The sequence below is a fragment of the uncultured Bacteroides sp. genome, assembly GCF_905207245.1.
In the GTDB taxonomy this organism is placed as follows: domain Bacteria; phylum Bacteroidota; class Bacteroidia; order Bacteroidales; family Bacteroidaceae; genus Bacteroides.
On the sequence record NZ_CAJLKP010000012.1, the window covers coordinates 1 to 57671 of the forward strand.

The 57671-nt window shown below is 42.7% G+C and carries 27 protein-coding genes and 1 pseudogene (1 of these 28 running past the window's edge); 6 read left to right on the forward strand and 22 right to left on the reverse strand.

The annotated features are described in order from the left end of the window. Together QZ135_RS05785 and rpsF are read right to left on the reverse strand one after the other, a co-directional pair. Positions 1-71 (reverse strand): annotated as a pseudogene (locus QZ135_RS05785) (30S ribosomal protein S18); the annotation flags it as partial. A gap of 2 nt (positions 72-73) precedes the next feature. Beyond that, positions 74-418, reverse strand: coding sequence for a 30S ribosomal protein S6 (gene rpsF, locus QZ135_RS05790; RefSeq protein ID WP_007210277.1), 345 nt, complete (start codon positions 416-418; stop codon positions 74-76). 159 nt (positions 419-577) lie between these two features. Between rpsF and QZ135_RS05795 the strand changes: the two genes are divergently transcribed. Together QZ135_RS05795 and QZ135_RS05800 are read left to right on the forward strand one after the other, a co-directional pair. Continuing rightward, positions 578-1024 (forward strand): MarR family transcriptional regulator, encoded by a 447-nt coding sequence (locus QZ135_RS05795; RefSeq protein ID WP_294606700.1) that lies wholly within the window; start codon positions 578-580, stop codon positions 1022-1024. Positions 1025-1213: 189 nt separating this feature from the next. Continuing rightward, positions 1214-1390, forward strand: a complete 177-nt coding sequence (locus QZ135_RS05800) for a hypothetical protein (RefSeq protein WP_294606702.1) — start codon at positions 1214-1216, stop codon at positions 1388-1390. A gap of 198 nt (positions 1391-1588) precedes the next feature. On the opposite strand, the gene QZ135_RS05805 is transcribed toward QZ135_RS05800, so the two are convergent. The 3 genes from QZ135_RS05805 to QZ135_RS05815 all read right to left on the reverse strand — a co-directional run bounded on the left by QZ135_RS05805 (position 1589) and on the right by QZ135_RS05815 (position 6259). After that, positions 1589-2290 (reverse strand): response regulator transcription factor, encoded by a 702-nt coding sequence (locus QZ135_RS05805; protein WP_009130608.1) that lies wholly within the window; start codon positions 2288-2290, stop codon positions 1589-1591. A 4-nt stretch (positions 2291-2294) separates the two neighbouring features. Further along, entirely contained in the window at positions 2295-3827 is a 1533-nt protein-coding gene (locus tag QZ135_RS05810; protein WP_294606705.1) for a HAMP domain-containing sensor histidine kinase, read from the reverse strand. 275 nt (positions 3828-4102) lie between these two features. Continuing rightward, entirely contained in the window at positions 4103-6259 is a 2157-nt protein-coding gene (locus QZ135_RS05815; RefSeq protein ID WP_294606708.1) for an elongation factor G, read from the reverse strand. Between the two features lie 194 nt (positions 6260-6453). Between QZ135_RS05815 and QZ135_RS05820 the strand changes: the two genes are divergently transcribed. Then, positions 6454-7254, forward strand: coding sequence for a gamma-glutamyl-gamma-aminobutyrate hydrolase family protein (locus QZ135_RS05820; RefSeq protein ID WP_294606710.1), 801 nt, complete (start codon positions 6454-6456; stop codon positions 7252-7254). 355 nt (positions 7255-7609) lie between these two features. Next, entirely contained in the window at positions 7610-10930 is a 3321-nt protein-coding gene (locus tag QZ135_RS05825; RefSeq protein ID WP_294606712.1) for a beta-galactosidase, read from the forward strand. Between the two features lie 382 nt (positions 10931-11312). Here QZ135_RS05825 and QZ135_RS05830 read toward each other — a convergent pair whose 3' ends face one another. The 3 genes from QZ135_RS05830 to QZ135_RS05840 form a co-directional block, all read right to left on the reverse strand. Next, positions 11313-14213 (reverse strand): glycosyl hydrolase 115 family protein, encoded by a 2901-nt coding sequence (locus QZ135_RS05830; protein WP_294606714.1) that lies wholly within the window; start codon positions 14211-14213, stop codon positions 11313-11315. A 235-nt stretch (positions 14214-14448) separates the two neighbouring features. Next, positions 14449-16119, reverse strand: coding sequence for a RagB/SusD family nutrient uptake outer membrane protein (locus tag QZ135_RS05835; protein WP_294606716.1), 1671 nt, complete (start codon positions 16117-16119; stop codon positions 14449-14451). Between the two features lie 11 nt (positions 16120-16130). Next, entirely contained in the window at positions 16131-19097 is a 2967-nt protein-coding gene (locus tag QZ135_RS05840; protein WP_294606718.1) for a TonB-dependent receptor, read from the reverse strand. A 340-nt stretch (positions 19098-19437) separates the two neighbouring features. Here QZ135_RS05840 and QZ135_RS05845 point away from each other — a divergent pair, with 340 nt between their 5' ends. Further along, entirely contained in the window at positions 19438-23469 is a 4032-nt protein-coding gene (locus QZ135_RS05845; protein WP_294606719.1) for a hybrid sensor histidine kinase/response regulator transcription factor, read from the forward strand. Between the two features lie 70 nt (positions 23470-23539). Here the strand turns inward: QZ135_RS05845 and QZ135_RS05850 are convergent, their stop codons facing one another. From QZ135_RS05850 to QZ135_RS05880, 7 genes are all read right to left on the reverse strand, one after another. Continuing rightward, entirely contained in the window at positions 23540-25864 is a 2325-nt protein-coding gene (locus QZ135_RS05850) for a glycosyl hydrolase 115 family protein (protein WP_294606721.1), read from the reverse strand. A 33-nt stretch (positions 25865-25897) separates the two neighbouring features. Next, entirely contained in the window at positions 25898-27595 is a 1698-nt protein-coding gene (locus tag QZ135_RS05855) for a polysaccharide deacetylase family protein (protein ID WP_294606788.1), read from the reverse strand. A 92-nt stretch (positions 27596-27687) separates the two neighbouring features. Further along, on the reverse strand, positions 27688-29058 hold the full coding sequence (locus QZ135_RS05860; protein ID WP_294606723.1) for a family 43 glycosylhydrolase: 1371 nt from the start codon (positions 29056-29058) through the stop codon (positions 27688-27690). Between the two features lie 25 nt (positions 29059-29083). Further along, entirely contained in the window at positions 29084-30475 is a 1392-nt protein-coding gene (locus tag QZ135_RS05865; protein ID WP_294606725.1) for a glycoside hydrolase family 28 protein, read from the reverse strand. Positions 30476-30486: 11 nt separating this feature from the next. Further along, positions 30487-32523 (reverse strand): six-hairpin glycosidase, encoded by a 2037-nt coding sequence (locus tag QZ135_RS05870; protein WP_294606790.1) that lies wholly within the window; start codon positions 32521-32523, stop codon positions 30487-30489. Positions 32524-32667: 144 nt separating this feature from the next. Further along, complete coding sequence (locus tag QZ135_RS05875) at positions 32668-34692, reverse strand: RagB/SusD family nutrient uptake outer membrane protein (RefSeq protein ID WP_294606727.1); 2025 nt, start codon at positions 34690-34692, stop codon at positions 32668-32670. Positions 34693-34704: 12 nt separating this feature from the next. After that, positions 34705-38028, reverse strand: coding sequence for a TonB-dependent receptor (locus QZ135_RS05880; protein WP_294606729.1), 3324 nt, complete (start codon positions 38026-38028; stop codon positions 34705-34707). A gap of 607 nt (positions 38029-38635) precedes the next feature. Between QZ135_RS05880 and QZ135_RS05885 the strand changes: the two genes are divergently transcribed. Beyond that, the gene (locus QZ135_RS05885) at positions 38636-42667 is read left to right on the forward strand and encodes a two-component regulator propeller domain-containing protein (protein WP_294606731.1); all 4032 of its coding nucleotides are present in this window, start codon (positions 38636-38638) and stop codon (positions 42665-42667) included. A gap of 71 nt (positions 42668-42738) precedes the next feature. Here the strand turns inward: QZ135_RS05885 and QZ135_RS05890 are convergent, their stop codons facing one another. The 7 genes from QZ135_RS05890 to QZ135_RS05920 all read right to left on the reverse strand — a co-directional run. Beyond that, positions 42739-45417 (reverse strand): ATP-binding protein, encoded by a 2679-nt coding sequence (locus QZ135_RS05890; RefSeq protein WP_294606733.1) that lies wholly within the window; start codon positions 45415-45417, stop codon positions 42739-42741. Between the two features lie 268 nt (positions 45418-45685). Continuing rightward, positions 45686-46675: a glycoside hydrolase family 43 protein gene (locus tag QZ135_RS05895; protein ID WP_294606735.1), complete on the reverse strand. Its 990-nt coding sequence runs from the start codon at positions 46673-46675 to the stop codon at positions 45686-45688. 121 nt (positions 46676-46796) lie between these two features. After that, entirely contained in the window at positions 46797-49892 is a 3096-nt protein-coding gene (locus QZ135_RS05900) for a glycoside hydrolase family 2 TIM barrel-domain containing protein (RefSeq protein WP_294606738.1), read from the reverse strand. 209 nt (positions 49893-50101) lie between these two features. Then, positions 50102-52033, reverse strand: a complete 1932-nt coding sequence (locus tag QZ135_RS05905) for an alpha-L-arabinofuranosidase C-terminal domain-containing protein (protein WP_294606740.1) — start codon at positions 52031-52033, stop codon at positions 50102-50104. A gap of 9 nt (positions 52034-52042) precedes the next feature. Further along, entirely contained in the window at positions 52043-54577 is a 2535-nt protein-coding gene (locus QZ135_RS05910; RefSeq protein ID WP_294606743.1) for an alpha-L-arabinofuranosidase C-terminal domain-containing protein, read from the reverse strand. Positions 54578-54596: 19 nt separating this feature from the next. After that, positions 54597-57524, reverse strand: coding sequence for a glycoside hydrolase family 97 protein (locus tag QZ135_RS05915; protein WP_294606745.1), 2928 nt, complete (start codon positions 57522-57524; stop codon positions 54597-54599). Positions 57525-57565: 41 nt separating this feature from the next. Next, positions 57566-57671, reverse strand: the 3' portion of a protein-coding gene (locus tag QZ135_RS05920; RefSeq protein ID WP_294606747.1) for a family 43 glycosylhydrolase. It continues 1796 nt past the right edge of the window; the window shows 106 of its 1902 coding nt (coding positions 1797-1902); the start codon falls outside the window, past its right edge — the gene reads right to left on this strand; the stop codon is at positions 57566-57568.

Genomic DNA, 57671 nt, shown 5'->3' on the forward strand with positions numbered 1-57671 from the left:
TATTTTTTCTTCTTACCGTCCACTGACGGCGGAGTTAAATATCTGATTTCTGATTGAACTTGTTGTGCCATGATTAATCCTCCTTTTTAGTTGATTTAACACTTCTTCTCTTCGCAGCGTATTCAGCAGCGTACTTGTCTTGCTTGAAAGTCAAGAAACGGATAACGCGCTCATCACGACGGAAGTTAAGCTCTAACTTGTCAATTACAGTAGGGTCTGCATTGAACTCAATCAGCTGATAGAAACCTGTAGACTTCTTCTGGATAGGATAAGCCAGTTTTTTCAGTCCCCAGTTCTCTTCATTTACAATCTCAGCACCTTCAGCAGTAAGGATGCCTTTGAATTTTTCTACCGCTTCCTTCATCTGAACATCAGACAAAACGGGAGTTAAAATGAAAACGGTTTCGTATTGATTCATACTTGTTTAATTAATGAATTAATAATTCGTTTAAAAATTTGCGGTGCAAAGGTAGGGATTTTATTTTGAACCACAAACATTTAATGTTTTTTTGTGCCCGAAGATAGGATTTATCACAGAAGTGACTTACCTTTGCAAAGTTGTTTAAACAATAATTTCATGATCGAGCAATTTAACTTTGACATCCGGCTGATTTTTGCCATCCTGAACGGTAAAGTATCTGCCGCCATCAACCGGAAACTGTCCCGTAACTTCCGCCAGAACGGTTTGGAGATTACGCCGGAGCAGTGGACCGTCCTCATCTTTTTGTGGGAAAAAGACGGAGTGACGCAACAAGAGTTGTGTAATGCAACTTTTAAAGACAAGCCCAGCATGACGCGCCTCATCGACAATATGGAACGTCAGCACTTGGTTGTCCGCATCTCTGATAAAAAAGATCGCCGCACCAATCTCATCCACCTCACCAAAGACGGAAAGGAACTGGAAGAACGTGCACGCCTCATTGCCAACCAAACCTTGAAAGAGGCATTGCATGGCATCACCGTAGAAGAATTGAGAATAAGTCAGGAAGTATTGAGAAAGATATTTTTCAATACGAAAGACTAAAATAAATGAAGAATACAGAATGAGGAATGAAGAGGCTCAGGCAAAAGATGTGGTATTCAGCCTCATTTTTCATCCTTCATTCTTCATTCTTCATTAAAATATGGTTTTTTTGCAAAAATAATTTCGCTTGTTAAAGAATTATGCTTTTCTTTGTGACTAGAATATAATAATCTATTAAAATACACACACATGAAAGGTTTATTAAAAAATCTGGGCTTGATATTAGTCTTGGTAGGAGCTGTAATGTTAGTTGCATGTTCCTTTACAGGTAATGTAAACAACAATGCCATTTTAGGAACATCAGCTGTTCTGATGGTATTGGGATTAATTGCATATATCGCCATCAATAAAAGATTGGCTGACTGATATCGGAAAAAGAATAAAAAAGGCGGTTGCTTTCATAGCAACCGCCTTTTTTATTCTTTTTCCATCAATCGACAAGGGATTCAGTTCACAAAAGACAAGGAGAGATAGCCTCTAAAATCGTTGTCAACTTTGGTCTCATCCCTTTGTTAACTCCAACCTTGTCCCTTCGTCAACTAAAACACCTCGTCTACTCCCTCCTTAAGATTCCGGTTCCGGTGTAATCAGTTTATAACCTTTTCCGTGAATATTGATAATTTCAATAGAAGGATCTTCTTTCAAATGCTTACGCAACTTCGTGATATACACGTCCATACTACGGGCATTGAAATAATTGTCATCAATCCAGATAGTCTTCAACGCAAAGTCACGTTGCAGGATTTCGTTAGCATGAGCACAAAGCAAGCCCAGAAGTTCAGACTCTTTGGTAGTCAGCTTCGTCTGCTTGTCAGGTGTCGATAAAATCTGTTTCTGTGTGTCGAAAGTAAACATACCAATCTTGTAGATATTGCTTTCTTTGTTCTTCTTTCCACGAACACGTCTCAGGATAGCTTCAATTCTGAAGGTCAGCTCTTCCATACTGAACGGCTTGGTGATGTAATCATCCGCACCAATCTTAAAGCCTTCCAGAATATCTTCTTTCAGTGTCTTTGCAGTCAGGAAGATGATAGGAATTTCGGCATTTGCAGCACGCACTTCCTGAGCCAGTGTAAAGCCGTCTTTCTTCGGCATCATCACGTCAAACACACACAAGTCATATTTATTCTTCAGAAAAGCTTTGTATCCAGCTTCACCATCGGGATATAACTCGGCGGAATAACCTTTCGCCTGTAAATATTCTCTTAAAAGCATGCCAAGATTTTCATCATCTTCGCACAATAAAATACGCAGTTTCTCGTCCATATCATTAATTTTTAAGTAAAGGTAATGCTATAATAAATTTAGTTCCAACGTTCAGCTCGCTCTCTGCCCGAATGGTTCCCTTGTGATCTGTAATGATTTTCTTCACATAGGAAAGCCCCAGCCCGAAGCCTTTCACGTCGTGCAGATTACCTGTATGCACGCGATAGAACTTTTCAAATATCTTTTTTAAATTCTCTTTCTTAATACCTATACCGTTATCCTGGATAGAAATCATCAGCTTGCCCGGTTCATTCCAGGTCCTCACTTTCAATTCCAAATCCTCATCCGGTCTCTTATACTTCACCGCATTATCCATCAGATTGAAAATCACATTGGTAAGATGCATCTCATCTGCAAAGATATTCGGGTCTGTTGCGTCCAGTTCCGATTCTATATTACCGTTATAACGCTCCACCTTCAAGGTAAAAGTGTTGATAACACCAGTAATCAATTCGTTGGCATCCAGTTCCTTCATCTTTAAGGTTGCCCGTTGCTTGTCGAACATCGACATCTGGAGCACCTTCTCTACCTGGAACCTCAACCGCTTCGTTTCATCATTAATCACCGTCGATATATGCTGGAACATGGCAGGTGACTTGCCCACTGCAGGGTCTTTTAACATCTGTGCTGCCAGCGAAATGGTCGATATCGGTGTCTTGAACTCATGCGTCATGTTGTTGATAAAGTCATTCTTCATCTCCGTCAGCTTCTTTTGGCGGAACACGATGTAAATCGTGAATATAAATGTTATCAACAGCACAAAGGTGAATATCATCGACGGTATCATAAAGCTGACCGAATCGAAAATATAATCCCTTTTTCCCGGAAAGTGTATCTTTACGGTACTCATGCGGGCAGGCGGGTCGTTCAGGAATAAAGGCTGAGAATAAGAGGTCTCACTTCCTTCATCAACATAGTCCGAACACCGGTATACCTCACGTCCATCCCGGTCAATCACTCTAAAGTGATACTTCAGATCAATACCATTATCAACCAAACCCGACTTTAAATACTGGTCCAGATTCTTAAAGTTGACACGTTCCTCAACCGGTTTACTACTCACCGTATATAACATCTGCCAGGCAACTTCATCCAACAAAGCGCGCTGGTATAGATAACGGTTTTTTATAAAATCAGCCTGCGAACGGGCTGTCTGAGGTATCGTTTTGGTACCATGCTTGCGCGAAATCATCGCACGTGGCAACTCCGATTGAGTGCTGGTTATTGTTCGCAGTTCCATCACCGGATACTTGGAACCATCCGGCGATGTTGCTGTAAATTGCTCAACCTGCACCACCGACTTGCCTTGTTCCCAAGCTCTCTTTTCTGCCTCGGAGATATCCTCCCGTAACCAACGGTCAACTTCCGCGGACTCCACATCTTTGGAAGCTGCCATCAGGCCACGCTTCACGGCTTCATCAAATTGCTCGTTACGCATCTTTACCATCTCTTCTATGTAGCTGATTTGCAGGTACAATAGACTGAGGAAAGATAGCCCCATAACGACGCCTAATATCCATATAGTTGACTTCTTCATAGTCACAAAATTAACACTCCCTAATTAACACTCCTAACGAATTAACCTGATTTAACCGCGAGTTCTCGTAAATTAACCGAAAGGCATTTTTTAAGTTGCATTACGAGCATTATAACAAATAGGAGTCTCTTTGGTTTGCAAATTTAATAAAAAATTAATTATTCACATTCACATTTGCGTATGTTCTTAATCAGTGTTAATAAAAAAGCCATTACCCCTCGTTCTGAGGGAGTAACGGCTTTAACAAATTATAAAAACAGACGAAGTGAAGTCTTTTATTCTTCAGTTTGCTTAGCTTCAAACTCCTTAACGAGCTTGTCTTGTACATCACTAGGAACAAGTTCATAGCTGGCAAACTTCATGATGAACGAAGCACGTCCTCCGGTCAAAGAGCTCAAGGCTGTAGAGTAGGATGACATCTCCTTCAAAGGAACTTTAGCAATCAGCTTTTCATAACCGGCCTCACTGCTCATACCCATAATCATGGCACGACGTCCCTGCAAGTCACCCATTACATCACCCATTCTATCCGACGGAACAAATACTTCCACGTCATAGATAGGTTCAAGAATCTTTGGACCTGCATTCTTAAATGCTTCGCTGAACGCATTACGCCCTGCCAGCATGAAAGAGATTTCATTGGAATCTACCGGGTGCATCTTACCATCATATACAATCACACGCACATCACGGGCATACGAACCGGTCAGCGGCCCCTGCTCCATGCGGGACATGATACCTTTGAGGATAGCAGGCAAGAAACGGGCGTCAATAGAGCCACCCACGATACTATTAATGAATACCAACTTACCACCCCATTCCAATGGAACTTCTTCAGTACCTTTCACATTAATCTTAAATTCCTGGCCACCGAATTTATAAGTATCGGGCACCGGCATTCCTTCGTAGTAAGGCTCAACAATCAGATGCACTTCACCGAACTGGCCTGCACCACCCGACTGTTTCTTATGACGGTAGTCTGCTCGAGACGCTTTTGTAATCGTTTCACGATATGGAATTCTCGGTTCTTCAAACTTGATTTGCAATTTTTCATTGTTTTCCAAACGCCATTTCAATGTACGCAGGTGGAATTCACCTTGCCCATGAACGATAGTCTGGCGCAATTCCTTGGATTGTTCTACCACCCAAGTCGGATCTTCCTCGCGCATACGGTTGAGGATAACCATCATTTTCTCCGTATCAGCCTCATTCAAAGGTTTGATGGCGCGAGAATACTTGGAATTCGGGTATTTAATAAAGTTGAATCGATTTTCAGTACCTTTACCATTCAGCGTATTACCGGTATGCACATCTTTCAGCTTCACGGTACAGCCGATGTCACCGGCCACCATCTCTTCTACCTTGATGCGGTTGGCACCCGCACAAGCATATATTTGGGCGATACGTTCTTTCGAACCACGGTCAGCATTCGTAAAGTCATCACCTTCGTGCACTTTACCACTCATCACCTTGAAGTACTGAACATCTCCGATATGAGGTTCAACGGCTGTCTTGAAGAAATAAAGGGAAGTCGGACCATTAGAATCCGGTTTCACCACTTCACCGCGAGTATTATGTACCGGAGGCATTTCGTCCACAAAAGGAACTACATTACCCAAAAACTCCATCAGACGGCGCACGCCCATATCTTTACCTGCACACACGCAGAACACAGGGAACATTCCACGGGAAGCCAACCCCTTGCGGATACCTTCGCGCATTTCGTCTTCCGTCAGTGATTCCTGTTCAAAGAATTTTTCCATCAGGCTTTCGTCGTGTTCGGCAGCGGCTTCCACCAGTGCTTTATGCAGTTCGGTTGCTTTTTCCATTTCCTCTGCAGGAACATCTTCAATTGTAGGCGCACCACCTTCGGGTCCCCACGAATATTTTTTCATCAGAAGTACATCAATCAACGAATTGAAGTTCGGTCCGGTAGCCAGCGGATATTGCACAGGAACTACCTTCGAACCATAAGCTGACTTCAACTGCTCCAATACCATATCATAATCACACTTTTCATGGTCGAGCTGGTTTACCAGGAAGATGACCGGTTTACCCAATTTTTCCGTATAGCGAAAGTGGTTTTGGGTACCTACTTCCGGACCATATTGCCCATTCAGAAGTAATATCGCAGTATCAGTAACATTAAGCGCCGTCATGGCTGCTCCTACAAAGTCATCACTACCCGGACAGTCTATGATGTTCAGTTTCTTACCACCCCATTCTACATGATAAACGGTGGAAAACACAGAATAGCCATATTCCTGCTCCACCGGGAAGTAATCGCTGACTGTATTCTTGGCAGTAATTCTGCCGCGACGTTTTATAATACCACCCTCAAAGAGCAGCGCTTCTGTGAGAGTGGTTTTACCCGAGCCGTCATTGCCAAGCAGGGCAATGTTCTTAATTTCATTCGTCTGATATACTTTCATGATATATAAGATTTAAAATGAATAATTCAGTATGCCTTCGCATACCCTTAACTTTTAGTGAGGCGCAAATTATGAATTTATCGAAAGAAAAGCAATAATTCGACAGTGTTACTAAACTATGTTCTCTAACATGTAACAACTAACAAGAAGATTTTCTTAACTTTACAGTCTAAATCATTATTCCTTAATCTGCAATGAAAAAGCTACTACCCGCCACCGTGTTACTCATTTTCCTGATATTCGCAGGATGTCGTCCTGACGTCTCATCCCGCAAACAGTCACCGCTCATCGGCATATCCTGCTCACATCCCGGCGATTACTCATCTACACGAATGACTTACACAGAATCTGTGATACGGGCGGGAGGCACTCCCGTACTTATTCCCATCACTACTGATAGCTTTGTGCTGGCAGATATTATCAACCGACTGGATGGAATCATCCTGATTGGAGGAGTTGATATACACCCTTCCTACTATAATGAAGAACCTATAGAACAATTGGGGGAAGTAGATTCGATTCGGGATATTTATGACATATCCCTGATTCGGCTCGCCGCACACCACAAGCTACCAATGTTGGGTATCTGCCGGGGCGAACAACTTATAAATGTAGCCTTCGGTGGTACGCTCTACCAAGATATACCGACTCAGCATCCGGACACTACCATACGGCACAATCAGGAAGAGCCAAGCAGTATACCTACTCATATCGTAAATCTTCTACCCGGTTCTGTCATAGCTCAGCTTACGGGTAAAACGGAGCTTTTCACGAATACACATCATCATCAGGCGGTGAAACAAATAGCACCGGGATTCCAAATTACGGCATGGGCTACGGACAGTATCCCCGAAGCCATTGAAAGCATAGATGGCCGCCCCATCTGGGGAGTACAGTTTCACCCGGAAGCATTGACTGCGGCAGGTGACACTATAGCTGCCAGATTCTTCCACTTCCTGGTTAATAAAGCAACTGAATTCCGGAAAAGCAAATGATAGCTCAATCCAGGACCCAATATTACTAAGTCCGTATCAACTCCGTACTATCTCCGTAGCAAGTCCGTACCAAGTCCGTATCAAGTCCATGCCTATAGATACGGAGATAGTACGGAGATAGTACGGAGTTGATACGGACTTGATACGGAGATTGTACGGAGATAGTACGGGCTTCGTCTTTATCTGTTTTACATATATATTAAGGTACGCGCGAGTTACATTTATCCCCCGAATCGCATTAGTTTGACACAAATGACATCCTATTATGAATTATTTTTGTAGGTTAAAGTTATGAAGCATTCCTATCTTTGCAACAAAAATAATTTAGAAAATAACTATAAATACCATTCAAATCATGAGAAACATTTTTTGGAGTATGACATTAGCAGTTGCCTGTTTACTGGGAGCTTTTGCGGCACAAGCACAAAACCAGGCAACAGCCAACAATGCCATTACGCCGGGCGAAGTATGGAACGACACCGACGGTAACCCCATCAACGCACATGGTGGTGGCATTCTCTACCATGAAGGCACGTACTATTGGTACGGCGAGTACAAAAAAGGCAAAACCATCCTACCCGAATGGGCAACCTGGGAGTGCTACCGCACAGACGTAACCGGTATAAGCTGCTATTCTTCAAAAGACCTGCTGAACTGGAAGTTTGAAGGCATCGTCCTCCCTGCTGTGAAGAACGACCAGGGGCACGACTTGCACACCAGTAAAGTACTGGAACGTCCTAAAGTGATTTACAACAATAAAACTAAAAAATTCGTAATGTGGGCACACGTGGAAAGTGCCGACTATAGCAAAGCCTGCGCCGGAGTAGCCATCAGTGACTCCCCTACCGGAGAATTCACCTATCTGGGCAGCTTCCGTCCCAACAATGCCATGAGCCGCGACCAAACCGTTTTTGTAGATGACGACGGTCGTGCTTATCATTTCTATTCTTCCGAAAACAATGCCACCCTGTACATCAGTGAGTTGACTGACGACTACCAGAGACCCACCGGCCGCTACACCCGCAACTTCGTCAAAGAAAGCCGCGAAGCCCCGGCTGTATTCAAACGCAATGGAAAATACTACATGCTCTCCTCCGGTTGCACCGGTTGGGACCCAAACCAGGCTGAACTGGCTGTAGCCGACTCCATCATGGGCGAATGGAAAACAATAGGCAATCCCTGCACAGGCACAGATGCCGACAAAACGTTCTATGCCCAAAGCACTTATGTGCAGCAAGTAATGGGCAAGAAAGATATGTACATCGCCATGTTCGACCGTTGGAACAAGAAGGATTTGGAAAACTCGCGTTACGTATGGCTTCCCTTCTCTTTCGAAGGTGATAAGATAACAATCCCCTGGCGTGACAAATGGAGTTTCGACAGTTTCGAAGACCAAGGCCGCTTCGAAGCCGGCAAAGGCACTTTTCTGCTGAACGGTAAACCGTTTGTAGTAAAAGCTGCTGAACTGCACTACCCCCGTATCCCCAAACCCTATTGGGACCAACGCATCAAGCTCTGCAAGGCATTGGGCATGAACACGGTCTGCCTCTATGTATTCTGGAACTCCCACGAACAACAACCCGGAATCTACGACTTCACCGGACAGAATGATCTGGCAGAATTCTGCCGCCTTTGCCAGCAAAACGATATGTACGTCATCCTGCGTCCCGGCCCATATGTATGCGCCGAATGGGAAATGGGCGGACTACCCTGGTGGCTGCTTAAGAAGAAAGATGTACGCCTGCGCGAATCAGACCCCTACTTCATTGAACGCGTAGCCCTCTTCGAAGAAGCCGTAGCCAAGCAAGTAAAAGACCTGACTATCGCCAATGGCGGCCCCATCATCATGGTGCAGGTAGAAAATGAATACGGCTCTTATGGTGCAGACAAAGGATATGTATCTCAAATCAGAGACATCGTGCGTACCCACTTCGGCAACGACATCGCCCTCTTCCAATGCGACTGGGCTTCCAACTTCACCCTAAACGGACTGGACGACTTAATCTGGACCATGAACTTTGGCACAGGAGCCAATGTAGACCAGCAATTTGCCAAATTAAAAGAACTCCGCCCCAACAGTCCTCTGATGTGTTCCGAGTTCTGGAGCGGCTGGTTCGACAAATGGGGAGCCAACCATGAAACCCGCCCTGCCGAAGATATGATTAAAGGTATCGACGACATGCTTTCCAGAGGAATTTCCTTTAGTTTGTATATGACCCACGGAGGAACAAACTGGGGACACTGGGCAGGTGCCAACTCCCCGGGTTTTGCACCGGACGTAACTTCTTACGATTATGATGCACCTATCAGCGAATCCGGTCAGACTACTCCTAAGTACTGGAAACTAAGAGAGGCTATGGCGAAATATATGGATGGCGAAAAACAGGCTAAAGTGCCTGCCCTAATCAAGCCCATCAGTATCCCCGCCTTCAAGTTCACAGAAATGGCACCGTTGTTCGAGAACTTGCCTGCCGCCAAACAAGATGAGAATATCCGCACAATGGAAGAGTACAACCAAGGCTTCGGCAGCATCCTCTACCGTACCACCTTGCCCGAACTGAGAACGGGTGCCACCCTCACGGTGAACGATGCACACGACTACGCACAGATATTCGTGGATGGAAAATATATCGGCAAGCTCGACAGAAGAAACGGCGAGAAACAACTCGTATTGCCCGCCTGCCCGAAAGGCGCACAACTCGACATCCTTGTAGAAGCTATGGGACGTATCAACTTCGGACGTGCTATTAAAGACTTCAAAGGTATCACAAAGAATGTGGAGCTATCTATGGACATTGACGGATATCCTTTCTCCTGCGACCTGAAAAATTGGGAAGTATATAACCTTGAAGATACTTATGAATTCTATCAGGGCATGAAGTTCCAGCCCATACAATCGCTGACAGACAACCTCGGACAGCGCATTCCGGGTGTTTATCGAGCCAAGTTCCAGGTGAAGAAACCAAGCGATACCTTCCTGAACTTCGAGACGTGGGGTAAAGGATTGGTCTATGTAAACGGTTACGCTTTAGGACGCATCTGGGAAATCGGTCCTCAGCAGACGCTTTATGTGCCGGGCTGCTGGCTGAAGAAAGGTGAGAACGAAATAGTAGTCTTCGACATCGTAGGTCCTAAGGAAGCCAAGTCGGAAGGTTTAAGTGAACCGCTCCTCGACCAGCTCTTGATACAGAAACCTTTGACGCACCGCAATGAAGGTGAAAATCTGGATCTCTCCGCTGAGAAACCAGCCTTCACAGGAAGCTTCAAACCGGGCAATGGCTGGCAAGAAGTAAAGTTTGATAAGCCTGTCACCGGACGTTATGTCTGTCTGGAAGCATTGAGTTCCCAGAATGGAAAAGACCTGGCTTGCATTGCCGAAATGTACTTTCTGGATAAGAACGGCGACCGCTTATCCCGTGAACCATGGACGGTCAGTTATGCCGACAGCGAAGACGTATCACACGTAAACCGCTCTGCCGATAAAACATTCGACCTGCAAGAGTCCACTTATTGGAGCACCACAGAGGGAAGCCCCTATCCGCATGCTATCGTTATCGATCTGGGTGCTACCCATACGCTAACAGGATTCCAATGCCTACCCCGGATGGAAAGTGAAGTTCCCGGCGGCATCAAAGACTTCAAGATATACGTGAAGCCACAGAATTTTAATTTCTAATCCGATTCGTATAAATCCAAAAGAGCGGTTATCATCTTTATGACGGTAACCGCTTTTCTGTTTATGTATATTGCCTAAACAAAGAGAGAGTATCCGCAGACACTCTCTCTTCTTTATTAAATAGCCTATTGAAAACTCCTAAAACTGCTAACTACCCTTTGTTAACTATACCTTAACTAATCAATCCCTTATAAAACAATTCTATTATATCTTAAACTAATCCTACGTTATTATCGACCACTCCATCGCTTACACTGCGTAACCGACACTGCAAATGTACGGCTAAAATGTGAATACCAGGTAGCACAATTGTTTCATAAAAGGTGATAATTCGGTCAAAATAGAGAAAAGACCAGTAAAAATTGGTTTGCAACAAAACTAATCATTCCACTATTGTAGTTTCAGGTCCAAGATAAGAGCGCTTCATTCCTCCCATATCTATCACCACCTTTTGAATAATCATACCCGGATCAGAACATATCAATTTCAAAGTATGCTTGCCCGGCTTATCAATATTCAGGGTTACAGCATTTATCGTACTGTTACGGTACACATTTTCCCTCCATTCGCCTGAATATTCTTTAGCATTATTCGAAGCATATTTCAATAAGCCATCATCTATCATTATGCCGAAGCAAGTGCCGCGTTCCGAATTCACCGGAAAAACAGGTAATGCGTACGTATAAACCGTTACTGAACCGGCATTAAAAGTATAAAAATCATATTCCACCTTGGCAGCCTTCTTGGAACGACGTGGATTTTGAACAGGTTTTGTAGCCTCTCCTAACTGTATGCACTGGTTCTCATAGCCCAATCCCTCTATTACTTTCATTTTTATATCTTCATTCTCCACTTTTCTATGGAATTTTCCCGGATTGATAGATACACAACCATTATCCTCCACATACCATCCTTTCAACTCGCCGACTGTGGGATAAGCAGGATTGAAAACAGGCAAGTAAATCTTTTCCTGATTGCTGCCGGATATAATATCAATTTCACCCGTAACCCTTTCTCCTACCGGAACTTTCGACCAGTCAACAGATACAATAATCCGTTCTTGCAGAAGAGTGGTTCCGCTCTGCCTGCTGAGTTTGATCCAGGAATCCGAAACTTTAGCATTCCACGTAAATGCCTGTCCTCCTATATTATATAATTCAATAAAAGATTCTTTCCGGGTATAAGGATTGACACAAGGAAGGACGTTCAATGTAGTCTTTCCTAAAGGAGAGTCCTGTCCCGGAAGAAAAACACGCATTTCTGCTTTCTGCGGTACATCGATGGTCGTTACCGGTGGCATCTTCTGATAAGTAGCAGTCCATCCGGGTGCCAAAGCCATCATATGGTTCCATTTACCATTAAGCAGGGAGTTATACTTACCGGTATAATAATCGATACTATCATGATAAGCCTTTGTTCTATCAGCCAAATAATTGGTTGCTGCACGTCCCTGACGCGCGTACCATCTGTTTTGCTGCGCAGTCAGCATTTTCTTATTCATAAGCGCCGCTCCCTTCACAGGATAGAAAACCAGCTCATAAAAAGCAGCCTTATAAGATTCCGGCAACGTATTCCATATCTTTTCACTCTTATCAGAAATACGGTCGTACTCTTGCATTCGGCCTTCTGCTTCATTATAATTTGCAAAAGAAAAGTCTGTATCTGTCATTCTTTCCTGAGCATGTTCATTATTCCATTCATATCCCCATCCCATTGCCTCCGGTTTGTGCTGAAAACCTAAATGATAATAACTGTTCATTATATCGTTAATATCTTCCCTATACTTTTCACCAAATACGGAAACCAGAAAGTCCACCTGATGATTGTTTATATTATCAAAATTGAATTTATCAATATCCCAGGCCATATCCAGAAATGTTTTCATACCCAATTCACCCGGTTTGATGTCTCCCACATTCAATAACCAATAGCGTTTTGCACCGGTATCATAAGCCTTGCGCATTTCTTCGAACATCAATGCCGGAGGAGTTGTATTCAACCACAAATAGTCATGCGGCTCGCCCAAATATGAAATATGATAATATACTCCCGATCCGCCTTTACGGTTTCTTTCTTCCTTATTATTCAATCGTTTGATATAACCGAAATTATCATCCGGCCAAACCAACATAATGTCTTCCGGAAGCCTCAATCCTCTTTCATAGATATCAAGTACTTCTTTATAGGGAACAAAAATCTGAGGAATAGAGTCAAGAGGAGAATCTATATGTTGCTTCAAAATACCTCTTTGGTCAGCAATGACCTCCTCTACCAAGCTGACTTCTTTATCTTTGGGAACACCTACGAGTCCGGCGTCATGAATACCACGCATAGCAATCGTATAAATGTTCTCATATGGACTATTCTCGGAAACCCGTTGGTCGAGTATCTTATTGATTCCTCCTTTGTTAGTTATATAATTCCATTCTCCCATTGTTTTTTTATCCCACTCCGTTACATTATTAAAGAGTAACGGTTCGCAATGAGAAGAACTCATTATAATTCCATAACTATCAGCAACTAATTTGTTTTCAGGATATTTATTAAAAGCACCCGAAGAAGGATGCATCGCAGGTGCCAGCATATTACCTTTCATCCGGAGAATCAGTTCACACACCTTAGCATAAGTTTTAGGCCCGATGTCACCCAGTTCTTTATCAAATGTCTTTCCGGCCCACGGAGTTATTCCCCAGCCTTCATCATTAATAAAGATCCCCCTGTACTGAACAGACGGAGCCTGAGAAACATAGTTTATGTTCTCAATATATAATTGAGACTTTCTTTTAGTTGGCACATCGGCCCACCAGTACAAAGGAGACACTCCTATAGCCTCTGACAGTGTGAATACGCCATAGGCTGTACCACGCCTGTCACATCCGGCAATGACAAGCACTTTTTTCACTCCTTTGGCAGGAGCATCTATCGTTTTAACAACAAACTGTTCCCAACCACCACGGATAGCAGATACATCTAATTGTCCCTCTGCCACCAATCGGTCAATAAAAGCATTATGCCCCACTGTTCCCACAACAACGGCGTAATCTGAAGAAACCTTTTTCGAAGAAACAGATACCTTTTTATTAGTCACCCGCTTTATATCTTCAGCCAGAAGACAAGCTGTTTTTTCTACTACACCATAATCTCCGGCATCATAATAAATCACTGTCTTATGGGAAGACACTAACGGAAAGGCTGCCATGCCCCCGGTTTCTTTAACAATAATCTGTCCCCAGCATATTACCGGAAGAAACATAGACATGAACATTAACCAAAATCTCATCATAACATAAACTATATTTTAATTACTACTTATCATCTTCTCAAGTTTCGGAAGTCCGAAACTTTCGAGTTGACAAGGAGTTAAGGTGACAAGTTGACAAGGCAGAATGTCTTTGCATCTGTATTTCATATAGAAAAATGTCATTTATAGATGCAAACTATTGCCATTCTCCTTGTCAACTCGTTAACTAAAGCCTTGTCAACTATCAACTTTCGGTTTTCCGAAAGTTGAGTCATCTTTATTCATACCCGGGGTTCTGCTCTAACACAGCTCCTCTATTAGCTTCAATTTCTTTATAAGGTATTGGCCATAATTCATAATGTTTTTCCATCTCCTTGGCATAATAGGGATTACATTTCATCACGCGGTCGTAAAGTTTCCCCATTCTCATCAACGTAATCCTGCGCCTTTCTTCTACGCCTAACTCTCTCATTCTCTCATCCAGAATATAATCCACTGTTACCTGAGATGCTAATACAGGTTTAGCATGAGCTCTATTGCGAATCACATTGATATCAGCCGCTGCCTTATCCTTATCATTTAAAGCCAGATAAGCCTCAGCACGCAACAAATAAGTTTCGGCAAGCCTGAACATATATTGATCCGTATATGTAGCACCGGCTCCACTGTTAAGCGCAAAAGTTTTGGAATTGGAATACAAACCATCCGGATGATTGTACGGAGTAGTACACTTGGATTGATAAGCATAGAACGGACGGGATGGAACCGTAACCCCTGCCGGCGGATTCTGAGTGTCAATACTGTCCCCATAAAGTCTGGCATACTCTTTATTATGAACTGCAAACTTTCTCACAAAATTATGATTTGCGTTTCTCATGTCTCCATAGAAATCATCTTTCCATATCTCATCACTGAAATATCGGGTCGAAATGGCCCAACCAATGCCACGACCTCCGGTATAGTCACCAATCGGCCAACTAAAAGGATTCATGCCATGTGCTTTCACATCACGAACCATCGGAGCATGATGCCTTTCCAAAGTGTATGTCTGGTCTTTGGCCGTCAAGGAACCACTGCCGCCGGGAGTGTCAGTTTCAATCTGAATAACCCAGATTCCTTCTGTGTTTCCGGAACCTCTGTTCTGATTATTTTTTCGGAATAAATCCCAATATACATCTCCCGGAACTTCATTAGCTCTGGAACCAAAACGATTGTACATCAGTCCAGTAGCCGGATCATCGATGACTGTTGTGGCAGCATCCACCGCTTTCTGATATTGAGCTGTTGCCAGATAAAGTTCTGAGAGCAGATGATATGCAGCCGCATTAGAAACTTCTCCATCCTGCACACTGGACAAACTGGGTAAATGAGCAGCCGCAAACTCTACATCCGTAAGTGCCTGCTTCAACACCTCTTCTTTGGATGCCCTGACATAATCAAACTTGGGTTCAACGACTTCCGTCAATAAAAGAGGTACCCCACCGTAAAGATAAGCCAAGGTCCTATATGCAAATCCTCTAAAAAAACGGGCTTTGGCTTCGGCAATCGTCTTTTGTTCCTCCGATACTTCAGAAACAGGCAGACGGTCGATAATAGTATTAGCAGTTGAAATGGTATGATAAAGTAATGACCAGTGTACCGATGCAATATTACCGGTTGAATGATAAGCTGAAATCATATTGGAATGTCGCTCCGTACCATTCGGTTCGCCATCATAAACAATATCCGTACCATAAAGGTAATCCATCGGACGATTTTCGTCCCTACTGTAGAATTCTCTTCTTATCAGGTAATAGAGATTATTTACAGAACAATCAATGTCCTCTTGGGTAAGAAAAGAATTGGTTGCACTCATAAAATCCAAAGGCTTCTCATCTAAAAAAGAACTGCTGCACGAACCAAGCACTGCCGAAAGCAACAAGCTAATAGTATATATTTTTATTTTCATAATAAATCAGATTAATAAGTAAGACTAACACCAAAAGAAAAACTTCTCATTACCGGTCTGCCCGAATAAGTACTTCCGGCTTCCGGGTCCCAACCATGCCATTTTGTAAAAGTCAGCAGGTTTTTCCCACTGAAAAACAGATCAATTTCACTCAAACCGACCTTATTCGTAACAGACTTCGGAAAAGCATAAGACAATGAAACATCCTGCAAACGTACAAAGCTCCGGTCTTCATATACCGTAGGAGTTATTTTCGGGGTACTGATGGAACGTGCATAGACTGCATCCGGATTACGCGGTGACCAGTAATCCCATGCACTTATACGATTCCAGCGCAGATTATTCTGATCTCTAACTAACGAAGAAGAGTTGGCTGCCAGATATCCATCCTTTCCTCCTTGAACAGAATTGATAAAGAAACTAAGCGTGAAGTTCTTATACTCCAACGTATTCATAATACCAAACCGGTAAGCCGGATCTCCTTTACCTAAAATGACACGGTCTTCAGGAGTTATTTCTCCCTCTCCGGTCATATCTACAATACGATAATTACCCGGATAGAAACCGGCAGGTATATCATCACCCAACTGATAAATGCCATCCACTACATACCCATATACCACAGAAATGGGCTGGCCTATAAACAGGTTACTGGATATGTTATCATCCTCTATGCCATCTCCGTCATTATCTTCTCCTGTCAAAGTTACGATCTTATTGGAGTTTGTCGAGAAATTGAGTGAGGTAGTCCATCTAAAATCAGAAGTCTGTATATTCTTCGAAGTGAGAATAAATTCAAAACCTTTGTTTTTGATTTTTCCAAGATTAGAAGCAATCTTCGAAAATCCCGTAATATCGGGTAAAGCCACATCATACAATAAGTCTTTCGTAGTTGTCGAATAGTATTCTACAGAACCGGTGAGTCTTTGACCCAGAATTGTGAAATCAAGCCCTAAGTTTATCCCTGCTGTTTTTTCCCATTTCAGATTACTATTTCCCAAAGCCGAAATCTCCTGTCCGATTACAGGCTTTCCACCATCACCAAAAATATATCTGATCTCAGAAGCCACTGTAGACAAAGATTTGTATCTGCTGGTCTGATTTCCGCTAATACCATATCCCCCACGCAGTTTCAGATAATCAATCCAGGGTATTTTAAAGAAAGACTCTTCTGAGATAATCCATCCCAAAGCTATGGAAGGGAAAGTGGCATATTTATTATTCGCCGCAAATCCCGAAAAACCATCTCTACGCACTGTACCCGTTATCAAATACCGGTCCATCAAACGATAACTGACCCTGGCCATCTGATAACAAAGAGCCTCTCTCCAAGCATCCGAATATACATAGCGCGTTGTTGCCTGTTCCAGACTATTATAGCCCAAAGTCATACGTGTAAATCCCTGTCCCAAAGCCTTTGTATAATCGTATTTACGCTCTGAAGCCCCATATAATAATGTGGCATCAATATGATGTTCACCAAATGTAGCATTGTAAGCCAGAATATTGTCTATAGTATAATCATAGTAGCCGGTATGCTCTTTATAAGCCTCTCCTTGCAGATTGTATCCATACTGGCTGGCCTGAAAATGATTGTCTATCCTATAGTTATTTCCAAAATTCAACCGATACACTAACCCTTTAAGAGGCAATTTTATTTCGGACGATATATTACCGAAAAAGTAATTATGACGCTCGTAATCATCAATATCCGATCCCATAAAAGGATTGGTATCCAATGTATTAAAAGGATATGGCTTTATTTTACCATCTGCGTCATAAGGTTCAATCAATGGAGATTGGGTTATCAGATTCCACAAACCAGGCTCCGCACCATCCTGATTCACAAATGCACCAAAAGTCTGAATTCCTATCTTCCACCAGGGAGCTACTTCCGCATTCAGATTCAGACGAACGCTGTTTCTTTTAAAATCATCATTCACTATAAATCCACGTTGATCCGTATTGGAGTACGAAAGCATATAATTGATGGATTTACTGCCACCGGATATATTAAAACGGTTTTCAAACAGATGCCCGCTTTGTGTTCCTTCGTCCCACCAGTTATAATTATAAGGACTGACATTTCCATTTTCATCCCTCAACGGAGCATCCGGCAATTTAGACGCGAGGTCAAAATCCGGATTAGGGGTAGTATAATCAGGTCCAAGGAAAGCCTCCGTATAATAGAAGTCTTTGACATTGTCCAGATACTCTTCACGATTCATCGGACGATAATTGTGGGTCGGGTTAGAAAACGTATAACTGCTGGAGAAACTGATTTTCGGTTTCCCTTCCACACCTTTCTTAGTGGTAATCATAACTACTCCATTGGCTGCCTGTGCACCATATACAGCAGTAGAACTTGCATCTTTCAGGATATCAATAGATTCAATGTCATCAGGATTTATTGAAGATAACGAACTTGTATAAATGATACCGTCCAAAATAACCAGCACATCCTTGTTTCCTCCCAAAGTATTCGTACCACGGATAGACATGGACGGAGTACCTCCCGAATTGGTCACCTGCCCAATATTAAGTCCCGGAACATTTCCCTGTAAAGATTGTAATACATTTGAATTGGGAGACCTTTTCAACGTTTTAATATCTGCACGTATAACGGCACCCGTCAAGTCAGCCTTACGTTGTGTTCCATATCCCACTACTACCACTTCATCCAATGCTTTCACATCTTCTATCAAACGTATATCAACAACCGTTCTATTTTTCACAGGCACTTCCTGAGTAATAAAACCTATATAAGAGACAACCAAAATATCATTCGGAGCAGCCTGAAGGTGATAGTTTCCGTCTATATCCGTTATAGTCCCGGTATCCTTACCTTTCACCTTTACATTCACACCAATAATCGATTCACCGGATGTATCCGTTATTTGCCCTTTGATATTCAAATCTTGCGCAAAACCGGACACTGAGAAAAAAAACAAGAAAATCCAAATAAAAAAATGTTTCATAAATAATAGTGATTTAAAATTAACTACTTAAACTAATTCATTATATTTCTCAATTAATGAAATTAAAAAGAACTGTAACTCTTATGTGCTTCTCATAGGCAATCATTTTAAGGTTTCACATAGATGGAGAATTAGCTCTCCAAAAGATTTCACCGGACAAAAGTAAATTCGAGTCAAGACTTCAGGCATCTGTATAATTCAGAATACCGCCGTTATTTTTTCAATGACAGAATTGTAGGTGATTTTTGGAAGGATTGCGACTATCATTATGCTGATTAATGCTGATTTTTGTATTTGTTTGAGATTAAGTAGTAATTTTGAAGATGAAAACAGTAGAAAGATGAAACAGAACGGCCCATTTAAGTTAATCTTATTACTCTCGTTAGTAGTTTACTCCATAGAAAGTTTCTGCCAGCAGATTCCGACTATTAATTTAGTCATGAAAGATGGACTATCCAGTAACTATGTAACAGATATTGCCCAAGACAAATATGGCTTCACATGGTTTGCAACCAAATATGGACTTAATAGATTCGACGGAGACAAATTTACTGTCTATCTAAAAGAACCCAATAAAGAATTGCTTAATAGCAACGATATTAATAAAATTGCTACAGACACTATTAATAATAAGGTATGGATTGCCAACAGATGGATGGGCGTGAACGTATTTGATTGTGCAACACAGCAATTCTCATCTTTTTTGCATGATAAAAATAGCCCGGAGACACTGATATCCAATGAAATTAAAGATATTCTGGTCACTTCCAACGGGAATGTATGGATTGCAACGAATCAAGGATTAGATTTATATAATCCCGACAATTCACAGTTCATACATTATAATACATCGACAGTTCCTGATTTTCCCTCAAATGATATCATGACACTGGCTGAAAGCAGTAATGGTGATTTATACATCGGACATACCTATAACGGATTCACTATTTTCTCTCCGGATAACAACAGTTTTAAGAATTTCACTCATTCACCTCAAAACAAAAATTCACTTCCGGATAATACTATCCATTCTATATTTGTTGATACCAATTCTAAAATCTGGATTGCAACCAACTGCGGACTATCGCTTTTTGATCCCTTCAGAGAAACATTCCGCAATTTCAAAGATGTCAGTGGAATTCACTATACGATGCAAGGAGCTGTCTATAATGTCTATAGCACCAGTGATGACCGAATATGGGTAGGTACAGTCTCTGATCTTTGTTATTTCGACTCCAAAGACACAGACCTGATTTTATCCGGAAAAAAGAATGTTAATCATATGTTTATTCAAGATATTTATTGGGGAATATCAAATCCAACCGTTTATTGTGTCTTTGAAGACTCCTTCAAAAACGTTTGGATAGGTTCAAACGGCGGAGGAGCCAGCTTTATCAGCAGCACTTCATCCTTCTTTCATAGTTGGAGAATTAATAAGATACCGGGAGTCACTAACGGGCTCAATGACAAAGAAGTATTAACAATATGTGTTGCCGACAATGGCAATATATGGATGGGAACCGACGGGGGAGGTATCAATGTCAACATTGATGGTAAGAATTGTATGTTTTACTCCCATGATACAGGAGATATTTCATCAAATGCTTATCATTCTTCTCTAAAAGATTCTAACGGAGATTTATGGTTTGGAAATATGTATAATGAAATGGGGATCGATGTTTTTATAAGCAAAGAAGACAGATTCATCCATTACACTCCGCAGGGAAACGGTTCGGTTATCTATTGTCTCTTTGAAGACAACCAAAGAAATGTATGGATTGGCAGCAGCAACGGGTTGGAAATTTACAACCTGATAACTAAGAAAAAAGATTTTCTAAATAAAGAGAACAGCCAACTATTAACTAATGAAATCAGAGCTGTTTCACAAGATAAAAACGGGAATATATGGATCGGCACTCTCAATAAAGGAATTAGTATATATAATCCGGAGAGTAAGACCATGAAACATATAAATGAGCACACTATATTCGAGAATTGTATAATCAATCAGATATTCAGGGATTCTAAAAACAGAATTTGGATTGCAACAACAGAAGGATTAGTCTTATTCCCCAATGAGCAGTCAGATACTTACCAATTGTTTAATACCCAAAACGGATTAGCCTGTAATTTGGTATGTTCCATTGAAGAAGATTCGGAAGGTAATATCTGGCTGAGCACCCATTCAGGTATCAGTTGTTTCATCGAGTCAGAGCAAAGATTCCTAAATTATGACCATAAGGACGGTACCCTATTTGGTACATATATGAACAACTCAGTTGGTAAGGCACAAGACGGAACTATTTATTTCGGCAGTATCAATGGCGTGTGCTACTTTAATCCCAAAGACAAACCTTCAAATATAATTCTTCCTCCGGTAATATTTACCGATTTCAAAGTCTATGGCAGAAACCCTCACGAAGATGCAATTGACACATCCATACCTATGACAAACGGAAAAATCATGCTTAACCATAATCAAAATATATTCAGCATAACGTTCAACGTCATGAACAAATCCCTGCAAGGTAAAGTTGAATATGCCTATAAACTGGAAGGATTGGAGGAAAACTGGATTAATATAGGAGGAGATAATCAAGTCACATTTCGCAATATTCCTTATCGTAACTATAAATTGCATATTAAGGCGCGTTATAAAAATCAGGAATGGCAAACTAACTACTCAACACTGTTCATCAGCATCAATCCTCCGTTTTGGCTCAGTTGGTGGGCTAAATTGATATATATAGTAAGTATAGCCACCATTGTATTCTTCATTATCAAATCTTATAAAAAACGTTTGCAGTTACATAGTTCTTTATCACTCGAAAAAGAAAAAGCCCAGAAACAGCAAGAATTAAATGAAGAACGATTGAGATTTTATACCAATATCACTCACGAACTGAAAACTCCATTAACATTAATACTCGGCCCACTTGAGGATTTACAATGCGATTCAAGAATACAAAAAGAACACATGAAAAAGATTTCTCTTATTCATAAAAGCACAATCCGCTTGCTAAATCTGGTCACTCAAATATTGGAGTTCCGTAAAACAGAAACTCAAAATAAGAAATTATGTGTAATTGAAGGAAACATTGCCGAAAAGATTCAGGAAATCGGTTTCAAATATAAAGAACTGAACAGAAATGCCGATATCACATTTGATATTATTATTGATACAGACAAGACACAGCTCTATTTTGATCAGGAAGTAATATCCATGATTGTTGATAATCTTTTATCCAACGCATTCAAATATACCTATAAAGGAAATATCACGCTTGCTTTACGGTCAGTAATGGCTGATGATGTAGAATACACCGAAATTGAGATAGCTGACACAGGAATCGGAATCCCCCAAGAGGATATCTCACATATATTCGAACGGTATTATCAAACTAATATAAGAAAAAACATACCCGGATTCGGTATAGGACTTGCTTTAGTGAAAAACCTGGTAGATTTGCATGAGGGCACTATCCTGGTGGATAGTGAACCCAATGTAGGTTCTTCCTTCCGTGTCCGGTTAATAACCAATAATTCCTATCCCGATGCCATACATATCAATACTAATCTCAAAGAATCCATAGATGAAGAGAAATCAAGCAAACCCATTGTTTTAGTAGTAGAAGACGAGGGCGACATCCGTGATTATATTGCTGAAGCACTGATGGGTGCTTACGATGTTATTGTCGCAGAGAATGGAGAACAAGGATGCCAGGTTGCCTTCACAAGTATTCCCGATATAGTTATCAGTGATATCATGATGCCCGTGAAGGATGGGATCGAGTTATGCAAGGAAATTAAAAATAATATTGCAACCAGCCATATTCCTGTAATACTACTGACAGCGAAAGACACATTACAAGATAAAACAGAAGGGTATGATGCCGGTGCCGATTCCTACGTCACCAAACCTTTCAGCGCATCTTTACTTAAAAGCAGAGTGGCCAATCTATTGGAAGGAAGAAAGAAAATAGCTTCTTTAATATCTTCAAGCACCCATCTTAAGCAATCTATCATCAAAGAATCATTAAACAAAATAGATAATGAATTCATTGAAAGAATAACAAAAATCATAGAAGAAAACTTGATGGATGAGAAAATAGATGTGCCCACAATAGCCCAGGAGTTATCAATGAGTTATTCTTCTCTTTATAGAAAAATAAAAGCCCTGACTGGGATGTCAACAGGAGAATTTATCCGTAAACTGAGGCTTAGGAAAGCAGAGCAACTACTACTCTCAGGAAAGTATAATATTTCAGAAATAGCCCATCAGGTTGGGTTGAATTCCGTATCTTATTTCAGAGAATGCTTCAAAGAAGAATACGGAATGTCCCCATCAGAGTATATAAAGCAGTTGAAGTAAACAAAAATCTCCCCTAAGTCCATTTCTTAAGGGAGATTCTACTTAAACTATTTTGTAACAATTGGAATTATCAATAAAGCATGATCTGATCCAAAACAACACCCTCGTCCAATGCCTTAATCACCAGCTTATGCGATTTTCGTTTGCTGACGGGCAGTTTCACTTTTCGTATGGCTTGATTGCGCAACACATTTTCTTTCCATTCTTCACTACGCCCTTTGGTTTCATAAGAAACGGTTTGCGGAGCCGATTTATCAACTGACAGTGTGAAACGCAGTTGCTTTTCGTTCATTGGATGATTGGGTAACAGGCGTATTTCAACTTCCACAGAATCGGTCTTCCAATCATCAAAAGCAAAAGTAAGAGAAGTATTTTTGCCGATACCTGCCGCTTTGCCCTCATATCCCAGACCTTCGCACTGTAAAGGATTTCCGGCTGTACAATCCATAGCATTCCATTTATAGGCAGGAGTTTTCTCATTTAGCATAGGCGTAACGGCAGTTTCATGTGCCACACGTTTAAAGACAGGAAGTTTGCGGGGTTGGAAATCCATCATGTGAATCCATTTCCCGTTTTGCAAAGCGTTATACCGACGCGTCAGTGAAGCAATGCTATCGAAAGCTGTATCACTTTGTTCCCAATCGGTCTTTCCGTGACGGGCAAGTTGCGCATTCAGGAGCTTCCGGTTCATTTGGTCGGCAGCTTGTACGGGATATTTTACCAATTGCATATAGGCATCTTTCCGGTAAGCAGGAAGTTTGACCTCAACTTCTTCGACTACGGAAGACAAAGCTGCATAATCTTTCAAGCGTTCACGAATGGTATGTTCACTCCAAGGCAGGTCTTTTACTTTCTTATAAATAGGGTCACGTTCTTCTTCACGCGTATTTCCCATGAACTCGGGCTTGCGGATATAGGCCAAGCGGTAATGCTCTTGCATAACCGGAAGCAGAGTCTTTGCGTATTCCGTACCAAACTCTCTGCCCAACCAGTTCTTCAAATGGGTGGTAACACCTTCTTCGGCCACCTGTTCTATATTCCATGCCATATCGAGGAATAGCTCAATCTGATATTCGGCAGGTTTGATATCACCTACATTCAGTACCCACATTTTCTGAATGCCACGGTCATAGGCCAGTTTCATCTGCTGATAGAGCAGATACGGGCTGAAAGTACCCAGCCAGAGATAATCGTGCGGACGTCCCCAATAGGATACGTGATAATAGATGCCGTTTCCACCTTTGCGGGCTTGTTCTTCCGGCGTAGGGAAGTGACGGATATAGCCATAGTTATCATCACACCAGATCAGCGTTACATCATCGGGCACCTGTAAGCCGGCATTATAAATGTCGAGTACTTCCTTGTAAGGTATGAAAGCCTGCGGAATGGCGGTGACATCTTTATTGACATACTTCTCCAGCAAACCACGCTGGTCTTTAAGCACGCGTTCCAACACAGCTTTCTGTTCTTCAACTGTTTTAGCTCCTTGCATTTGTCCGTCGTGCACGCCACGCATACCCAAAGTATAGATATTTTCTTGTCCCGCCACTTCTTTCACACGGTCTTCCCAGAACTTGTAAACGGAGGCACTGTTATTCACATAGTCATAATCGCCCTCTCCCCTTCTTCTCCATTCGCCGGCAGCATTGCACACCATTGGTTCGCAATGGGAAGAACCGATAAAAATACCGAATTCGGCAGCTACTTCCCGATTACCTTTTGTCAGGAAAAAGGGCAAGGTACACTCGTGCATGGCAGGCCAATAAGTGTTAGCTCGCAGGCGGAGCAATAACTCAAAGATGCGACGGTTCGTCTTAGGACCGATTTGTTGCTGATCGGCAGGCTCGTAATTCTTACTGCTCCAGGGCATCAATCCCCAATCTTCATCATTGATGAAGATGCCACGGTATTCTACAGAAGGAGACTGTGTCGTTTGGTAATCTGCGGGTAAAGTGAAAGATGTCTTTTTTTCCGGCACCACATCCGCCCACCATTCCCACGGCGATACTCCTATCAGGCGGGAAAGCTCCATAATACCATAAGCTGTACCATGTGCATCGCTTCCGGCTACCAGTAGTTTTCCATCCGGTAAAACAGTCAGCAGAAAAGCCTGTCTTTTATCTTTCAGACAAGAAATATCCACACCTGTTGCCTCTACCAATGAAGTTTTTCCTACAGTTCCCACTATGATATCCCCTTTCCGGGTATCTGTAATGGCGGGAGCCGAAAATACCGATTGATAATCACGCGCAAACAATTTCAAGGCGGTTTGCACCACTTGTGCTTCTGTTTTGTCACAGGCCAATGTAACCGATTGTCCGAAACGTAAATTAAACTGTGCCCAGCCAAGCTGCGCAATAAAAAGCAAAATTAAACTGATAACCCCTTTTTTCATATATTCCAAGTTATTTTTCAAAGATACATTCTATCATTCGGTTAGAAAGCTTATTTTTATAGCTCCCCCATACGGAGTGAAATCAAAGACCAGCTTATCATCCCGCTCTTTTAGCAACAGACTCTTTCCATTTTGAGACACCTTCACTTTTTCCCTTCCTTTCTTATCCAACACCATTGTCAAAGGTTCGTCGAATAATTCTTTGTCCAGCGACAAACGAGGTGTAACCACCCACTGCGATTTCTTTTTCACAATATCCAGTTGTACATTCTTCCGTTCTTTCACATAAGCCGCTACTTCACGGAAAGTACCTACCCAAATTTTGTCTTCCTGATTCTTTACTCTACGAAAATGTTCCCATAATATATTCGGGGAAGTGAAAGCATCATAACCGGTAGAGATACCATGTATCATAGCCACTCCCCAATCACCGGCAATCATGAGTTCCTTCACCCATTTATCCAGTGATTCAACTGTAGATTTCGATTTATCACCACCCACCCCATATTGCCTTGTACGGGTAGCCACTCTACCTTCAGAAGCTTTCCGCAATATCACTTCATCAAAGGCATTGAACGGATAACAGAATGTTAGAGGTTTCTTACCTATCATTGCTCCAATAATGCTATCATTCTTCTCTATTTCCATTTTCACTCCATCTGAGTTAAGATGCTTCAAATTCGCGTGCGACCAGCTATGATTGGAGATTTCATGTCCTTTGTCAGACATTTCTTTCATCTGCGGCCAAGTCATACGTGACTTACCTTGCTGTGCAATGTCATGCTCTATAATATTCCCACATATCCAAAAAGTTCCTTTGAATCCAACCTTCTCCATTTCTGGGAAAACAAGCGTATAGTGTTCCTGTAAACCATCATCAAAAGTATAGCTGACAGCACATTCCTTATTGTCTTTATAATCGGCTACATATACTTCCGGATCGCAGTGGCGAACATATGGCACCAATTCTGGCACTACTTTAGCTACAGCTTCGATAGCAATCCCTGCCACCACTTTTCCACCATATATATTCAGGTGGGTATTATCTACCTTTCCTTTCGGACAGAAGTCATACTTACCCGCAGGCACCCACATAAAGAGTTCCTTTGATTTTTCCACTCCCATCCCAACTACCAAGTCATGAGTTAATTTGTTCAAATCGACAAAAGGTACTTCCATTTCTTCGGCTACCCTGCGGGGAGAAATCAAATATTCTCCATGTGTATCTACCAATATATTTCCTTCTTTTTCATAGCTACCCTTATTTTCCGTTGCCCCTTCCGGTGGAAAATTCCTGCGCACAATTGAATTAAACAACACCGGATAAGCTCCTTTCTCACGTGTCTCTGTTACAAAACGGCGCAGGTTATTATCAAAAGTACTTCCCGGATCAGTGTGGAGTTTCTCCGATGGCTTTTCGTCATTATGACCAAACTGGATAAATACATAATCACCTTTCTTCAGCCTTGCAACAACTGTATCCCAACGTCCTTCATTGATAAAACTAAGCGAACTCCTTCCATTCCGGGCATGGTTCTCAACCACAACATCATCAGTCAAGAAGTTAGGAAGCATTTGTCCCCAACCACGCTCAAGGTTACCATTCTTCAGGCTTTTGTTGGCCATGGTGGAATCACCAATCATAAAGATGGTAATGGTATCTTTCTTTTCAGCTGTAAAAGCCGAAAAAACCAACAATGCACAAAGTACAGACAGTAGCTTGATTTTCATGTTTCTCATTCTATAAAAATTTCAGCAAAGATAAGAAAGAATAGCAAAAGGATGCATGGAGTAATGTACCATCCTTTGTATTATCGTACATATCAAAAGCTATAAATGGCGTCAACCGTCACAAAACTATTATCACTTCCATAGATTGTTTTCGTTTTATCTGTCCATATTGGCATAATGCCTGTTACTTCTATAAGTACTGTATAATCTCCTTTTGACATCTTTGGAGTCATGATACGAATTGCTTTTTCCGGGTACTTACTATAAAAGTCGACCAATGAGGAATAAACCGTATCTTTCTTATCATTTAATACACTTACTTTGGCATATCCGCTGTGAGGATTTGATTCACCCACTACCGCAATATGTGTCCCTTTAAAAGGAATGGCTAAAATACTTCCTTTCGTATTTGAAGCCAAGCGACTATTTTCCTCTTTCCAGTCTCGTGTGAATTCCATTTCTTTGACAGGCACCTCTTTCCCTTTTTGCAAGGCATCTATCGGCTTTAAAGTGTTTATGTCCCAACATTGCCAATATTCAGGTATTGATATTTTTATTCCATCTACCTGCAAAGGCATCCATACATAAGTTGCCGCCGAAGCCTGATGAGGATATGACCAGCGATCACCCATAAACATCGGAATTGTGTCATTGCCCCGTTTCAACGGAAAAACAAATGTACTTTGTGAATTATAAGTTAACTTTCCTTCCGGACAAAACAACCCTTGTTTTGTCCAAGGACCTTCAATTTTCGATGCCGTAAAATAGAAATTATCATTCTTCTCCCAACTGGTCAGATTGGAGTAGAGCATATAATATATACCATTTTTCTTAAACATGGCAGGCGATTCTCCTGAGCCTTTCACATAAGCTACCTCCGCCTCTATGGAACGATAATCATCACTCAGCCGATAAATAGGCCCGTGATGGATAAGCAAGTAACCTTTACCGTCCGTATCCTGAAAGGTTCCCATATCCCAACGTTTAACAGGTTTTCCATCATGAAGTAAAGGACCTTGCAATTTATACTCTCCATTTATTGTGCTGCATGTAGCATAGCCGATGTAAGGATCCTTATACCCCATATCATCCGTATGCATATACATGACGTATTCTCCTGTAGAGGGACATTTCATCACCTTTACCCGTTCACCTACCCGGTCGGGCCCCAAAATACCCTCAGGTTGTACCGGCAGCACTACCCTTTCAAATTTCCAGTTCACCAAGTCATCTGAAGAATAGCAGCTAAAGCCCGGAAAAGCATTACTTTTATCCGATTTATATTCACCGAAAAGATAATATCTACCGTTATCCTCTACTATGCAGGCACCGTGTGCATTTACTATATTTCCTTGATTGTCAAACCAAGGGACTCCATTATAAACAATCTTTCCGAAACCCTCATTCGAGATTCCTGCACACCCTACACAAAAAAAAGCTACTAATAAAAGCAATTTAATCATATCTATTATCTATTAGAAAACAAATTTATTTATCACCTGTACGGTTCAATACGGAATAGGAAACATTCTTTTCTACCACATTTTCCGTGTAATTTACCTTCTTAACAAAATCTTTTACCTCACCCACATATACATCTTCAATCACTATATTCCTGGCAGGAAGTTTGGCATCTCCTTTCAGTTCGTAAATGGCATCAGCCGAAGTACATGTCACATTTTTCATATAAATGCTATCAATACGCGTAATGCGTTCCTCATACGTAGGAACAAGATCTTTCCATTGATAAAGCACATCTGTATCTATTTCAAGTACCCGTTGTACATGCCCAGCTTTGATGTTCTCCATGTGGATATTCTCCACAAATGCTCCACGCCGATGATTGGTCTTGACAAAAAAGAGCCTTCTGACGGATTGTGGCACTTTGCAATCATGCATATACACATTACGGATACCCCCTGAAATTTCACTGCCAATGCCCAATAAAGTATGCCCTTCTACAATGTCGCAATTACGGATTACAATATTCTCCGTTGGTGTATTCAGACGCCATGCATCACGGTTACGTCCCGCCTTGATTACCACCGCATCATCTCCTTGATCGAAAGTACAATCTTCCACCAAAAAGTTACGGGTCATCTCAAGGTCAATCCCATCATTATTGTGTCCATGGGCTTTTACATCCAAATTACGAACAATGCCACCATCACACATATACATATGCACAGTCCAGAATGGGCTTTCCCTGATTTTGAATCCATCAAGCAAGATATTCCTGCAACGGTTGAATTGTATCAGATGAGGACGTAAATGGTTCTCGCCTACAGCCATCTCCCGTTTTTCTACAGGAACATCTGTAGATGCCATTGTATAAAGTTCTTTCAATGCATTCATGTGAGCCTCGGGACGGGCAAACCAGACTTTCCAAGTATCCATTTTAGGCTTCAGCATTCCTTTGCCCGTTATAGCTATATTCTCACATTCAAAAGCATAAATTAATGGAGAATAGTTATAACACTCTATGCCTTCCCATGAAGTCATTACAGATGGTAAATAATCAGATGGGGTATCAGTAAAGCGTAACACTGCATTCTCTGCCAGATAAAGATTTACGTTACTTTTCAAATGTATCGGCCCTGTAAGCCATTCTCCTTCAGACACCACTACTCTGCCACCTCCTGCTCTATTACAAGCATCTATTGTCTTGGCTATTGCATCTGTGTTGCAGACTTTTCCTCCCTTTACAGCACCGTATTGCACAATAGAAAAATCTTTCTCCGGAAAGATAAATTCTTTTATCGGCTCCATCGGGAAAGGAGCATCTATGTTTACTGTTGCATACTGTCCAAAGGCAGGAAGCAAAGCCGGCACAGCCAAGCCCCATACTGCTAAGATTCTTATAAATACTTCTTTTCTCATAGTATTCATTTCTATAGTCCTTTATTCACCAATAGGTAATACACTAATGCCCAATCCTGATCGTTAGCATAAGGATCATAAAATTGTGCTTTTACTCCATCAATCTTGTATGGATACATATAAGCACATGAAGCTCTTCCATCCTCAAAGAAAAGACAAAGATTATTTCTCACCACATTCTCTGCATGCACTTGATAAGATGTATCACCCGTACATAATGCATAATAGTAGTATACAGCTCCGGTCACTGTACTCCAATAGTGCGGGAAAGTGTCACCGAACATTTCATGTTTACCAAACCAATGCCCGTCCCAATGGCGAATAGCGACTTCATTCAAATGATAACTGGGCTGAAACCCATTGAAAGCTTCCAATACGGGTATCTGCCGTTTCACCTCATCCAAGTATTTCTGAATACCCGTTTCTAGATAAAGCTGTGCCAAAAACTGTATAGCCGGAGCTACAATACTCTGTTCATAATTCACTTCATGTGCCGGATAATTCAGACCATTCTCTACAAATATATCTCCTGTCCTGATGAAGTTTTTCATCAAGTCTTTATATTCTTTTTCCATTCCAGCCACCTTCAGACTCTGCAATCCCAACCTGACAGGGATCCCTATCGCATAAAAACCATGACCAAACTGACGGAACATAGACTTAAGTGTTTTATAGCCATCCGTTACGAACTGCCTGTCCCCCGTCACCTTATACATCTGGAAATAAAATTCAGCTACCCACATATAATTATATCCTCGGTTCCGTTGCTTCTGATCCACACTGGAATAAGTGACATAATCATCCGTCTGTAACTTACTACGTACAAACCTAGCATATCTTAAAAGCGACTCTTTTAATGTAGAATCTTTAGTCAGCAAATATTGTTTAGCCAGCAATACTCCCATCCCCAAGCGCTCCGCACCTTCATCACGATCTACAGGATTACAGTTCGGTGTATCATTCAGATAAATGCTGTCCCCTTCATTATCGTAAACCATGTAAGCACCGTCACGTAAGTCAGCAGGATTATTCAATTGTTGATTCGTGCGTATAAAGTTAACCCGCTTTTGTATCAGTTCATCCACAGAGTTAATTACCAGACAGTCAGCGTGCGTTTGTCTATTTCCATTGTAATAGAAATCAAAACGGACTTCGCCAGCTTGTTCTATAGGTGTTTCTATTATATAGATATTTCCTTTTCGCTTTACTTCCACCGGTACCCCGTTTATCATAGCTCTGCATGTCTTCAACGATTTCAAGCTACGAAGTTCTACATGGGCAACCTCTCCTTTTTGATACACATATTTATCACATGATACAAGTACACTCCCCCGTTCTAGAAGTTTATTGCAAAAATCATCATTACCCCCATGGGCAAAGATATGCCATTCCAAAGAATAGCTTTCTCCAGGTTTTAGTTGCATATCGGGCATATTTAATGCAAAGATCCCTCTGGTATGTGAGTTTGCTTTCTTACGTCCACGTTCCCATATTTCATAGCTCTTTACAGCACCTTCCGTCACTATCAATCCTAAATGAGGTGCATAAGCTCCCATACGAATGGCATTGACATAAGCGGCATTTTCACCTTCCCATATCTGAACATTGGCACGGGAGTTCATACATTCCTGTGCACTGGGATAATTGTCATTGAAAGGAGTATAAATACCCATATCATAAAGGGATACAGCTTCTTCACCTATATTAGTGAAAGTATACCTTTCCACTAAATCATCCTCTTCCAACCTTCGCTTAATCTGAATGCGGATATCACTCTCACGGTACATTACTTCCATACCGTCCGCACTGATTTCAGCCGGATTCTTCCACTCTTTCTTAATACTTTCCCGTCCTTTAGTTACAGTGAAATATCCCAGACCCCAGCCATAATTTTCTTTCACCCAAGCATATTGAGTGCCGTCAACTCTCACCAGCCAGTTCATACCACGCGCGTCTCGCTGTATCTTCAATTCACTAAGAGCTCCGGTCGACGAATTGACTTTCAACTTAATAGGACTATTTCCGGCAGATAAAAGACCGGCTACCATCAACAGACTAAAAGCAGCTCCAAGTTTCTTTAATAACCCATTTCTCATATTAACGATTCTTGATTCAAATTAAAAATGAATTGTAGTTTAAATGAAAGGTCATTTGCTCTAACAGTAAATGCCCCTCTCAATTACCTATGAATTTTATTGTTCAGCAGCCATATCTGCACTCACAGGCCAATAAGGATTCTGATAAATAGGAGAACTCTCAACTGTCACCCCATCGGAAGATGTAATGAGAAATTGCTTTGCCATGATTGGTTCCAGATAATGAGCCATCTTCCACTTGTAACCCTCATAACACTTCTGAGTGCTGGTTCTGCGATAAGGACGAAGATATTCACTATCCGATTTCTGCGATACGGTTGCATTTGCCGAACCATCTGCTACCAACCCTTGATACCATTGTTCCATCGGTGTATTCCAAAGATGCATTCCTTCAGGAATATAGGGAGTTGAAATCATCTGATCCATGGCTCTCCAACGACATATATCCATATAACGCAAACCTTCAGAGAGAAATTCCGAACGACGTTCGCGACGAATATTATATAATGTCTTATCCGTCAAAATCTTTCCAGCAGAATAAGCCCCCCAATCATTTTCCGCTTCCTTCGCCATATCAGTGGCAGCAATTGTAACATCAATATCTTCATTTACATGGGCACGGCGACGGATAATCTGCCAATATTCGCGTGCAGTTCCATCCAACGTCCCATTCTTCTCATAACTGGCTTCCATATAGTTCAGCAATGCTTCTACCGAACGATAAAGTACTACTCCAACAAAGCCGGCCCACACATCCTGATAGTGTTTCACATCAAAAGAACCACCTTTTCTCAAAAGATAACCAGTGGTGGCGCGCGTCTGATTGGCACCGTCTGTAATACCCGGATAAGGCTGCGTACGATAAAAAGTACTGAGCGGGCTTGTTCCATCTATAAGAATATTCTTTTGTCCGGGTTCTTTCAAAAAGACAGATAGGCGTGAATCCCTGTTGGTACGGACATCTGCAATTGTTTTATCTCCTATATAATTTCCGTTACCATCCGAATAAGAGCCATTCTTATAAACAGGAGTACCATCCGCCATCAGGAAATTTTGTACACAAGCACGAGTTACCCCCAAAGCCCAGTTGCCCTGATTGGCACCGACACATACTCCGTGCGTAGACACACCATACGTATACTGTTTCCAAAGCAGAACTTCAGGATAGGACGAGAGATCATCTGTTGCATACATATCATAAAATGGATTAGCGGGGTCTCCAGAGTTCTGTTGTAATACACCTGTATTCGCAGTCAACGAGTTCTTATATTTTTCAGCCACTTCCTTTGAAGCTGAAATAGCCTCATCAAGAAAATAATTAATTTCACTGTCAATGCTTCCGCCCGGATACTGGTAATTGGCATTATAATCTTTCAACTTGCCAGGCCATCCTTCACCATTGGGAACAAATGCAGTACCCTTAAAATATTTTAGCCAAGTACCTTCATAAAGAGCAACACGTGATTTTAGCAATAAAGCCAGGTCACGATTAATGCGGGTAGTTGTCATGTTTTTCCCTTCCATCAATGTAGCCGCCTTATCCAAATCAGACAAGATAAAACGAGCAACTTCATTACGAGGCATACGCTTGCTGGCTTCACTCAGCACAACCTCATCATCCGGCAAAGGTTCGGTAATAATAGGAAAATCACCAAAATACTGATAGCGTTTAAAGTATTCAAGTGCACGCAAGGTATACATTTCACCTATATAATGTCTGATACTGGCTAAATCACCGGATATCGTATTCTGTGAACCACTCAAATCATCTCCAAACCGAGGCAACACTTCTGAAAAGAAAAAATTCAATCTATATATAGTTTCAAACGACCAGTTTCCTCCCGAATAGGGCACCTTCCATTGTCCTTCAAAGAAACGATCAGGAGCGGTTTCGGGTATCTGATTATCAGTATATTGGTCATCAGTACCATAATATCCGTAATTGCTACCGGGAAGAATACGCGGATAGCTCTCATCCGCATAAGCCTGCAATTGAGAGACTTCCGTAAAATATCTTTCAGGATTTACAGAAGCTTTTGGTTCACTATCTAGAAAATCTTCACAAGATGTAAGACCGAAAATGAATGTTGTAGCTAATACTATTCTATATAATGTTTTCATTTTATTAATCTATTAAAAAGTTAAACTCAAACCGAATGACCATGTACTTGAAAGCGGATAAACATTACCACCAATACCTCCGACACATGTTTCGGGATCAAATACATCAAACAAAGATGTAAAAGTCAATAAATTCTCACCCGATACATATAGGCGGCATTTTGAAATACCGGCTTTCTGGGTCCAAGTTGTAGGTAAGGTATAACCTAATTGCAAATTCTTCAAGCGCATGTAAGCTGCATTCTGCATGTAGCGACTCTGTATACGTTGATTTTTAGCTCCATCCGCATAGTTAAGAAGAGGACGGGGAAAATATGAATTAACATTGGCAGAAAGTTCATTTCCTTCTAGTCCTATGGCTTCCGCACGAAAATAATCATTATGCTGTACAAAGCCACGTGTATGCCATTCGTTCTGGCTTCCTTTGACTCCCCAGAAATAACCGCCAGCTTCATCATTTTTGGTAGTAGCATCACCCCCCGGCCAAAAATCATGTTTCAACACACCTTGCAAGAAACAACGAAAATCAAAACCTTTCCAACTGGCTGTGAGGTCAATACCAAAGAAATAGTGAGGATTAGCATCACCAAGTAATTTCAAGTCGCCATGATCGTCCAAAGTATTGGAGCCTGTAGATATTTTCCCATCACCATTCAAGTCTCTATACATAATGTCACCAGCTCCCCATTGCGAACCGATTGCACTTTGTCCACCTTTAGGTAATGATGCAAGATGAGCATCCATTTCCTCCTGCGTCTTAGCTATGCCGACTGTTTCGAAACCCCAGATTTCATTCAACTTCCGCCCTGTTATATAGGCCGACTTATTAATTTGTTTCTGAGAATCATAAGTAGTCAAAGAATTGGTCTTATTACTCGGATAACTATCTATATAAGTCTGCTGGTCAGACAATGACACACTGATGCCATAATTAAATCCATTCTTCAAGCGATCTCTCCACGCCAATGAAACTTCCCATCCTTTTGTTTTCAAATCACAATTGTTGGTTTGAGGTGGATTGACACCCAAAGTCAGAGGCAATTCCGGAGCATCTCCTACCATATCTTTTGTATAACGGATAAAATAGTCGAATGAACCTGTCAACCGATTATTGAAGAAGCCATAGTCTAATCCGATATCCCAAGTACGCACTTTTTCCCAAGTCAGGACTGTACTAATCAAATCACCCACCTTTGCAGTGTTAGGTTTGGTTCCATTTTGCAACCAGCCTCCATCCAGTACACCTAACGTCATGGTACGGTAAGTAGGATACCATGTATTCGTATTCTGATTGCCCAACTGTCCATATGAGAAACGTAATTTCAACAAATTGGCAACATCCTGCATCGGTTGCCAGAACTTCTCCTGTGCGATGTTCCAACCCAAAGAAAAAGATGGAGACCATTGCCAACGATTACCACGACGAAAACGGGAAGTACCATCATAACGGATATTGGCTTCCACCAGGTAACGACCTTCATAATCATAGTTTAAACGTCCGAAAAAACCGGCGGTTGCCCATCTGTTACTATATCCATGCACTGTAGCATCTTTAGCTAAACCGCTATTCAACTGTCCGTTCGTTAAATCAAATTCCGGCATATCTGACATTATCAATCCATTCTTGAAAACATTCAAGTCACTTTGATCCATCTCTTCCGCCTGAAATCCGGCCATAATCTTTAGATTATGCGCCTCATCGAACGTATGTGCATATTCACTATAAATATTCAAATTCAGATAGTTTTCCTTTTTATCTTCCTGGTACAACCCCGAATCCTTTTCGCGATAAAGTTCTGTTCCAGTGGGTCCTAACTGATATGAAGGCAATGTAGTTTCTTTCACCTTCTGGTTCATAATACTATAATTGAATTCTACATTGGTAATCCAATTCTTTACAGGTTCAAAGATAAGGGCTGCCTGATAATAATGGCGATCAGTTTGTACATCACGTTGTCCGCCCTGCTCCAATTCTACGGCATTATAGCCAAAAATATTACCATTGGGATCGTACATCGGAATATTAGGCCAGTTCTGCCGACCGAACATCCGGTAAAAGGTATCATTGAACTTACGCGGACGCCATACATCATTGCGTGTAAAACGGGTTGTGAAGTTAAACTTCAACCAATCAGTCAGTTCGCTGGTGAATTTACCTGTGATATTATAGCGTTTCATGCCGTCCTCACCGATATTCAATAAACCACCCTGATCCAGATAATTGAAAGAACCATAATAAGTCATCTTCTCACTACCACCCGATACACTCACATTATGTTCTTGGGAGAACACCGTGCTTTTATAAAGCTCATCATAAATATCCGTATTGCCATAAGCATACTGCCACACATCATCCCAAGCATCCGGATTGCTGGGACTGGGGTCCATACCGCCAGTCAGTTTACCAGACTGATAATCGAGCATCTTCTGCATGGTCTCGTCTGAAAACCTGGCTGCTTTGCCACTGTTCCTGAGAGATTCATTCATAAATACGGCAAAAGTATATGAGTCCATAGACTCCGGCAAACCTATGGGACTAGCTATACGAAAACTATTATTATAATTGATGGTAGCCTTGCCTGCTTTACCCTTCTTCGTCGTAACGAGAATTACACCGAACGGTGCACGCGAACCGTAAATAGAAGAAGCCGCCGCATCTTTCAGTACTGAGATATTCTCAATATCCTGAGGATTCACCGTATTGATATCACCCTCCATACCATCAATCAATATCAATGGAGAACCACTTGAAGAACCGATGGTTCCCGTACCGCGTACAGAAATACTCATATTCTGATCCAAGGCTCCGGAATTTGCCGTAATTTTCAGCCCCGGAACCAAGCCTTGCAAAGCCTGTGTTGCCGACGATACCGGACGGGATTCCAACTCTTTTGCTGTAGCAATACCCACCGAACCGGTTAGGTTCACCTTCTTCTGAGTACCAAAACCTACCACCACAACTTCATCAAGCATTTCAGTATCTTCTTTCAAAGTCACATCAATAACTCTGCCTGCCACTGCCTGTACTTCCTGCGCTTTATATCCTATATAGGAAATGAGAAGCGTTGCACCGGAAGGTACTGAAAGAGAAAAGTTACCGTTAACATCAGTAATGGTACCATTGGACGTATTCCCTTTTTCTACAACACTGGCACCGATAACCGGCCCCATCGCGTCACTTACAGTTCCGGAAACTTTGATTTGTTGTTGAACCGTTTGCACACTTTGTTCATTGCCCGTAGCCCTCACCGTGAGGGGTTGTCCGGCAATGAAACCAGTGCAAAGCAATAAGGCCGCAAGCGCCTTCCGATTGTTTCTAAAAGAATCTGATTTCATTGTTTTCCTTTTAAATTAGATAATAATAATAAGGTTAATAGAATCTCAAAAACTGGTCCCGTTATGGGATATGCAAAGATATCGAAGTAATAAAGAAAGCATAGGGGATAAATTCACTTTCGAGAAAGGACAAATTCGTCATGACTGTTTTCTCCCACTCTTTGACCAATCTCTCCGGGGAGCTTTACTGAACCGATATGATTTATCTTACATTACTCCAAATGATAACTTGGTTCACCCCACACGGTAACTCCATTTACATGCCAAGGTAAAGGTCGTTACATACCGAGGTAAAGACCGTTACAATAAGGGGTAAAGGTCGTTACATACGGCGGTAAATGCTTTTACATTATGGCGTAAATAGAATGTAAATGTGATTCATTGATTATCAACAAACTAACTAAAAGTATCAGCCTACTTTAATCTATTTCTGCACAACAAGCCAACGAGATGAGAAAAAGGACAAGAGTGCTTATTACAGCAATACAAAGGCAAGGCAAATTCGTCAAATCACAAAGGCAAATCGGGCAAAACCAAAGCAACAAGTACATCAAATACAGATTTATCGTATATTTGTTGCAAAGACAACCCTAAAACAGGAACAATCATGCGAAGCTACAAACTTCTTCTATTCTTACTGTGCCGGCTGCTATTCTGTATCGATGGCATGGCACAACCTTATACCTTGCGACATCTGGGCGTAGAAGACGGATTGTCGAACAATTATGTCCGCGACATTGCACAAGATAAACAAGGTTGCATCTGGGTGGCAACAGAACTTGGACTGAACCGGTTTGACGGATGCAACTTCACCACCTATAAAAGTAATAACTCACAATTAATCAATGATGCATTAAACGTACTGTTATATGACGAAGTAGAAAACATAATATGGATAGGTGGAAAATTCGACGGTATAAGCGCATTGGACTGTTCCACTTATCAATTCTACTCTTACACATCCAGAGATGAGGTAAGGGCGGATAATATTGTGCACTTGTCTCATGCCTCCGATGGGGGAATCTGGCTGACTCCACATTACGGGAACATTGTTCATTACGATAAACATAGCCGCACATTCACATCGCTCACTGATATGGGTATAGAGAACCTGAATAAATCCAACTGGTGTTGTTTCGACGATGGAGAAGGGCATCTTTATATCGGACACGCTCAAAGCGGAATGAGTATTATAAACCTGAAAAACAAAACAGTACGTAAACTCAGTCATACAAACAATAATCCGCAAAGTTTGCCCGGAAACAGTATTTATTCCATTTATAAAGATCATTTGCAAAACATTTGGGTAGGAACCAACAGGGGATTGGGTTTATTTAACCCGAAAACAGAAGAGTTTACCGTATTCAGGCATGAATCCGATAACCCTCATTCTCTGATTGCCGACCATATTTACGATATCAAAGAAATGAATGACGGCACGCTATGGATTGCCAGTGATATCGGCGGAATCAGTATACTCGATTTACACAGTATAACTTTTAAGAGTCCTGAAAAGGTGCAGTTCTATAATATCACCGCCGACAATAGCAAGCACGGGGTTACATCAGGAAATATACGCACCTTGTTACAGGATTCTTTCGGAAATATCTGGATAGGTAATTACAGTAGCGGTGTAGATTTTATCAGCCACAGCCAACCGGAATTCCACATATTGCCCTATATGACCGAAAAAGGGAATATCACCAAGCACAAGCCTGTATGGGGAATCTGCAAGGATGAGAACAATCAAATCTGGCTGGGCGGTGAGAATGAAATAACATTATTCAAAGACAATAAACTCCTGAAAAGTATAGATATAACCAAACAACTTTCAAGACCATACGGACAAGTATTTTCCATCATCAGTACCCAGCAAGACGCATTATTACTCGGAATATACGACGACGGTCTTCTAAAATTCAATATCCGTAACGAACGTATCGAACGTATTCCATTGGATATGGCGGATGTAGATATCATCACCTTTTTCAAAGAAAATGATGAAAAAATATGGATAGGTGCCGAATATGGAATATACAGCTACAGCAACGATACTCTCCGCAAAGAAGACGAAATCAACCGGTTATTGCCAGACCGATCAGTATATGGCATTCTCCGCGACAAGCAAGGTAAGTTGTGGATAGGTACTTATGGCGGAGGAATAGCTGTCCTTGACAAAGAAAACAAGCTGGTAGCCAAACTGAATAAAGGCACTCGCTTCTGCTCTAATGCCATCAATAGCCTTTACATGGATTCTCAGGGGGGCGTATGGGCTGCCACACGCAACGGAATAGGATACATTAAAGATACAGCCCGTCCGGAAGAGTTTGAAGCATACGGTTATGAGCAAGGACTTGAAGACACCTTCGTACGTGCCATTCAGGAAGATGCATCCGGAAATATCTGGCTCAGTACCAACGATGGAATATCCTTTTGGAACAAGCAAAAGAAGAAATTCGACAGTTATGACTATCGTGACGGCATACCTATGGGAAACTTTATTGAAGGTTCGGCCTGCCGGGCAGAAGATGGCACACTCTATTTCGGCTCGCTAAACGGTGTCTGCTATTTCAATCCGGAAAATCTGATCGCAGAACGCCAAGTGGCTCCTGTACAGATTATCGAATGCAAAAGTCTGAACAACCAGATAGAAAGTCGTAATGAAGGAACTATCATTCCGACCTCTGAAGGAAGCATCAACCTGCCCTATAACCGGAATTCTTTCCGCATCTCATTCACCGTACCGGACTATTCGCAAAGCGGACAGGTGGAATATGCATATATGATTGACGGACTGGAAAATACATGGACCAATACTTTAGGAGAAAACATGATTACTTTCCGCAATATTTCCCCGGGAGAATATACATTCAAAGTAAAAGCAAGGTTAAGAAATCAGGAGTGGGACGATAGTCATATAGCCACATTACAAGTACACATCTATCCACCTCTATGGCTGACGTGGTATGCGAAAGTCTTGTATATTCTGCTGGTATTATTGTGTGTGTATATCTGGTTCCGTTTTTACAAACGTAAACTCATGCTGGAAAACTCCCTTGAACTGGAAAAAAAGAAAAGCCAAAACGAACAGGAACTTAACAACGAACGTCTGCGCTTCTACACCAACATCACACACGAACTGCGCACACCATTAACGTTGATACTCGGTCCACTGGAAGATTTAGTCAATGATTCTAACGTACCTGCTTTTTATAGTAATAAAATCAAGATGATTCACAGCAGTGCTATCCGGTTATTGAACCTTATCAACCAAATACTGGAATTCCGCAAGACGGAAACACAAAACCGAAAACTAACAGTAACCAAAGGAGATTTAAGTAGTCTGATTACAGAAATAGGGTTGCGTTACAAAGAATTGAACCGGAATGATAAAGTAAAATTCCACATCCGTGTTCAGCCCTCAAAGACTAAACTTTATTTTGATACTGATATCATCTCTACCATACTGGATAATTTGTTATCAAATGCCATAAAATACACCCCGGAAGGAGAAATCAACCTGATTATGCATCCGATAAATCAGGAAGGCAAACAATATACAGAAATAGTGGTCAGCGATACCGGATACGGAATAGATGCTGACGCACTGCCGCATATCTTCGACCGTTATTATCAGGCGAAAGGAAAACATCAGGCGTCAGGCACAGGCATCGGCCTTGCATTAGTCAAATCACTGGCCGACCTACACGAAGGCAGTCTGCATGTAGAAAGTGGAACGGGTAAAGGAACGACTTTCACTTTCCGGATTCTCACCGAAAATACTTATCCCGATGCCTTGCATAAAGAAGAAAAAACGGAAAGTATTCCAGAAAAAACGGAAAGCTTAAAAGAGGAAGACAATGATACTTGTCCGGTAATACTGGTTGTAGAAGATAATGATGATATTCGCGAATACATCGCTACTTCTTTCAGCAACAACTACCACATTCTGACTGCAACTAACGGAAAAGAAGGAGTAGAACAAGCACTGAAATATATCCCTGACATCATTATCAGCGACATTATGATGCCTGTAATGGATGGTATTGAATTATGTAAACTGATAAAAGAAGATGTTCGCACCAGCCATATCCCCGTCATTCTATTGACGGCCAAAGACTCCATTCAGGATAAGGAAGAGGGCTACGAAAGCGGTGCCGACTCATATCTTACGAAACCATTCAGCGCCAAGTTGCTGCACAGCCGTGTTCACAATTTGTTGGAATCACGAAAGAAGTTAGCCCTGCTGATAACCAACCGCACCAAAGAATTGAAACCGGAACAAGTTCAGGAAACAATGCAACTAAGCCGGTTGGACGAAGAATTCCTGAACAGGTTTACTGCAATAGTAGAAGAAAATATCGACACACCCCAATTGGACATGCCTTTCATGATAGGCAAGATGAACATGAGTCACTCCACCCTTTACCGAAAGATAAAGGGGCTAACAGGCATATCCGGCAATGAATTCATCCGGAAGATTAGACTGAAAAACAGCTTGCGCTTATTGATGGAAAAAGGACTCAATGTTTCGGAAGCGGCTTATGCAAGCGGCTTCAATGACTTGGGATATTTCCGGAATTGCTTCAAGGAGGAATATGGGATGGCACCGTCAGAGTACATAAAACAGAAAAAATAAAATGCAATCTCTGCCAAAACCATATTCATTAATACCTGATTAAATGGCTTCCTTGCTGCTATTTTTATCCTTTATTCTTCCGTCGCAAACAAGCCAAGCAATTCGTTTTGTTTTAGAGGCTTTGCAATAAACAGATTGCATCCCGCCTCCAAAGCACAAACCCTGTCTGACTCAAAGGCATTTGCTGTAAGCGCAATAATCATGATTTCTTTATTAAATTCCCTAATTTTCCGAACCGCTTCCAAACCACCCATTATAGGCATCTTCATATCCATAAGCACAAAATCATAATGCTCATTACGAACTTCTTGAACAGCCTCCACACCATTCAGCACACGCGTGATGTTGTAATCTTTAAGAATATGCTGCACTAATGAGTAATTACCGTCATTATCTTCGGCAATCAGAATTTTCAAGTCTTTTCTGTTTGCTATCCTTACAGGCATTTCCTGTTTTTCGGGCAGCACAACGACCGGAGTTTCTTTTCCCAGTAAATCTACATCACATGGTATCCATGCCCAGAAGGTAGAACCTACACCAGGAGTAGAAGTAAAGCCAACCTCACCTCCCGCACCTTCGATAATGGCACGCGAAATAGCCAGTCCGAGTCCTGTTCCTTGTGCAAATTCATTCAGTTTCTGGAAACGCCCGAACACACGGTTTTGCAGTTCCGGTGGAATACCGACTCCTGTATCTTCAACATAAATCCGGACACCTCCCCGTTCAATGGTATACCCCATCTTGATATGTCCCGACTTGGTACATTTCACCGCATTGGTAAGGAAGTTAGACCATACTTGTTTCAACCGACTTCTGTCCAGGAAGATGTTACACTCCTCTCCCGAACTATCCAAAAGAAGCTCAACATCAGTATTTGCCACTTTAGGTAAGATCATTGTATAGAGCTCACTACGCAACTTTGCCAGGTTGAATATTTCCCTCTTACGTTCAAGGATTCCCGACTCAATCTTGGACAGGTCGAGGATATCGTTAATCAGGCGCAACAACAATTCATTGTTGGACTGAATGATTTCTACATATTCTTCTTTCTCGACAGGATCGTCACAATGTGCCATAAGTTCGGAAAAGCCTACGATAGCATTCAAAGGAGTACGTATCTCATGACTCATATTAGCCAGAAAAGCAGATTTGAGCTTATCGGAAAGCTCCGCCTTTTCTTTCAGTTCCTTTAATTCCCGAGTTACTCTTTCCCATTCCGTATTGTTGAAACCAATGCCGGTATAACGGATTACTTTTCCTTTCCTGTCCCTTTCGGACTGGATGCCAGTAATCACCAAACTTTGCCACTCCTTATCCCACTTCGTCTTAGTGCGATAATTAAAACTAAAATCCTTGTCTATCCCGTTGAGCATAAGATCAATGAACTCACGTATACGATCCACATCATCGGGATGTGCATGTTCCATATAGTCTTCCGGGGTAATGGGAGTTTCAGGATTATAATCGTTCACCGGATCGTTGAAAGCTCTGAAAAGTCCGCTTGCTACATCAAAATCCCAATAGGTCATACCAACGGTTTTGAAAGTAAGCTCCATCTTGTAGTTTCTTTCCTTAATTTCTTCATTCAGTTGGTGCATCTTGGAAATGTTCTGACGAAATCCGGTATACTTTATTATATGATCTTCTTCATCCCGTTCAAAAGGCACTCCCATTACATGACAATACTGCCATGTTTCATCATATTTCGTCTTTATACGGCAAGTCAGGTCAATCATTTTGTCTTCACCCAATATCATAGATTGCGTGGCATCATTGTACGTGGAATAATCTTCGGGATGTACGAATTCTCTAAACTCTTCCAAAGTCATCAATTTGTCACCGATATAGTCATTAACAGGATCATTATATGACTCTATTTTCTGAGTTTGTACATCAAAGTCCCAATGAACGATATTACTGACTTGCATAGCCAGTTCGCGTTTGGTTATCAATTCCTGGGTCTTTTTTGCCATCAGTACTTTCTCGGTCACATCCAACTGTGTACCGATAATCAATCGTTTGCCCCGATGCTCGGAAGACATACGCATGCGGCTTTCATAAAAGCGATATTTACCCTCCTCCTCATTATAGTAACGCAGCGTTATGTGTCCATATTGTATTTCCTCGTTTATCAGTTGAGAAAACATCTGCTTTAACGGAACGCGATCCTGAGGATGTAGTATTTCCAACATTTCTTCCCACGGCAACACTTCCTTTGCAATCGGTTGCCCATATAAGGGACTGAAACTTTTCTTGCGTACGTCATATACCCATGAAGACATGTTGGCAGCATTCATAGCCATCTCCAGATTCTTCTTGTTTTCTTCTGTACGAAAATCAGCTTCCTTTAAGGCAGTCACATCATTGGAAAGCAGAATGTGACCGAGAATTTTCCCTTCATTATTACGCAAAGGAACAACTTTAGCCTCATAAATCATGGATTTTTTATTATTGCTCGTAAAGTAGGCATCATCGTTGATCCGGTCAAAATCATACTCAAACTCCAAAGAAACCTCTTCACCTGTCCGTATCTTTCTTTCAAGTTCCTCATCCATATAGGGACTCTGAAAGAGATTGACAATATTCACTACGGTTGACCGGTCATCAACGCCATACATTCGCAAAGCATGGTCGTTGATACTACGTAAGACCCCGTTTACATCATATATATCAATACTTATCGGCAAACGGGCATACAAACTCTCTGCTAATAATAGTTCTTCGTGGGAAAGGGTTTCATCTTGTTCCATCAAATTATTAGTTTTTGTCGGTACTTCAGTACTGGCAGGTTTGTCGTTTCAGCAGTCCATATATTCAAACTATACTTTTTATATAGAACTTGCACCACAAAAGTATAATTTAAAAACGATATCCTAAAATTTAAAGTAACAAAACTGAAATATAGCAAAACTTAGACAAGTAAAAAAGCAAAAAAAGCATGAAGACAGTAGATAAAAAGCAAAGAGACATGCCAAAAGCCGACATGTCTCTTCTATATAATATTCTATTATGAAGTTATTATTTCATTTTCCCCACAACTAATTTATCGCCCGATAAATCTATTTCAAACAAATGGGGGATGCGAATATATCTTCCATTCACATCTTTGTGGCTGTGAACAGACATCAACCATTTGCCGTCCAAAGTCCGGAACAGCATACCGTGACCGAAGTTGGGAGGGGTAATAGGTTCTTTCTCCTGTATCCACGGGCCATCCAACGTCCCGCTTTCGGAATAGGCAACACCCTGTGTATAGTCCTGAAACACCCAGCTTGTCCATATCATACCTAAACGTCCGGTACTAGTGCGGAACAGCCACGGGCCATCGGTCACACGGTTAGGATGAATCTCATCGCCCATCTTCTCACGGCTCCATGGTGAATCACTGGCACGAAAGAGGATTTTTCCTTTACCGACGGAACCGCTTAAATCAGATTTCAGTTCTATCTTTTCCATCGTACCGTTCCAGTTCTGTAGCCACTCGTGGCAATAGATCATATAGGGTTTATCGTCACGGTCCACCCAGAATGTGCCATCGAGGGTAGGCATGTTTTCAGGCAGATAAGTGGTGGATTCCATCGGTTTATAAGGACCGTCGGGATTATCACTGACCAGAATATGGCTGGCACGACGGGGAATTACATTGCCTTTCACCGTATCAATCTTAATAGCATTGTTCGTGAAGGTGGCGAAATAATAATATTTTCCTTTGTACTCATGCAGTTCTGCAGCCCAGATTTCAGGTTTGGGTCCCATCCATGATGTGGGGTCAGTCTCCACAACACGATAAGGTCCCTCCCAACGGGCAAGGTCTTTGCTCTTCCAGAGGAAGCCACCGGTACCCGTCATATAATAGGTGAAAGTTTTCTTATCGGCAAGGATACAAGGATCGCTTAGATGGATGGAGTCCAACGGGATACTTGTTCGGAAACGATTAGGAACCTTTTGCTGGGCGGACAGGAGGACAGAAAACAGAGCAAATGTAAATAATAATACTTCTTTTTTCATAATAGGATGTATTTATATAGTAAGGATAGATATGCAAACGACGCGGATAAAACAGACAAATGCGGATTTATTATTATTCCGCGTTTGTCCGCTTCATCCACGTCGTCCACGTACCTATAAATTATTCAATTTCTATTCCGTGCTGTACCGGAGTAAGAATGAACGTAAATTCATAGTCGCCATAAGGCAACTGATACTGTGGTAACGGCCATGCGCCCCAACTGTTCACACATCCTAAGCCCATCTGAGCCTTGTCGATGCAGAGATTTGTCAGGTTAGCTTCTTTCACTTCGGGAGAGTGGCTCTGATCTTTGTCCCAACCATCGTCCAAAGACTCGATAGTATAGTGCAGGGCTGATGCAGAGAACGGAGCATCAGCTACAATCTGCAAACCGCGTCCGGCATCGTTCAGTTGCTTCCACCAGCGAATATCGGTCTTCGTACCTGTTTCCTGCGGACGGATATAAGAATAGAATTGTTCATCTACACTTTGGCGATACAATCCCAGATCTGTGCAATGATTACGGTCACTGTAGTTCTCTACCGGACCACGACCATAGTACTCTACAGTTTCAAAAGTCTTAGGCATCTGCATCTGCATGCCGAAACGGAACATATGAGATACCTTAGCCTGCGAATCGGCAGTCATCTTCTGAGTCACCTTTACAGCACCCTTGTTATTGATTACATAAGTGAGCTCCAGTTTGGCAGAAACATTCTTCATTTCGTATTCTGCACGTACCACTGTCTGGTTGTCTACTGTCTCCCATTTGAAGGAAGTCAGCTTCAGACCCGGGTTCTTCCAGGCAGCGAATTTCTGTTGCAAACCTGCACCGAAATCATTGTCCGTAGGTGCACGCCAGAAGTTAGGTGCCAGTTCGGCATCTTCGTTCATCAATTCCGTGCCTGCTACGTTGTAGCGATTCAGGTAACCGGTATGTTTGTTGAATTCCAGCCGGAAGTTATCACCGTTGATGATCAGATAACGCCAGTCGTTTTCCTGGATTTGAGGAGCAACGGTAGGAGTATTCACTACTTCCACATTCTTCAGGTCCATGGCAGGAGCTTTGTAGGGGTTCAGTACAAGTTGGTCTTTGGCTACGGCATATCCGGCAGGGAGCAAACCTTCGCGGTTCTTCAGGCTATAAGTTACATTCAACAACCATTCTTTGCATTCGCAGGTTTTGCCGATGTTCAATTTCACTTTGGCAGTCTGCTGCGGAGCTACGTTGAGGTCTTCTACACGACCGGTACGGATTACTTTACCGTTAGCAAGCAATTGCCAATCCAGGTAGTAAGCGGAAAGGTCACGGAAGAAGTTTTCGTTGTACACGTTCACTTCGCCGTTCTTCAGGTCAGCGGGAGTTGTCCAGATGTTCTGATAATAGTAACCCACTTCGTACATGTGCGGATTGGGAACACGATCAGGGCTGATCAGACCATTATCACAGAAGTTCTTGTCGGAACCGTCGTAACGGTTGAAGTCGCCGCCATAAGCGTAGATAGTCACACCGTCTTTACCTTTCCAACGAACGGACTGGTCTACGAAGTCCCAGATGAAACCGCCTTGCAGGTTGGGGTATTTACGAATCAGATCCCAATATTCTTTGAAACCACCCTGTGAGTTACCCATAGCATGGGCATATTCACACTGGATAAGAGGCTTCTTGGCATCTGTACGCTGGCCATATCTTTCCATGTGCTTGTAATCGGCATACATGGGGCAGTCAATGTCGGTAAACTCGTTTCCATGTGCCTGTTCGTATTGTACGGCACGACTGGAATCTTCGTTCTTGATCCAACGGTAACAGGCTTCAAAGTTAGGTCCGAAGCCGGCTTCGTTACCCAATGACCAGAAAATAATGCTGGGATGGTTGAAGCCGCGTTGCACGTTGCGCTGGTTACGTTCCATGTGAGCCTTGGCATAGTCGGTGCGTTTAGCCAGTGTCTTTTCACGATAACCCATACCGTGTGATTCGATATTAGCCTCAGCCACTACATACAAACCGTATTGATCGCAAAGGTCGTACCACAGGTTATCATCAGGATAGTGACAGGTACGCACAGCGTTGATATTGAATTTCTTCATGACCTGGATATCCTGGATCATGCGTTCGGGAGATACGACATAACCACCATCCGGATCTATTTCATGACGGTCGGCACCTTTGAAGAGAACGGCCTGGCCGTTTACTAATATCTGGTTACCTTTCAATTCGATCTTACGGAAGCCTACCTTTACGGGGATTACTTCGTTGCTGCCTTGCAAAGTGGCACGCAGTGTATAGAGGTAAGGAGTTTCGGCTGTCCATTTATGCGGATTTTCCACATTCATCAGAATGGTACCGCTACCTTTGGCTGTTTCCGTAGCTACTGCCTTGCCGGCAGCATCGAGTAATTCCAGATTTACGTTACCGCCGCCTTTCAGGTCAAGTGTCACACGCAGAGAACCATTTTTGTATGCCTCGTCCAGATCCGGAGTGATACGGATGTCCTGGATGCGTTTCTTGTTGCGGGCATAGAGGTAGCAATCACGTCCCACACCACTGTAACGGAAGAAGTCCTGGTCTTCCAGGTAGGTTCCATCACACCAACGGAATACTTGGAAAGCGATGAGATTCGTCTGTCCGGGCTTTAAATAAGGAGTCAGGTCGAATTCGGCTTCAAGCTTGCTGTCTTCGCTATAACCTACATAACGGCCATTCACCCAGAGATACATGTTGGAGGTTACAGAACCGAAATGAGCGATAATGTCTTTCCCTTTCCAGTCGGCGGGAACAATGATTTCACGACGGTAAGAACCTACATGATTGTTCTCTGTAGGAACTTCAGGAGGGTTGTTCTGGAACTGATTACGCCAGGCATAACCGGTGTTTACGTAAATAGGATCGCCGTAACCGTTCAATTCCCATACAGCGGGAACTTGCAGATTATTCCAGCCTTTGTCATTAAAACCTACTTTCCAGAAGTCGGTAGGACGCTGGTCGGCATTGCGTACCCAGGAGAATTTCCAGGTACCGTTCAAAGTCATGTAATTAGTAGATTGGGCTTTCTTGCCTTGCATGGCGGCATCTGCCGATTCATAGGCAAAGTAATTAGTGTGCATGGGAGCACGGTTCACGGCATTGATTTCCGGATCAAGCCACTCTTTAAAGGACTGTGCATTTGCAGTCAGAGCCAGGGCTGCAAAGAGTCCGGTAATAAGATGTTTCTTCATGGATATAAAATTAGTATGTTTGTAGCGGTACGAAGAATATTTTCTGCATACCGCTACAAAGATAGGGTGAATGAACTTTTTTTAGGGTGAATAATAGTTCAAAAAAGGGGGAATAGAGTTCAATCAGCTACGAGTTACGAGCTACAAGCTACAAGTGCCATGCGGTATGACAGCGCAGCTACTTGTAGCTCGTAGCTTGTAGCTTGTAACTATTCCATCCGGTACACTCCAAACGAACGTGGTTCAAGTTTCAGTTTCAGAGATTGCCCTTCTACCTGTACCGGGCGTATACGGGGAACAATCGCTTCCTGGTCCAGCGTATTTACTGTGCGCCAATTGTCATTCTGTAAGTAAGTGCAGGAACCGGCAACCAACTGACGTTTCTTCAAACCATTGAAATCAATCTGAACATCGGCAGGTTTACTACTTGCATTCACCAGTTTCAGGATGATTTCTCCGGTAGGTGCATTCAGTGCAGCTGTTGCATAGAGGCTGTCCTGCCCTGCTACTGCTTTGCCATCCATCTTCAGGCTGAGCACATCGGTACCGGCATTCATGCCGTACATCTGCTGAACGTAATAGTTCGGTGTGCGCATCATACGCAGGTTATCGAACCAAATCAGGTCCGGATTCCACTGCCAAGCGTCTACGTGAGCAAACAACGGCGCATAAGTAGCCAGATGAACAACATCCGCATTCCGTTCCAACCCCGTCATAAAGGCAGCTTCGGAAAGGGCGGCGAGGAAGTTGTTATCCTTCTTCGTGGAATGATCGTGTGAAGCATATTCTCCGGCGAAAACCTTCGGACCTTTACGGTCGTAATTGTCATAGCGTGACGCATTGCCAAAGAACCAATCAGGATTCATGTAGTAGTGTTCGTCCACCAGGTCTACACCGATACGCTTCATTTCGGGCCAGAGATAATCGAATTTATCACCGCCGGCGCTCGGGCCGGAACTACCTACAACCTTCACATCAGGGTATTTCGCACGGATAGCTTTTGTGAAAGCTTCGAGGCGTTCTACATAAACCTTGTCCCACTGTTCATTACCGATACCGATCATCTTCAGATTGAAGGGTTCGGGATGTCCCATATCGGCACGCACCTTTCCCCAGGTGGAAGTAACAGGGCCGTTGGCGAATTCAATCAGGTCGAGTGCGTCCTGTATGTACGGGTCTAGCTCATCCATCGGAACCACTTCGTTGCTTTCGTACTGGCAGGAGAGCCCGCAGCTGATTACCGGAAGAGGTTCTGCACCAAGGTCTTCGCTCAACAGGAAGTATTCGAAGTAACCAAGTCCCAAAGTCTGGAAATAGTCAGGGAAGGCTTTATGTTTGAAGGTGTAGTTCCAGCGGTTTTCATTCAGAGGGCGGTTTTCAACAGGACCTACGGAATTCTTCCACTGGTAACGGGTTTCAAGACTGTTACCCTCGATGATACAACCACCGGGGAAACGGAATACGCCCGGGTTAAGGTCATAAAGGGCTTGTGCGAGGTCGGCACGCAGACCATTCTCACGTCCTTTCCAAGTATCGACAGGGAACAGGGAGATATGATCCATATCTACCGTACCCTGTGTTTCGAGGACGATACGCAGGCGGGCATGAGCGTCTGTGAAAGGAGATTTCAGCACCGCCGTCAGCTTTTGCCAGTTATTGCCGCTGACTTCGATTTCTTTCTTCAACAGATTCTGTGCATTGGAGTTGACGAGTTCGATGGAGAGCTTCATCGGCTTCGCATCCGGCGTGCGGGCATAAACGGAGAAACGGTATTCTTCGCCTTGCTTCACACCGATGCCGCGGTAACCTTCATTATCCAGTCCGGCACGCAACAGGCGGCCGTCGTTCACTACGCGTACATAGTGAGGATTGCGGTCAAAACAAGGATTTGCATCCTGAACGGTTACATTACCGAAAGGCACCCAACCCACGAAAGGTTGTGGAAATTCAAACGAACGGTTCTTTACCAATTCGGCATACAGACCGCCATCGGCACCGAAGTTGATATCTTCGAAGAAGATGCCATACATTTCAGGTTGTATCTTTGCCGTCGGTTTAGAAACGTCGACGGTCATTACATGCTGTTGTGCCTGCATGCTCAAAGCAAGAGACAAAGCAAAAAGGGCAGTTAACTTTCTCATTACTATATCTTATTTTTTCTTTTCAATATTCTGATGGATACGTATCACTGTAAACGAATAAGCAGGCATAGAGTAAGAAAAATCATTTCCTTCTACCTTGAAATCAGAAGAAGCGGGTTTAGCTCCTCTGTCTTTCGGATCACCTGTCAATATCGTTTTCGTAGCCGAAGGATTTACCAAAGTAACTCCGTCCAACTTCACTTGGGAAGAAACTTCCACCGGAAGCATATTCACTAACTTCACAATATAATCTCCGGTATTAGCATCTTTCACAACTGATACTCCGACACGTTTCTTCACGGCATCCCAGCCATTATTCAGTTTTACCGTAGAAGACAAGTATTCGGTACCGGCATTCTGACCATACATCTGTTGGGTATAGTAGCCTACTGTGGGTTTTACTTCCGTATTATTGAAATAGATCAAGTCCGGATTCCATTGTGTATGGCCTTCTTTAGCCAACAGAGGAGCATAGGAAGTCATTTCTACCACATCACCGTTACGCTCTACTGCCGTCAGATAGAGAGCTTCGGCAAGCGCAGTTTCTACATTATTGGGGCGGCCCGGCAAGTGGGCGGCATATTCGCCTAAGTATACTTTCGCCTTTGTACGATCATAACGGTCGTAATAATCCTGATTGTGAATCAGCCAGCCCGGTTCTACATAATAATGTTCGTCAACCATAGGTACACCCAACTCGGTAGCAAGGTCCCAACCTACTTCATAATCCGTACCTTCATAGAACGGGCCTGTAGTACCAATCACTGTCACTTCCGGATATTTCTCCTTGACAGCATCGAATATCATCTTGAAACGTTCTACAAATACTTCCGTAATCATGTCTTCGTTACCAATACCGATATACTTCAGATTGAACGGCTTCGGATGTCCGGCTTCGGCACGCTTCTTACCCCACACAGTCTTGCGAGCATCTCCGTTGGCATATTCTATCAGGTCGAGAACATCCTGAATATATTGCGGCATTTCTTCCATCGGAATACCACCCTGTTGTCCCATGCAAGTAAGTTCACCTTTAGAATGGTGGGCGCAGGTACCAGAGTTCTGACAAGGTACGCCGGCTGCAAGCACAGGTACGGGTTCCGCACCCATATCTTCACAGAACAAGAAGTATTCGTGGTATCCCAGACCACGGGTTTGATGGTAGCCCCAAAGGTTACGCAGAGGCTTACGGGCTTCCAACGGACCGATAGAACCTTTCCAATCGTAAATATTGTCGATACCATCTCCATGAGCCACACATCCACCGGGGAAACGTACGAAACGGGGATGCAGGTCGGCAAGCGTTTGTGCCAGATCGGCACGAAGTCCGTTCTTACGACCTTTGAAAGTCTTTTGCGGGAAGAGGGAGACCATGTCCAACGCCAATTGTTGAGTACCCTTCCAAACAAGAGGAGTAATAGTCAGTACGGCATCCGTGGCATCCTGGTATGCTGTCAGCACAGCGCGCTGTTTCTTCCATTCTTTAGAGGTAACGGAGAGTACAGCCATTGCCACTTCTTTACCGTCTTTCGTCTGCAAAGCAACTTTCACCTTTCCGCCTTTTCCTACCAGCATTTTTGAGAAGAAAGAGAAATCGTACTTCTCTTCTTTCTTCACGGCAATACCATCGAAACCCGAATTCACCAGCGATACTTCAGCAGGCATGTTCACTTCGAACACTGCATAATGGGAATTATTGGGATGTATCGGATTCTCCGTTGCGATGCTCAATTTTCCATTCTCTCCCTGAACACTCCAGGAATGTGTACTGTTCCAATTCTGATCGTTACCACGGTCAGTAGGAGCATATTCAAAGTCACGGTTCTGTATCAACTCAGCGTATAAACCACCGTCTGCCGCATAGTTGATGTCCTCAAAGAAAATACCAATCAGATGGTTACTGATATTCTTGGCTTCATCAGCTTTCACCCGGATAGTAGCATCTACCGGTTTCAGGTTTACAAAACGAACTGGATCTTGTTCTGTACGTTCGGCATTCAATGACTGACGATATTTCTTGGCTTCAGCATAGCGGATGATACCCTGAACCGTAGAATAAGGTACTTCCTGCATCCAGCCTTCCTGTTCCTGCCCGTTTATCACTACTTTCTTTTCGGTAGTGGGGAATACATCTTTCGGCTCGTACTTACTACGCTCTGCCGGAGAGAAATACTTCTGTGCTTCCCACTTCTGCAAATCAGGCGAAGTTACATAGGCAAGCGCTTCACCCGTATTGGTGGCTGCCCAGATACAATGCCATTTGCCGTCGGCACGGGTTTGCGTCAGGTGGGGTTTAAACATTGTTTTCGCACGTCCCCACGGGCCGAAGTCAGAGTTTACATAAGCAAAACCATCTGCCACGCTGAACCATTTCTCTCCATCGGGGCTCCAGGCAAACTTCAGACCGCTTCTGCCGTCATGGTTGGAGTACGAGAAGAGGTAAACTTGGTCAGGTTCGTTCATCACAGCATCTACCTTTGCCTGCACAGGCAACACAAAGGATAGCAGCAGACACAAACTTAAAAACTTCATCAATTTGTTCATGGTATTAGTATTTATCGATTTATTTGTTTTTCCAGTATTTTCTCAGTCTATCAGCCTCTTTCTTAGTAATATGAATCACCGCCCCATGCTTGGGAGACGTAAAGCTAGTGGCTTTCATCACTCCCTCATTGAAGTGTCCCAAATGTGTGAAGTTCACAAAATCAGCAGTCTCACTGAAACCAAAGTTATGAGGATTGATACTATAAATGTCATACATCACTACCCATTTGTCCTCGCCGATGCGTTTCCACATATTGGGTGCTTCGCAAGCACCCGGTTCCGGATCAATCCACTCCGGCAGATAGGTATAACCACGATTTATATGTTTAGAAACCGCCTGCTTGATGCCAGGAGTTCCATCGTGAGCTACATAAAACATATGATACTTGTCACCTACTTTGGTGATATCCGCATCAATGGCTGATTTCGTAGCATCAGGATACTGGAACAACAGGCGCGGTTCTGTCTCCAAGCCGTCAAAGTCTTCGTTTGCATAAGCATAATAGAGCATATTCCGTGCATTGCCCATGCGCATGGTGAAGTACACCATGATTCTACCTGCATGTTCGTCATAAACCAGTTCGGGTGCCCAGGCACAACCGATTTCATCATACCCCGGGAAGGATTTGTCTATGCGGACTACATGGTGCGTCCAGTTAATTAAATCCTTCGATTTCATCAGTACCAACCCGCGGTTGTTACCCCATCCGTATTTTGCACCGTCTCTCTCCCACTCCGTATTACGTAATCCTTTCTTTTGAGCAAAGATGTGTAAATCAGTCATTGCTATATAGAATGTACCATCCGGAGCACGGTAGATGTGCGGGTCACGAATTCCCTTCTGTTCGGCAATCGTATCACCGGCAATGATAGGCTGACCGTTATTCACATCCGTAAAAGTATATCCGTCGTCACTTACGGCAAAGTACAGGCTGTGCGTATCATCTTTAAAATAAGTAAACAGATAGGCCCCCATTTCCTTTTCATCCGTCTTCCACTCACGGGTCAGCACTGCGCCACCTTCCGGTTGAAGGGTCAGTTGCAATTTGCCGTCCGCTTTCAGCTTCACCGATTGCAGCCCGGGTTGCAACAGTTTGTCGTCATTATAGAGAGAAACGGTTTGTCCTACCAACATGGGAAGTTCGAGTTTCAGCTTCAACACTTCCTTTGTACCATTCACTGCCGCTACATACCATTGCTGGCCATGACGACGGGCAATCACTGCATACTTTCCGGGATAACCGTCAACGAAACGAGTCTCATCCCATGTGGTCGGCACTTGCTTCATAAAGTCAAGGCAAACCTGCGGGGCATCTGTCAGATTATTGGGAGCTAAAGCATAGTTCTGAATAGGATTCTGGAACAGTACGGCAGTAGCCAACTGGAATACATCGGTAGTTCGGCGTGTGGTTCCACCATTATTGCCACGGTTCAGGCGTTTGTTCAGGAAGGTGCCGCCAAACTCCATACAACCCACCGTATTGCGGATAAACGGATGCAGACAAGCATTGAAAGCCTCTTCATCACAGAAATGCTGGTTGAAAATCAAATTCTCGGAAGCCAGGACTGCCTCGCTGCCCACATAATTAGGATACATACGTTCCCATCCTCTCGGCACTGTGCAACCGTGGAAGATAACCATCAAACCATGGTCGTCAGCATCACTCAGGATAGCTTCGTACAAGCGCATTGTTTCCTGCTTGTCTCCACCAAAGAAGTCTACCTTGATACCTTTGACGCCTTGTTCCTGCAACCACTTCATTTCACGCTTGCGCGCAATGGGGTTGTCCATCAGGTTAGTAGGACCTTGTTCTATATCATTCCAGTAACCACTGGAGCTGTACCACAGGAATACATCAACCCCTTTGCCTTGTGCATAATCAATAAATGACTCCATACGCTTATGGCCAATATTCGTATTCCACCAGTTATCTATCAGCACATACTCATATCCCATAGCCGCAGCCAAATCGACGTAACGCACCTGGTCGTCATAGTTGATGCTTCCGTCCTGCCAGAGAATCCAGCTCCATGTGCCACGTCCCATCCGATAGTCATGTTCCGTTTCATACAATGGTTCTACGACGTCCCAAATCACGGTGGTTTCTACAATAGGTTTCAGTGTTTCGCCTACAGTAATCGTGCGCCACGGGGTAGAACCCGGCAAAGAAAAAGCCGGAGCCACTGTTCCGTTACCATTATTTTCTTCAACCATGGGAAAAGCTACTGTATATAGATTGCCTTCGGCAACATCGCTCAAGCGCGAACCGCAATAATGGCTATCGACTCCCGTCTCGCTGATGAGCACCCATCCGTCTTCACCCACACGGTAAAGACAAGGGAAGGTATATCCATGTCCGTATTGCGAACGCACATCCATCGGGGCATCCGCTTTATATTCTTCTTCATAACTGGGTTTGGTACGTTTCCAGCCTATCATGGCATCACTCTGTGGAGTAAGAAAAGTAGTGGTTTGCGCCGGGAAGCGGAAACCGGTCTTTTCATTGTCTACAATGACACTTCCCCGTTCGCCTTGTTTAGGCAATGTATAGCGGAAAGCCACATCATTGTCACTCACACGGAATGTCACGTCCATCTTTTGCCCTTTTGCATTGGTAAAGGCACATACCAATTCATTGGCACGGTAGTGTATGCGTGAAGTCTTGATACGCGTCTGGGTATAAACGGTATCAATCTTTCTCTCTTTGTGTCCGGTCAGTTTCATTGCTTTCGCAAAGTCTCCTACATTGGTTTGCAATCCCAGGGGAGACGATTCGAGCATTTGCTTGCCGTTATAAGTGAGAGAATACGCAGCTTCTCCCCCTTCCGGACACGAAACGGTTAATTGCAGTTTACCGTCAGGTCCACTGACGGTTACATCTTGTGCAGCCAGCGGTAATGTGACCGCCACACATAAAAAGGCTAATCCTTTCAGTCTGTTTTTCATGTTTAAAAATGTTTCTCAGGTATTTAAATAGTCAGTATTATCTAAAGGGTAGGAATTACTCGTTTAATCGTTCCGTCTTCATTGAATTCCATGCGGTCAATACATACTTCCCGATGCGTACCCGGACTATCCTTCAGATAGTTCTTA

Excerpts from the sequence above, each read along its gene's own strand:
- QZ135_RS05895 (WP_294606735.1), bottom strand. The coding sequence starts at position 46,675 with ATGAAAAAAGAAGTATTATTATTTACATTTGCTCTGTTTTCTGTCCTC.
- QZ135_RS05820 (WP_294606710.1), top strand. The coding sequence starts at position 6,454 with ATGAAAAAGCTACTACCCGCCACCGTGTTACTCATTTTCCTGATATTC.
- QZ135_RS05875 (WP_294606727.1), bottom strand. The coding sequence starts at position 34,692 with ATGAAAACATTATATAGAATAGTATTAGCTACAACATTCATTTTCGGT.
- QZ135_RS05825 (WP_294606712.1), top strand. The coding sequence starts at position 7,610 with ATGAGAAACATTTTTTGGAGTATGACATTAGCAGTTGCCTGTTTACTG.
- QZ135_RS05795 (WP_294606700.1), top strand. The coding sequence starts at position 578 with ATGATCGAGCAATTTAACTTTGACATCCGGCTGATTTTTGCCATCCTG.
- rpsF (WP_007210277.1), bottom strand. The coding sequence starts at position 418 with ATGAATCAATACGAAACCGTTTTCATTTTAACTCCCGTTTTGTCTGAT.
- QZ135_RS05885 (WP_294606731.1), top strand. The coding sequence starts at position 38,636 with ATGCGAAGCTACAAACTTCTTCTATTCTTACTGTGCCGGCTGCTATTC.
- QZ135_RS05845 (WP_294606719.1), top strand. The coding sequence starts at position 19,438 with ATGAAACAGAACGGCCCATTTAAGTTAATCTTATTACTCTCGTTAGTA.
- QZ135_RS05860 (WP_294606723.1), bottom strand. The coding sequence starts at position 29,058 with ATGATTAAATTGCTTTTATTAGTAGCTTTTTTTTGTGTAGGGTGTGCA.
- QZ135_RS05870 (WP_294606790.1), bottom strand. The coding sequence starts at position 32,523 with ATGGTAGCCGGTCTTTTATCTGCCGGAAATAGTCCTATTAAGTTGAAA.
- QZ135_RS05810 (WP_294606705.1), bottom strand. The coding sequence starts at position 3,827 with ATGAAGAAGTCAACTATATGGATATTAGGCGTCGTTATGGGGCTATCT.
- QZ135_RS05850 (WP_294606721.1), bottom strand. The coding sequence starts at position 25,864 with ATGAAAAAAGGGGTTATCAGTTTAATTTTGCTTTTTATTGCGCAGCTT.
- QZ135_RS05900 (WP_294606738.1), bottom strand. The coding sequence starts at position 49,892 with ATGAAGAAACATCTTATTACCGGACTCTTTGCAGCCCTGGCTCTGACT.
- QZ135_RS05890 (WP_294606733.1), bottom strand. The coding sequence starts at position 45,417 with ATGGAACAAGATGAAACCCTTTCCCACGAAGAACTATTATTAGCAGAG.
- QZ135_RS05840 (WP_294606718.1), bottom strand. The coding sequence starts at position 19,097 with ATGAAACATTTTTTTATTTGGATTTTCTTGTTTTTTTTCTCAGTGTCC.
- QZ135_RS05915 (WP_294606745.1), bottom strand. The coding sequence starts at position 57,524 with ATGAAAAACAGACTGAAAGGATTAGCCTTTTTATGTGTGGCGGTCACA.
- QZ135_RS05815 (WP_294606708.1), bottom strand. The coding sequence starts at position 6,259 with ATGAAAGTATATCAGACGAATGAAATTAAGAACATTGCCCTGCTTGGC.
- QZ135_RS05800 (WP_294606702.1), top strand. The coding sequence starts at position 1,214 with ATGAAAGGTTTATTAAAAAATCTGGGCTTGATATTAGTCTTGGTAGGA.
- QZ135_RS05880 (WP_294606729.1), bottom strand. The coding sequence starts at position 38,028 with ATGAAATCAGATTCTTTTAGAAACAATCGGAAGGCGCTTGCGGCCTTA.
- QZ135_RS05865 (WP_294606725.1), bottom strand. The coding sequence starts at position 30,475 with ATGAGAAAAGAAGTATTTATAAGAATCTTAGCAGTATGGGGCTTGGCT.
- QZ135_RS05910 (WP_294606743.1), bottom strand. The coding sequence starts at position 54,577 with ATGAACAAATTGATGAAGTTTTTAAGTTTGTGTCTGCTGCTATCCTTT.
- QZ135_RS05905 (WP_294606740.1), bottom strand. The coding sequence starts at position 52,033 with ATGAGAAAGTTAACTGCCCTTTTTGCTTTGTCTCTTGCTTTGAGCATG.
- QZ135_RS05805 (WP_009130608.1), bottom strand. The coding sequence starts at position 2,290 with ATGGACGAGAAACTGCGTATTTTATTGTGCGAAGATGATGAAAATCTT.
- QZ135_RS05855 (WP_294606788.1), bottom strand. The coding sequence starts at position 27,595 with ATGAAAATCAAGCTACTGTCTGTACTTTGTGCATTGTTGGTTTTTTCG.
- QZ135_RS05830 (WP_294606714.1), bottom strand. The coding sequence starts at position 14,213 with ATGATGAGATTTTGGTTAATGTTCATGTCTATGTTTCTTCCGGTAATA.
- QZ135_RS05835 (WP_294606716.1), bottom strand. The coding sequence starts at position 16,119 with ATGAAAATAAAAATATATACTATTAGCTTGTTGCTTTCGGCAGTGCTT.